We start from the raw sequence: 54,613 nt of genomic DNA, 5'->3' as shown, positions 1-54,613 counted from the left end.
GTTTCTGTCACGCGCTGATCGTCGCGCCGGTCCAGCAGCGGCGACAGTGGGGGGAGGGGGTCCTCCGGAAATGTTCGGCCGCCGTACATCTGCCGTTCACCTGCCGGTGCCGGATGGCCTGGAACGGGGTCGCCATCAGGCGGCTGTACCGGTACAAAGGGGGGATGACGTACACCCCGCGCGAAGCGGTCGAGCGGACCGGGTTCAGCCTCGACACGCTGCGGTACTACGAGCGCATCGGCCTGCTCGACAGCGTCGACCGCAACGCCGGCGGCCAGCGCGTCTTCACCGACGACGACCTGAACTGGCTGGGGATACTGCGCTGCCTGCGCGACACCGGCATGCCGATCGCCCGGATGCTGCGCTACGCCGAGCTGGCCCGGGGCGGCGACGACACGTTCGCCGAGCGCGCCGAGCTGCTGGAGGAGCACGACCGCGACATCGAGGCGAAGATCGCCGCGTTGCGGGACGAACAGGGACGAATCCGGGAAAAGATTCAGTGGTACCGCACCGAGCTGACCGCCGCCGCGGTGAACATAACGTCCAGGTGAACAAGAGCCATCACCGACGAGTGCCGGGAGGGATCTTCACACCGCGGCGGGCGTCGATGTGGGATCGGCGTAATTCAGGAAGAGAAGTCGGCGTGACACGTGTGTAACTGACCGTTTGTACGTTCGTCGCGTGATGCAGACCCGCACGGTCTGTTCCTACTGCGGGGTCGGCTGCGGCATGGTCCTCGACGTGGCGACGGACCCCGATGGCCGCCGCCGCGTGCTCAAGGTGCTCGGCGACAAGGAGCACCCCGCCAACGCCGGGCGGCTCTGCACCAAGGGGGCCACGAGCGCCGAGATGCTCGCCGGGCCCGGGCGGCTGGAGCGCGCGCAGCTGCGGCGGGGCCGTGACGAGCCGCGGGCCGCGGCGAAGCTGGACGAGGCGGTCGCGTACACGGCGGCGCGGCTGCGGGCGATCATCGACGAGCACGGGCCGGACGCGGTCGCGTTCTACGTGTCGGGGCAGATGACGCTCGAGGCGCAGTACCTGGCGAACAAGCTCGCCAAGGGTTTCGTGCGCACGAACCAGATCGAGTCCAACTCGCGGCTGTGCATGGCCAGTGCGGGCAGCGGGTACAAGCTGTCCCTCGGCGCCGACGGGCCGCCGGGCTCCTACGACGACTTCGACCGCGCGGACCTGTTCTTCGTGATCGGCTCCAACATGGCCGACTGCCATCCGATCCTGTACCTGCGCATGCTGGACCGCATCAAGGCCGGCGCGAAGCTCATCGTGGCCGACCCGCGACGCACCGCGACCGCCGAGAAGGCCGACATCTTCCTGCCGGTGCGGCCCGGCACCGACCTGGCGCTGCTCAACGGGCTGCTGCACCTGCTCGTGGCCGGCGGCCACGTGGACGAGGCGTTCATCGCCGAGCACACCGAGGGCTGGGAGGCGATGCCGGCGTTCCTGGCCGACTACCCGCCGGAGCGGGTCGCGGAGATCACGGGCGTGCCGGAGGCCGACCTCAGGCGGGCCGCGGACGCCATCGCGGCCGCCGGGGAGTGGATGAGCTGCTGGACGATGGGGCTCAACCAGAGTACGCACGGCACCTGGAACACGAACGCGCTGGTGAACCTGCACCTGGCCACGGGCGCGATCTGCCGGCCGGGCAGCGGGCCGTTCTCGCTGACCGGGCAGCCCAACGCGATGGGCGGCCGGGAAATGGGGTACATGGGGCCGGGCCTGCCGGGGCAGCGCTCGGTGCTGGTGGAGGCCGACCGGGTGTTCGTGGAGCGGGCGTGGGGGCTGCCCGGGGGCACGCTGCGCACCGACGTCGGCCGGGGAACGGTCGAGCTGTTCGAGCGCATGGCGGCCGGCGAGGTGAAGGCGTGCTGGATCATCTGCACCAACCCCGTCGCGTCGGTCGGCAACCGCAAGACGGTGGTGGCCGGGCTGGAGCGGGCCGAGCTGGTGATCACCCAGGACGCCTACGCGGAGACGGAGACCAACGCCTTCGCCGATGTCGTGCTGCCGGCCGCGATGTGGTCGGAGATCGACGGCGTGATGATCAATTCGGAGCGGAACCTGACGCTGGTCGGGGCGGTCGCCGACGCGCCCGGGGAGGCGCTGGCGGACTGGGAGCTGATCGCGCGGGTCGCGGTGGCGATGGGCTACGGCGACGCGTTCCGCTACGAGTCGGCGGAGGAGGTGTTCGCCGAGATCCGCGGCTTCTACAACCCGCAGACGGGCTATGACCTGCGCGGGGTGGACTACCCGCGGCTGCGGCAGGGGCCGGTGCAGTGGCCCGCCGCGCCGGGGTCGAAGAGCCGCAATCCCATCCGGTACCGCAACGAAGGCGCCGGGCCGCGCCTGACGTTCGCGACGGCGAGCGGCCGGGCGGTGTTCTTCCCGCGTCCGCATCTGGACCCGGCGGAGCTGCCCGACGACGACTTCCCGTTCCTGCTCAACACCGGCCGGGTGCAGCACCAGTGGCACACGCTGACCAAGACCGGCAAGGTGGCGAAGCTCAACAAGCTCAACCCGGGCCCGTTCGTGGAGCTGCACCCGGCGGATGCGCAGCGGCTCGGGGTCGTCGACGGCGACTCGGTGGAGGTGGCGTCGCGGCGGGGCCGGGCGGTGCTGCCGGCGACGGTCACCGACCGGGTGCGGCCGGGGAACTGTTTCGCGCCGTTCCACTGGGGCGATCTGTTCGGCGCCGATGTCGCGGTGAACGCGGTCACGTCGGACGCGGTGGACCCGATCTCGTTCCAGCCGGAGCTGAAGGTCTGCGCGGTGAGCCTGACCCGGGTCGCGGCCGGGTCGGCGGTGGACGCCCTGGACTCCGGGCCGCCGCCGTTCACGGAGGTCGAGCGGATGTACCTCGGGGGCTTCCTGCGGGCCCTGGAGCACAACCCGCCGGCGCCGGGGTTCGTGCCGCGGCTGCCGGCGGGGGCGCCGTTCGACGCGGGCCGGGGCGCGTGGGTGGACGGGTACCTGGCCGGCTCCTATCACCGGCCGGGGGCGCCGGCGGCGGCCGAGAGCACGGCGCGGACGATCGAGATCCTGTGGGCGTCGCAGACCGGCAACGCGGAGGAGTTCGCCGCGCACGTCGAGCGGCGGCTGGCCGACGAGGGCTGGCGGGCGAACCTGCGCGGGATGACGGCGGCGGCCGGGGACCTGCTCGGCGGGCGCAACGACCTGCTGGTCATCACCAGCACGTTCGGCGACGGTGACGCGCCGGACAACGGGGCGGCGTTCTGGGACTCGCTGCAGGGCGACGCGCCGCGGCTGGATGGGCGGCGGTACGCGGTGCTGGCCTTCGGTGACTCGAGCTACGCGGACTTCTGCGGGCACGGCCGGCGCCTCGACGCGCGGCTGACGGAGCTGGGGGCGCAGTCGCTGACGGCGCGGGTCGACTGCGAGCCGGACTTCGAGACGGCGGCGCACGGCTGGCTCGATGCGGTACTGCAGGCGTTGCGCAGTCCCGCGACGGCGGCGGCGCCGCGCAAGGCGGGCCGCGGGGACGTGGTGGCGGCGACGCTGCGCGGCAACCGGCTGCTGAGCCGGCCCGGGTCGGCGAAGGAGGTGCGGGAGTTCGTCTTCGACGTGGACGCCGACTTCGGGTACGCGGCCGGGGATGCGCTCGGGGTGTGGCCGGTCAACTGCGCCGACCTGGTCGAGGAGTGGCTGGCGGTGACCGGGCTGGACCCGGTGTCCATCGTGGACGTCGGCGGGGAGGTCGAGCTGCGGGGGGCGCTGCTGCACCGGCTCGACATCACGCGGATCACCCCGGACCTGATGCGTTTCGTCGCCGACCGGGGCCCCGACAGTCCACTGCGGACGCTGCTGCGCCCGGACAACCAGGGGGAGCTGGCGAAGTACACCTGGGGGCGGCAGGCCGTCGATGTCGTCGCCGAGCACGCGGTCAAGGCGGACGCGGACGAGTGGGTGGGGGTGCTGAAGCGGTTGCAGCCGCGGCAGTACTCGATCTCGTCGTCGCCGTTGCTGTCGCCGACCCGGGTGGCGACCACGGTGTCGGTGGTGCGCTTCGACAACGGGGCCGGGCGGGTGCGCAAGGGGGTCTGTTCGACGTATCTGGCCGATGCCGGCCCGGACGCGCCGGTGCGCGTGTTCCTGCAGCGCTCTGCGCACTTCCGGCCGCCGGCCGACGACGCCGTGCCGATGATCATGGTGGGGCCGGGGACGGGGGTGGCGCCGTTCGTGGCGTTCCTGCAGGAGCGGCAGGCCCGCGGGGCGCGCGGGGCGAACTGGCTGTTCTTCGGCGAGCAGCGGCGGGCGACGGACTACTACTACGCCGAGGACCTGGAGCGGCTGCGGGACGGCGGGGTGCTGACCCGGCTGGATGTGGCGTTCTCGCGGGACCAGCGGGCGAAGGTGTACGTGCAGGACCGGATGCGTGAGCACGGGGCGCACCTGTGGTCGTGGCTGCGCGACGGGGCGCACTTCTACGTGTGCGGCGACGCGACCCGGATGGCGAAGGACGTGGACGCGACCCTGCGCGAGATCGTGGCGGCGCACGGCGGGATGGACGAGGGCGCGGCGGCGGCCTACGTGAAGCAGTTGGCGGCGGAGAAACGGTACGTGCGCGACGTGTACTGAATGGCACTACTGTGGGCCGATGAGCGTGCGGTGGCTCGTCGTGGACTACGGCACCGCCGCCACGGTGGCGCTGGTGTGCGGCGCCGACGGGGTGGTGGCGCCGGTGCGGGTCGACGGCCGCGAGGAGCTGCCGTCGGCGGTGCTGGTCAACGCGGCCGGCTACGTCACCGGTGCCGACGCGGTGCGGCGGGCCCGGATCGACTCCGACTGGTTCCGGCCCGCGCCGAAGCTCGAGCTGGGCCGCAGCCCGACCGCGGTCAGCGACGCCGCGCAGACGCTGCGCCGCATCGCCGGGGACGCGCGCCCGGAGCGGGTCGTGCTCACGGTGCCGGCGAGCTGGCCCGAGTCGCGGCGGCAGGCGCTCGCCGACGCGGCCGTCGCCGCCGGGCTGCCGTCGCCGTCTCTGGTGGCCCGGCCGGTCGCCGCGGCCGCGTACTGCACGCTGCTGCCCGGGCGGGAGGTGCCCGACGGCGGGGCGGTGCTGGTGTACCACCTCGGCGCCGGTGGTTTCGAGGCCGCGGTCGTGGTGCGGGCCGGGGATGCGTTCGAGGTGGTGGCGGCGGACACGAACCCGACCGGCGGGCTGGTGCTCGACCGGCTCGCCGCCGACCGGTTCCGGGAGGCGCTCGGCGAGCCGGCGCACGACCGGCGGGGCTGGATGTTGTTGCTGGACAACGCCCGCGAGGCCCGGGAGGCGCTGTCGCGGCAGGAGACCCTGGAGCCGCTGAACGCCGGCGCCGGGCTGCTGACCCGCGGCGAGCTCGAGGCGGCGCTGCGCCCGGCCCTGGCCGCGACGGTCGTGACGGCGCGTTCGGCGCTGGCCGCGGCCGGGCTCGGCGACGGCGTGCCGTGGCTGCTGACCGGGCGGGCGGCGGCGACGCCGCTGGTGGCCCGGCTGATCGGCGGGGAGCCGCTGGTGTTGCGCCACCCGCGGTTCGCGGTCACGGCCGGGGCGCTGCTGCTGGCCGGCGGCGAGCCCGCGGGCCTGGCCGAGCTGACGCTGGACGAGCAGCGCACGTACGCCGTCGGCGGCGGGCACGTCACGACGACCTGGCGCGCGACGGCGTCGACGATCGAGGAGCTGCGGCGGCGGTACCGGCTGAGCCTCCCCGACCACGCCGAGCACCCGGGCGACCGGTGGTCCCGCCGGCGCGACGAGCGCGGGCTGCGCCACTTCCACGACGTCACGCTGTTCCCGGCCGCGGAGCCGGGGGCCGCGGGCCTCGGCCCGGCCTGGCGCATCCCCGACCACCTGCCGACCGTGGTGCGCGAGGACACCGCCGTGTTACCCGGGCCCAATTGACTGGACAACCGGCGCCGCGGTCCGAAATGGTCGAGGCCATGCGACAGGACGAGATCTGGGACGACGACACCGCCGAGCGCTACGACACGCCGGGGGAGGGCATGTTCGCCGCGGCGGTCGTCGACCCGGCGGTGGCCCGGCTCGCGTCCCTCGCCGCCGGCGGCGCGGCCCTGGAGTTCGCGATCGGCACCGGGCGCATCGCGGTGCCGCTGCACGCCGCGGGGGTGCCGGTGACGGGGATCGAGCTGTCGGGGCCGATGCTGGCGCGGCTGCGGTCCAAGGCCGGGGAGTCCGAGATCCCGGTCGTGGTCGGCGACATGGCGCACGCGACCGCGCCGGGCGAGTACAACCTCGTCTATCTGGTTTTCAACACCATCTCGAACCTGCTGACCCAGCCGGAGCAGGTCGCGTGCTTCCGCAACGCGGCCCGCCACCTCGTGCCGGGCGGGCGGTTCGTCGTCGAGCTGGAGGTGCCGGACCTGCGCCGGCTGCCGCCCGGGCAGACCGCGGTCGTGTTCGGCTCGGAGCCGGGCTACCTGGGCCTGGACACGTTCGACGTGCTCAACCAGCGGATCGTGTCGCACCACTTCACGTTCGACTTCGACGGCACCCGGCACGCCCGGCTGGGGCGCAGCCCGCACCGGTACATCTGGCCGTCCGAGCTCGACCTGATGGGGCAGCTGGCCGGGTTCACCCTCGAGTCGCGCGACGCCGACTGGTCCGGGGCCGAGTTCACCGGCGAGTCGCGCTCGCACGTGTCGGTGTACCGGCTGGCGTCGTCGTGACCGTAAGTTTCAGCCGCCGCCGCACGTAAGCGGTGGTCCGTGACGGTCCGTGATTGACGGCGATCGTTTTCGGCGCTCACGATGCGGGCATGGGCCTCAGATCTTCCAGGACGAGAACAGCGATCGGCGGTGCGGCGGCCCTGGCCGCGGTCGCGGCCGGTGCGCTGATCGCCGTCGCGTTCAGCGCCGGCAGCGCATCCGCCGGGACCGGCACCGGTTACCTGCACACCAGCGGCAACAAGATCGTCGACTCGACCGGCGCGACGGTCCGGCTCACCGGTATCAACTGGTTCGGCATGGAGACCGACAACCACACCTTCCACGGGCTGTGGGCGGGCAAGCCGGCGAGCTGGACCCAGCAGCTGGACCACATGGCCCAGCTCGGGTTCAACACCATCCGGGTGCCGTACACCGGCGACTCCCTGCGCGCCGGCGCGACGGCCACGAGCATCAACACCGATACCAACCCGGACCTCATCGGGCTGTCCCCGCTGCAGATCCTGGACAAGGTCGTCAACTACGCCGGCGGCAAGGGGATGCGCATCATCCTCGACCGGCACCGGCCGACGGCCGCCGGCCAGACCGCCCTGTGGTACACCGCCGCCGCCTCCGAGGCCAGTGAGATCGCCGACTGGCAGTCGCTGGCGTCGCGGTACGCGAACAACCCGACGGTCATCGGCGCGGACCTGTTCAACGAGCCGCACGCCGACGGCACCGAGCCCAACGGCACCGGCTCCTGCTGGGGCTGCGGCGACACCACGAAGGACTGGCGCCTGGCCGCCGAGCGCATCGGCAACGCGGTCCTGCAGACGAACCCCAACTGGCTGATCTTCGTCGAGGGCGTCAGCTGCGACGGCAACGGCGGGTCGCCGAACGTGTACGACAACGTCCCGGACGACCCGATGGCGTGCGACTGGTGGGGCGGCAACCTGTCCAAAGCGGGCACGTACCCGGTCCGGCTCAATGTGGCCAACCGCCTGGTGTACTCGGCGCACGACTACGGCATCTCGGTGTACGACCGGCAGCCGTGGTTCAAGGACTCGAACTTCCCGAACAACCTGCCCGACGTGTGGGACCACTTCTGGGGCTACCTGTACAAGCAGAACATCGCCCCGGTGCTGGTCGGCGAGTTCGGCAGCACCCTGCAGAACCCGCTGGACACGCAGTGGCTGACGAAGCTGATGGCCTACATGGGCAGCGGCACCAACGGCATGTCGTTCACGTACTGGTCGTGGAACCCGGACTCGGGCGACACCGGCGGCATCGTCGGCGACGACTGGATCACCGTGAACCAGACGAAGATGAACATCGTCGGCCCGTACCTGAACCCGCCCGCGGGCGGCGGCGGACCGACCGGCGGCCCGACCTCACGGCCGCCGTCCTCGCAGCCCCCGTCCTCCCGCCCGCCGTCGTCCCCGCCGGCGTCGTCGTCACCGCCACCGGCCAACGGCGCCTGCTCCGCCACGTACGAGGTCACCAGCCAGTGGCCGGGCTCGCCGGGCGGCTTCCAGGTCGCGGTGACGGTGAAGGCCGGCACGTCGGCCATCTCCAAGTGGACGGTCAAGTGGACGTACGCCAACGGCCAGGCCATCACCCAGCTGTGGAACGGCACCCTGACGACGTCGGGCTCCGCGGTGACAGTGACGAACATGGCGTACAACGGCACGATCCCCGCGAACGGCACCACGTCCTTCGGCTTCACGGGCACGTGGACCGGCACGAACGCCACGCCGACGGTGTCCTGCACCGCCTGAGGTGAGCTCCGGGCCGCGGCCCGGCACAACCCCGGCCCGGCCGACCAGCGACAGTCGGCCGGGCCGGGCCTTCGGGTGCCCATGGCTATGCTGACTCGATGATCAACAAGGTGGAGCTCGTCATCTTCGACTGCGACGGCGTGCTCGTCGACAGTGAACGTATTGCGGTGCGGGTCAACGTGGCCATCCTGGCGCGGCTCGGCTGGCCGCTGACCGCGGACGAGGTCATCGAGCGGTTCATCGGGCGCTCCCACGCGGCGATCGCCGAGAGCATCGGGGCACAGCTCGGCCCCGCCGCGGCCGCGGCCTGGACGGAGCGGTTCGAGGCCGAGCACCGGCTGGCCGTCGACGCCGGGCTGACCGCGGTCGACGGGGTCGTCGAGGCGCTGGACCGCATCACCACGCCGACGTGCGTGGCCTCCAGCGGCACGCACGAGAAGCTGCGGCACACCCTGGGCCACACCGGGCTGTACGAGCGCTTCGCCGGGCGGATCTTCAGCGCCACCGAGGTGGCCCGGGGCAAGCCGGCGCCCGACCTGTTCCTGCACGCCGCGAACAGCCTGGGTGTACCACCGGCGGCGTGCGTGGTCGTCGAGGACAGCCGGTACGGCGCCCAGGCGGCCCGGGCCGCGGGCATGCCCTGCCTGGCCTACGCGGGCGGTCTCACCGCCGCGGACCGCCTGGCGGGTCCGGGCACGATCGTCTTCCACGACATGCGTGAGCTCCCGGCGTTGCTGGAGCGCGCCGGCGCCGCCGAGCCGGCCGTGCCGTAAAGGCGGGCGGCTCGTATGGTTCCGGGACGTCTCCTTCGAGGCCGGCTACGGCGAGGTCTTCGGCTTCCTCGGGCCCGACGGCGTCGGCAAGACCACGACGGTGCGCACCCTCGGCACCCTCATCGCCCGACCTCGGGCTCGGCCACGATCGCCGGGGTGCCGCTGACCCCGGAGAACGGCGTGGAGATCCGCCGGTGGATCTCGGTCATGCCCGAGTCCTTGGGGCTGTACCTGCGGCTGAGCGTGGCCGAGACTCGGCACCAAGGCCTGAGGCGCAGCGTCGGCCGGCCGGCAACGGCCGCTAGGCTGCGGCGGTGATCGTCGACGCCGCGCAGTGGTTCAGCCTCGATACCGACGCTGCCGCCTCGGTGGCGCGGTCGATCGCCGAGCGGTCCGGGTCCGAGCTGACCGAGGTCCGGCCGTATGAGTACGCCGGGCGGCGCGGGCCCGTCGCGCTGTTCGCGGTGGGCGACGAGCAGTTCGCGTTCGTGCCCGGCGGCGCGGTGACGGTCGGGTTCGACAGCGGCGGGTTCGAGCCGACGCCGGAGCAGGAGGCGAGCTTCGCGGACACCGCGGAGGAGTACGGCATCGAGGGCGACATCCGGCAGTTCACCGGCTCGGTCACCTCACCCGCGCGGACCGTCGTGGTGCCACCGCTGCTCGTGGCCGTGGAGGCGGTCGAGGCGGGCCTTGTGGCCGTGCCGCCCGACCATCCCGAGGTGGTGCGGCGCGTCGAGAAGACCCGGAGCCTCCCCGGCCCGGGGCTGCCGTCCACGCCGCGGCAGATCGAGTGGTCGGGCGCCGCCCGGGCGATCCTCCGGCCGGACTGGACGGTCGAGGCCGCCTGGCTGCTCGGCGAGCCACAGCCCGATCTCTTCGCTCTTCGCTTTTCGGCTGGCATCCGTAGGAGCGTCCGACTGCCATGCACGCCGGCGCGTCCGACCGTCCGGTTGAAACTGTCGGTCAAGCCTTTGTGGCACCGTCCGCGAGGGCGTCACACAATTCCGGCGCACCCTCCCGGACGGGATCCCCGCCGGTCGCGGCAACGCCCCGCAGCGCCGCCTCGACCCGGCGGTTGCTGGTCATGGTGGCGGTGACGGCGGTCATGGCCAGGAGGAGGCCGGCGGCGGTGTAGAGCGGGGTGCGGATGTCGTAGGTGGTGGCCAGCCAGCCGCCGAGGAAGGCGCCGATGGGGGCGGCGCACATGGCGAGCATGCGGGAGGTGGCGGCGACCCGGCCCATCAGTTGGGCCGGGACGATCGCCTGCCGGAGGGAGGGCGCGAGGACCATGGTGGCACCCATCCCGGCTCCGCAGACGGCGAGGGCGAGGCCGGCCACGTACGGGTTGGGGGCGGTGGCGAGGCCCAGGATGGCGAGCCCTTCGACCGTGGCCGTGGCGGTGAGTGCCGCGCCGGTGCCGAGTCGCCGGCCGAGGACGGAGGCGATGCCCGCGCCGAGGAGGCCGCCGGTGGCTTCGGCGGTGAGGAGCAGGCCGAAGCCGAAGGGGCCGGTGCCGAGGCGGTCGTGGGCGAAGAGGGCGAGGACGGTCTCCACGGCGAGGAAGGCGATGTTCCCGACCGCTGGGCGCAGTGCGAGTCCGAGCAGCAGCCGGTCCTGGAACACGTAGGAGGCGCCGGCCCGCGCTTGCCGCAGGAGCGACTCGCGGGCCTGCGGTACGGGGTGGGGTGCGGCGGGCAGTGTCCGTACGAGTAGTGCGGAGAGCGCGAACGACACCGCGTCGGCGAGGAGTGGGACCGTCCGGCCGAGGGTGAGCAGGGCGCTGCCTGCGGGTGGGCCGGCGAAGCCGGATGCGGCGGTCTGGGTGCCGCGGAGGCGGGCGTTGGCGCGTTCCAGGCGCGCGGGGTCGCGGCCGAGCAGGTCGGGCAGGTAGGCGGTGGCGGCGGTGTCGAAGAAGAGCCCGCCGAGGGCGAGGAGGAACGCGAGGGCGGCGAGCAGTGGGATGCTCAGCATGTCGAGTGCGGCCGCGGCGGCCGGTATCGCGAGCAGCACCGCCCGGGCTGTGTCGGCGACCCACATCGTGCGGCGGCGGTCCCAGCGGTCGACCAGTGCGCCGCCGAGGACCCCGAACAGCAGCCAGGGCAGCGTCCCGGCGGCCGTGACGACGGCCAGCGCCATCGGGTTCCGGGTCAAGGTCAATGCCAGCAGCGGCAGCGCGGCATGCGTCACCCCGTCGCCGAGCGAGGACACCGTCTGCGCGGTCCACAGCCGCCCGAACCCGGGCGGCAGCTTCCGGAGGTCGGAGGTCATTCGGCGTCCCCTTCGGCCTGCTCGCGCGATGCCGGGTGGAACAGGGCGAAGACGAGTGACGCGTCCGGCAGCGACGGATCGGACAGCGCGCGGTACTCGTCCGCCAACGCCTGCAGCCGCGACCCCAGCTCCGCGAACTGTTCGTCGGTGAGCCGCAGATGCGCCAGCTGTACGTGCCGCTCGCCGTCTGCCGGCGCGGCCTCCAGGTCCGCCACCGCGTGCCGCATCAACACATCCGGCTGCCCCGCCCCCGGATCCGGTAGCTCGATCGTCCGTGCGGCCATCGCGTAGTACCGCTCGATGACCCCCCGCACCTTCCGCGTCCGCACCACCTTCACCAGGCCGGCCCGTTCGAGCAGCCGCACGTGGTAGCTGGAGCTCCCCTTCGCCAGACCCACCCGTTCGGCGATCTGCGTGATCGTTGCCGGCTCGAACCGCAGCGCGGCGATGATCCGGTGACGCGTGAGGTTGGAAACGGCGCGTAGCTGCTCTTCGGTGGTGACGTGGAACGTCTCGGGGAGATCGTCGTCGGGCATGGGACAATGGTCAACGATTCTTGACCATTGGTCAAGAGGGGTCCGGTACGGCCGCCGACCGAAGACCGGGGGCCGAGGGTCAGGCGATGGTGCGCAGGAAGTCGTCGACGGCCCGCGTCGCCTCGGCCGTGCCCTCGGCGGTGATGCTGAGCAGGCCCGTGCCGTGCAGGCTGCCCGGGACCAGGGCGAGCTTGCGGCGCTCGCCCGGCGTTGCGTCGTACATGGCCTGAGCCGCCGTCGCGAACGCGCTGTCGCCCGTGGCCGCCACGTACAGGACCGGGGCGGTCAGCTTCGGTACCGCCGCCAGCGCGCTCTCGCCCGCGTAGTCGCCCGGGCCCGACAGGCTGATCACGGCGGCCGGCGGCGGGTCGAGGCGGGCCGCGGCGATCAGGGTCGCCGTCGCGCCGCGGGAGGCGCCGGCCAGGACCACGCGGCCGCTGCCGGCGGTGCGCGCGAAGGCCACGGCGGCGGTCACGTCGTCGGAGCCATGGCCGGTGTCGGCGCGGGGCGAGCGGCCCTCGCCGTTGAAGTCGAAGGCGAGCACGCGGTACCCGGCCGCCGCCTTGCCCTTCGCCCACGCCAGCCAGGAGCAGCCGGTGGCGCTGGCCTGCGGGGCGAGCACGAGCGTGACGTCGCCGGCGCCGAGCAGGTACCCGGCCAGGAGCGTGCCGTGGCCGCCGGGGAAGGCCACCTGTTTGTCGTCGAGCGCGGGGTCGCCGCACAGGCCGGGGGTCGGGGCCGGCGAACGCAGGGTCGGCGCGGCGGAGGCGGGCGGTCCGGCGGGCGCGGGCGCGGGGGCGGCGCAGGCGGCGAGGAGCAGCACGCCGCCCAGTAAGGTCACGAGTCGCATACCGTGTAGGACCGCTGAGAAGGCGCCGCGGTTTCGCCTAGAGCCTGACCGTCTCCGGTTCGCCGGCGCCGGCGGCGGAGCGGTACCACGCCTCGACCGTCGCGACCGCCTGCCGGCCCTCCTGCGGGGTCGCCGTCGGGTCGCCGCGCAGGATGGCCTCGTACTGGCGGCGGAAGGAGGCGGTGTACTCCGCGTCGCCGTCGACGTCCAGCACCCGGCGGGCGCCGACGCTCACGCCGCCGGGGTCGATGGTCAGGGTGCCGCGCTCGCAGACGATCGTGGTCTCGTGGAAGAACGCGGGCGAGTCCACGAGCGTGAGGTGGGCCCGGCGGCCGTTGTCGAGGTACACGGTGGCGGCCGCGCTCGTCTCGACCGTCCAGCCGGACGGGGTCGCGACCGTCCCGGCGACCGCGCGCGGCCGGCCGCCGAGCAGCCAGCTCGCCCGGTCGATGCTGTGCACGCCGACGAGCATCGCGATCCCGCCGCCGGCCCGGGAGGGGTCCGCGAACCAGGCCGGGCGGTCGGCGCGGGCGTAGTCGGTGGAGCGGCGTTCGAGGTACAACAGCGGCATCCCGAGTTTGCCGAGCTCCTCGCGGGCGGCCCGCACCTGCGCGAAGAACCGCCCCTGCTGCCCGACCCGCAGGCGCTCCCCGGCCGCCGCGATCATGCGGTCGCACGCCGCGGCCGTGACCGCCATCGGCTTCTCGACCAGCACCTGCCGCCCGGCCGCGGCCGCGCGGACCGTCAGCGCCTCGTGGTCGGCGTGCGGTACCGCCAGCACGACCAGATCCGCGGCGGCGAGCACGTCGTCGAACGCGGTCACGGCGCGGGCCGCGTACCGCCCGGCGAGCCGCGCGGCCCGGTCCGGGTCCCGGTCGGCCACGACGGTGAGCGTGAGCCCGTCCACCCGGGCCGCGGCCGCCGCATGGCGCCACGCGACCTCGCCCGCCCCGACGATTCCCAGCCTCATGATCGAACTGTATCGGCAAGAGTTCGACGGGAGCCGGTCCTGGGTGGGCCGCCTGTGCAACGCGATCGCGGATCTCATCGCCAAGCGCCGGAAAAAGGGCACAATGCCGGGATGAGCCAGCGGATCGCGATGGCGGCCCCGGCCGCCGGGGGACAGGTCGCCTATGCGGTGACCGGGTCCGGGCCGCCGCTGGTGTACGTCTCCGGCTGGCTCGGCCACCTGGAGCGCGGCTGGGCGCTCCCCGCCGAGCGGGCCTTCTACGAGGCGCTCGCCGACGGCCGGAAGCTCATCCGGTACGACAAGCCCGGCACCGGGCTCTCCCCGGCGCGGGAGGGCGCCGGCGAGTACACCCTGGAGGACGAGCTCGACGCCCTCCGCGCGGTCGTCGCCGCCGCCGGGGTCGAGCGGTTCGACCTGATGGGCATCTCGCTCGGCGCGCCCGTCGCGGCCGCCTGGGCCGCGCTGGAGCCCGGCTCGGTGCGGCGGCTCGTGTTGTACGGCGGGTGGGCCCGCGGCGCCGACATCGCCTCGCCCGAGATCCGGGGGCACGTGCTCGGCCTGGTCCGCCAGCACTGGGGGCTCGGCTCCGACCTGCTCACCGACGTCTTCGCGCCCGACGCCGACGCGGTGACCCGGGCCGCGTTCGCCCGCTACCAGCGCGAGGCCGCCGACGCCGACACGGCGCACGCGATGCTCGGGCTCGCGTACCGCATCGACGTTCTGGATCTTCTCCCGCGCATCGGCGCGCCGACGCTCGTCGTGCACCGGCTCCGGGACCGGGCCGCGCCCGTCGAGCAGGGGCGGCGGCTCGCCGGCGGTATCGCGCACGCGCGGTTCGAGGCGGTCGCGGGGCGCTCGCACCTGCCGTACATCGGCGACACCCGGCCGGTGACCAGCCTGATCCGCCAGTTCCTGGGGCTGCCGGGGCGGCACCGGGGCGCCGGGCCGACGCTTACCGCGCGGCAGCGGGAGGTGGCCGCGCTCATCGCCGCGGGGTCCACGAACCGGGAGATCGGCGAGCGCCTCGGCATCACCGAACGCTCGGCCGAGGCCCACGTCGAGCGGATCCGGGCGCGGATGGGCTTCCGGTCGCGGGCGCAGATCGCCGCCTGGTGGGCCGCGAACTGAGGTATTTCCCCGCCTGTTCCGGGCGGGCGGCCCGGGCACGATCGGGGCATGCGCCTCGTCATCGCCGGATACGCCGTCATCGCGTACGCCGGCTTCCTGCTCAGCTCCGCCTGGGCGGTCGTGTTCCTCGCGGGCGGCATGGACGGGCCCGCCACCCGACCGGCCGGGGCCGCCCTCGCGATCGACGGGGCGCTGCTGCTCGCGTTCGCCGTCCAGCACACGGTCATGGCCCGCGCCTGGTTCAAGCGGCTGATCCCGGCGCCGGTCGAGCGCAGCACGTACGTCCTGGCCGCCGGGTTGATGCTGTTCGCGGTGTTCGGCTGGTGGCAGCCGGCGCCCGCGACGATCTGGCGGGTGGGCGGCCCGTGGTCGGCCGCGATCTGGGTCCTGTTCGCAGCGGCCTGGATACTCGTCGTCTGGGCCACGTTCGCGGTCGACCACGCCGACTTCCTGGGCTTGAAGCAGGCTTATGTGTACCTTCGCCGGCGCGCCTACCGCGAGCCGCCGTTCACGGGCAGCGGCCTGTACGCGCTGGTCCGCCACCCGATGATGCTGGGCCTGGTCATCACGTTCTGGGCCACGCCGCACATGAGCGCCGGGCACCTCGTCTTCGCCGTCGCCTCCAGCGGGTACATCGCGGTCGGCATCCGCTTCGAGGAGCGGGACCTGCGCGCCCGGTACGGCCGCGACTACGAGGCCTACGCGCGCGGCGGTGCGACCATCGGTCCATGACGATCCGCCGGATGGATGCGCTGCCGTTCTTCGTGATGGGCGGCGTCCTGCTGGTCTTTCCCCTCGCCGTCGCCGCCAACCGGCCGGCGCCGTGGCTGCCCGTCGGCCTGCTCGGCTGCGCGGCGGCCCTGGTGGTCGTGTTCGCCTACCTCGACGGGCCGGCGGTGACCTTCACCGTCGACCCGGCGCGGGTGGTGGTGGGCAACACGTTCGTGCGGTACGAGGTGCCGCGGTCCCGGATCACCGGGTTCGCCACCGTCGAGTACCTGTCGCTGAGGATGGTCCTCGACGACGGCCGGAAGATCAGCGTGCGCGTCTGGGAGCCGGCGATGCTGTCCGTCAGCTCGATCCGGCCGGGTACCGCGGACGCGCGGATGCGCCCGGTCGTCGAGCTGGTCGAGCGCACCCCGGCCGGGCCCGGCCCCGGCGGGCCGGTCCTCCGCCGGCCGCGGGTCGGCAACATCCTGCTCGCGGCGGTGCCGGTCGTCGCGGCGCTCAGCCTGCTCGCCGCGGCCCGCGGTTAGCCGGCCGCGCCGCCGGGCGGCCGTACGCCACCGAATTGCCGGCGTCGACGTGCCGGCAATCGACCCATTCGTCGCCTGGCACTGGTTGTCGATGCCGGGATGGTTCGTGCGGATGGCGGCGACGGGCCGCTTCAGGACTAGGCCGGGGCGCCGATCCGGTGTGCCGCGGGTCGCCGGTCGGCCGATTGCCGGGCCGAAACCGATCGACAAGATTGATGCACAGCAACATTTGAGTGCTCGATCTGATTGGACGCGGCGTTGACTGACGACAATGTGGTCCTGCGGGTGAAGTTCGCCGGTCTCAGCGTGGCGGAGGCGAATCAGGCGGCCCTTGAGCTGCAGGAACTGATCGACGGGGAGGCGGGCGACGCCGTCACGACGAACATGGAGCGGGAACGCACCGATACCCAGGACTTCGGCACCACGCTGGTGCTGCTGCTCGGCACGCCGGCGGCGGCGATGGCGATGCGGGCCGTCCACACGTACATCGCGAAGCGCGGCAACCGGGTCGTCATCGAGACGACGGAGGGCCGTGTCGTCGCGACCGGCGACGCGGCCGCGAACATCGACGTCGCCGGGACGGTGGCGGCGATGCGCACGCAGCGCAATGAGTGACCGGCATTTCCTCGTGCTGGTGCTGGGTGCGAGCCGCTTTCCGCTCCTGCGGGGCAAGGACAACATCGCGTTCCACAACTCGGCCCAGGCGCTGAAACAGTTCCTCGCGGGCCGGACGGACGGCCCCGGAACCTATGAGGTCGCGGACTTCTTCGATGCGGAAGATTCCCCGCCCGATCTCGTCGTGCGTATCCACGAGCGCTTGAGGTCCGCCGAAGACGCGACCGACCTCATCATCTACTACGTCGGCCACGGCGCGTTCCTGAGCAGCCGCGAGTACTTCTTCGCGCTGCGCAGCACCCGCACCCAGTTCGAGGACGTCACCGGACTGCGGGCGAGCTCGCTGGCCGGTGTCGTGCGCAAGACGTTCCGCGGTTCGGCCGTCTTCGTGATGCTGGACTGCTGCTTCGCCGGTGAGGCGGTACGCGAGTTCCAGTCGGCGGACGGCCTTACGCCGCTCGTGAGCCGGGCCTTCAATCACCGTGACACGGCCCTGCTGGTGGCGGCGTCGAAGGACGATGCCGCCAAGGCTCCGGTCGGGCAGCCGTTCACCATGTTCTGCGAAGGGCTCATGTCCGTGCTGCTCGACGGCATCGACGGCGCCGACCGGTATCTGTCTCTCGAGGAGGTCGGGGAGCGGCTCAGCGAGGTGTTGCAGGACCGATATCCGAGCGACGACGTGGTGCTGCCCGAGGTGCACTCGCCTCGGCAGCGCGGCATGAACGTCGCGAAGATCCCGCTGTTCCCGAACGCCGCATTCCAGCGCCCCAGCTCGGCCGTGCCGGCTCAGCGTCAGCCGGATCCGGTGGGTCCAGCGCCCGCACCGATGGCGGCCGCACCGGCGGAGGCTCCTGTGGCCGCGGCCGCATCGGCCGCGGCCGCATCGGCCGCAGCCGCGCGGGCGACGCCGCCGGCCGTTGTGCCCGCTCCGATCGTGCCCGCTCCGGCTCCGGCGGCGCACGCTCCCGTCGAGTCCGCTCCCGTCGCGCCTGTGTCCGTCGCGCCTGTGCCGGTCGTGCCGGTGCCGGTTGCGCCTGAGCCGGTTGCGCCTGAGCCGGTTGCGCCGCCGCCGACGACGGTTCCGGCGGTCACGCCCGTGAGCGTGGAGCCTCCAGCCCCGAGCCGGCAAGCGGCTCCGGTCGCACCGAGCTCGCTGAGCGCTGCCGTTCGCCGCGCGCTGACCAAGGCTCCGGGCGACGCGGCGGTAGCGACGATCGTCCGCCTGATCGAGGATGCCGAGCGCCTGCACTGGGTGCACAGCGGACGGCTGCAGCGGCCGTCGGACTGGCAGGACCGGATCGACGTCTGGCGCCGCGAGGTCGCGGCGACCCGGCGAGAGCCGATCGTCCTCATCCAGATCGGGCCGGTGAGCGAGACCGAGCTGGTCGCCGCGGTATCGGAGCTTTCCGGCCGGCTACGCGCCCGCACCGGCGCCGAGATCCCCTTCGACAACAACGATCCGTGGCGGGAGGAGCCGGAAGGTGCGCTATGAGCGAGTCGCGACACGGCAGACGCCCGCGCTGATCATCTACCTGCTCGACATGAGCGCGTCGATGAACGAACCGATCGGTGACGGCCGAGGCCGCCGGATCGACCTGGTCAACGTCACCTTGATCAAGGTCATCCGGGAAATGGCTCGCCGCGCCATCAAGGGTTCGACACCGGCGGCGCGGTACCGGGTAGCCGCCTTCGCCTACAACGACACCGTCCGCGACGTGTACGGCGGCATCCGCCCGATCACCGACCTGGTCCAGCTCGGTGTCCCGGCGATGACCCCGTCCGGGCCGACCGAGACGGCGGCCGCGTTCCTTCAGGCGGAGCAGCTGCTCATCAGGGAGCGGGGGAATCTGCGCGACTGCCCGGCGCCCCTGATCTGCCACCTGACCGACGGCTCGTACACCGGTGACTCACCGGTCCCGGTCGTCCAGCGGATCCAGCAGATGACCTTTCCGGACGGCCCGGTCCTGGTCGAGAACATCTTCTTCAACGACTCGGCTCTGCGGGTCAAGGTCGATGACCCCTTCCGGTGGCGCGGGGTCGCGACCCCCGACGACGTCCGAGGCAGCGTGGCCGGGCTGCTGTTCGACCTGTCGTCCGTGATTCCCGACTCCTACCTGAAGCTCTTCGTCGATCGTGGCTATTCGATCCGCCCAGGCTCCAGAATGATGTTTTCGGGGGAGACACCCGAGATGCTCGAGGCGGCGTTCACCATGTCGGGCATGACGCCGATCGCCTAGGGACAGGGACCAAGCCATGGGAAACGAACCGGAAGCCCGGTCCGGCGCGTCGGGTTCGCCCTCGGCGAGGTCGGGGGATCTGGGCGAGGCCGGGGCGGAGGAGGTGCGCCGGCTCAGAGTCGATGCGCGGCAGCGGCATCCCGTCGCGCGGTGGCAGGCCGGCCCGGCCACCGTCCGATGCCTGCTGGACCGGTCGCTGGACAGCGCGGGCCGCGACGAGCCATCCCAGGACTATCTCGCGATGGCGTACAGCAGCCACCGGTTGTGCTTCGCCGTGACCGACGGCGTCAGCTCGTCGTTCCTCGGCGAACTGGCCGCCCGGACGCTCGCCGAGGGCCTCACCGGCTGGCTGTGCGATCATCCGCCGGTCCGGTCCGAGGAACGGTTCGCCGCGGACGTGCAGGCCTGCCTCGAGCGGCTCGCGACGGAGTCGGCCGAATCCATTGCCCGGCATCCCATCCCGCTGAGTGCGTCCGGCTTCGTCCGGGAACTGCTGGAGCAGCGGCGGGAGTACGGCAGCGAGGCGATGGTTGCCTGCGGCCTCATCGACTTCGACGGCGAGGCCCCGGCCGTGGCGCTGGCCTGGCTCGGCGACGTCCGCCTCGTGGTCATCGGCACCGACGGCACCCGGCACGAACGGTCCGGCCGGACGGCCGATCGGTGGTCGACCCGGCTCGGTCCGCGCGGCACTGTCGCCACCTGGTACAGCCCACTCGAGGGCGTCGCCCGGGTCGTTGCCAGCTCCGACGGCGTCGTCGCCCGCGACCTGGAGGCCGTGCTCGTCCTCGGCGACGCCCGGCTCGACGACATGCTCGCCGTATCGGCCCTGCGCCCCGAGGGCGACGACATGTCGTTCGTCGACATCGAGATCGCGGCCGGGGCGATGCCGCCGCTGTCGGCCGTGGGCCCGGTCCCGGCGCCACCCGAGCACACGGACGACCGGCCGGGACAGCAGGAACCCGGACCGCAGACGGCCGTTGCCCCGGAATCCGGTGGACGGCAACCCGGAGATCCGCGGTCCCGGCCTGTCGACGGCCCGCTGCGGCCGCCGTCGGAGATCCCCCCGCCGCACGTGTCGTGGACAAGCCTGACCCGCGGGGCCTACCGCCTGACCTGGGACCGTGTGCCGGACGCGGACGCCTACACGGTGGAGTTGTCGCCCACCCGGTCATTCGAGATTCCGGTCGCGTACCAGTTGCACACCACCACGTTCCGGCCACCGCCGTTCGATGGCCCGGTCTGGGTGCGGGTGCGTTCGCACGCCGCGGAGGGCGCCGGGCCGTGGACGCCGCCGATCGAGCTGTCCCCGACGGCGGCGCACCGGACCGCGCCGGAGCCCGGCCCCTATCCGTCGCGTCCCGAGCGGGCCGGCCCGGACCTGCGGGTGCAGCAGCGGGGCACGCACGTCCAGTTCCTGTGGCAGGCGCCGGGGCCGTGCACGCTGCGTCTCGTTTCGCGGAACCTGAGGAGGGACGTACGGGTGGACGGCGGCCGATTCGAGACCGTCCTGCCGCATGGGCAGTTCTTCGCCCGGATCGGGTTCCGCACCGCCGACGGTGCCGTCCGGTGGGGCGGCGTCATCGACTTCGTGGTTCCGGCGTGAGGACCCCGGCAGGAGGGAGAGGCGTGTGACCTCGTATCGGCCGTTCGTGGGCGACGACTGGGTCGGCCGGGACATCACGATCGACGCGGTGCGCTACACCTTCGCGGCCGAGACCTCGTTCGTGGCCAGCGACATGATGGCGTACCAGCGCGAAGGCAAGAAGGCCAAGGTCTACAAGCTCACGGCGGTCGACGGCACGGCCTCGGCGCTCAAGGTCTTCCACCGGCAGTACTCCGTCGTCGACCACGTCGCCTCGGCCCTCCAGCTGCGCAACTTCGTCCATCTGCCGGGCATGCGGGTCTGCGACCGCCACGTGATCAGTGACCGGGAGGCGGCGGCGATCGGCGAACCCGCGCTCAGCTGGTCGGTCCTGATGCCGTGGATCGACGGGCAGCCCTGGGCGGACTACATCGAGCATGAGGTCCTGTCGCGGGCGACCTCGATTGCGCTGGCCCAGGAGACGTCGCGGCTGCTGGCCGGTCTGGAGTCGAAGCGACTGGCGCATACCGACATCTCGAGCACCAACATCATGTTCAGGCCGACCGCGGGCGGGTTCGACATCCAGCTCATCGACGTCGAGGACATGTACAACGAGCTGCTCAAGCGGCCGGAGTACCCGACCGACGGGTCGCCCGGCTACGCGCACCCCGCGAACCGCAACAAGGGTTGCTGGAACGCCGCCGGCGACCGCTTCGCCGGCGCGATGCTGCTGGCCGAGCTGCTGACACTGCATGACTCGAAGATCCGTTCCGTCGTCAGCGACGCCAGCCTGTTCTCGAACCAGGAGCTCTGCGGCGACAACGCCAAGAGTCGCATCGTGTACCAGGCGCTGCGGACCCACTCGGAGCGCATCGCCCGGCTTTTCGACCGGGCGTGGCGCTCGCAGGGGCTTACGGACTGTCCGCTCCTGTCCGAGTGGGCGACGGCCCTGGACGCCATCGGGCCGGTCGAGACGCCGTCAGCGCCGGTGCCGTCGGAGCCGCCGCGAGTTGTTCCGCCGCCCCGAGTCGTTGCGCCGGCACCGCCCGCCCCGCCGCGGCGAGTCGTTCCGCCGCCACAAGTCGTCGCGCCGGCGCCCGCCGTCGCGCCGACGCCCGCCGTCACGCCGCAGGTGCCGCGCGTGGCCCCGCCGGTCGTGGCCGCCCCTCCGGATCGGGTCGCTCCGCCGCCGACGCCGAGGGCCGACGTGCCGCTGAAGTTCGACCTGCCGCTCGCCGGTCAGCCCGTGGCCGAGGTCCCCCACTACGACGACATCATCCTGGTGCCGATCACCGACCTCATCGACGGTGACGACGCCCCGTAGGCCGTCGCCAGCGCCGGGGCGGGTTCGGAGCGGCACGCTGTGCGGTCAAAGGCACAGGTGATAGGTTCCTGGCGACGGTCATGAGTGTCAGCGTTCAGCCCCGGCTTGCTGGCCGGCAACCCTCCGTTCGCGGGCGGGGTGCCCCGGGTGAGGACCGGGCTCGGCGCATCCCGTGCCGGGCAAGCCGCGACGGTCCGAGGGGTGTCCGACCGATGATTCCTGTCCAGTTCCGGTCCGCCGACGTGCGCGATGCCGGCCGCGTCGCCGAGCTGCACGCCGACAGCTGGCGCCGGCACTACCGCGGCGCCTACTCCGACGCGTTCCTCGACGGTGACGTGGTCGCCGACCGGCGGACCGTGTGGTCGGCGAGGCTCGCCGCGCCCGCCGGGACCGCGACGGTGCTCGCCGAGCGCGACGGGCGGCTCGTCGGCTTCGTGCACGTTGTGCTCGGCGACCATCCGCGGTGGGGCAGCCTCGTGGACAACCTGCACGTCGCGCACGACGCCCGCCGCGGCGGGATCGGCTCGCAGCTGCTGGCCCGCGGCGCCCGGGCGGTCAAGAGCGGCGGCGTGTACCTGTGGGTGCTGCGGCAGAACACCGCGGCCCGGGCGTTCTACTCCGCGTGCGGGGCGCGCTGCGTCGAGGAGGCGCCGGTGTCCGCGCCCGGCGGCGACCCGGCCCGGCTCAACGGCAACCCGGTGAAGCTGCGCCTGGCCTGGCCCGACGCGTCGGCGCTGCTGGACCCGGTCACCGGGCCCGGTCGCCGCCGGATCGTCGAGCGGACGCCCGATGAGCCAGTGGTGCCCGAACGGGCCGGCGACCCGGAACCGGGCCGGCGTCAGCGTGGCCATGCCCCGGAAGCTACGCCGACGTGTTGATGAGGTCGGCCAGGGTGACCGCGTCGAGGTAGTCCAGCCGCACGCGGTTCGCGCGGTCCCACAGGTGGTGCAGGCGCTCGATCGCGCGGTCCGGCGGCAGGTCGTGGCCCGCCGGGGGGTCCTGGCCCGGGCCGTCCAGCCGGCGGACGATCTCGCCCAGGGTCAGGGTCGCGGCCGGGTGCGCCAGCGCGTAGCCGCCGCCCGTGCCGCGCTGGACCTGCACCAGGTCCGCGCGGCGCAGGTCGGCCAGCAGGTCGTAGAGGTAGCCGGGCGGGATGTCCTGGGCGTCGGCGACGTCCTGGGCCTTCACCGTCTGCGGGGCGGCGCCGGCCAGGGCGACCAGGGCCCGGATCGAGTACTCGATGCGTTTGGGCAGCATGCGAACGGACGACGTCACACGGCGGCCAAGGTCCGGGCCTCGGCGGATGGGCTGAAGTACACGGTGTCGCCGGGCTTGACGTCGATCGCCTTCGCCCCGGCGCGGGTCAGCTGGGCCCACACGTCGCGGTCGCCGGCCCGGGCCTCGATGCGGACCTCGAAGCCGAGCGAGACCACGCGGGTGACGGTGGCCGCGGTACCGCCGGGTTCGCGGGACAGCGCCACGTCGTGCGGGCGGACCAGCTTGCCGTCGAGGTGCGTGACGGGGCCGAGGAAGCTCATCACGAACGGGTTGGCCGGGTTCTCGTAGATCTCGCCCGGGGTGCCGACCTGCTGCACGACGCCGTCGGCGAGGACGACGATCGAGTCGGACACGTCCATCGCCTCCTCCTGGTCGTGGGTGACGAAGACGGTGGTGACGTGGACCTCGTCGTGCAGGCGGCGCAGCCACGTGCGCAGCTCCTTGCGGACCTGGGCGTCGAGGGCGCCGAACGGCTCGTCGAGCAGCAGCACCTCCGGCTCGGGCGCGAGGGCGCGGGCGAGGGCCATGCGCTGGCGCTGGCCGCCGGAGAGCTGGGCCGGGTAGCGGTCGGCGAACTGGTCGAGGTGGACGAGCTCTAGCAGCTCCATGACGCGCTTGCGGATGTCGGCCTTCGGGCGGCGGCGGACCTCGAGGCCAAAGGCGACGTTGCGGTACACCGTCATGTGCTTGAACGCGGCATAGTGCTGGAACACGAAGCCGACGTTGCGCCGCTGCGGGGTCAGGCCGGTCGCGTCGACCTCGTTGATGAGCACCGAGCCCGTGTCGGGGCGCTCCAGGCCGGCGATGACGCGCAGCAGGGTCGACTTGCCGCCGCCGCTCGGGCCGAGCAGCGCGGTCAGGGAGCCGGAGGCGATGTCGACGGAGATGTCGCGCAGGACCGGGGTCTTGCCGAACGACTTGTTCACGTCGCGGACTTCGATGGCCATCAGGCGTTCTCTTTCGGCCGCAGGAGCTTGGTGATGAGCAGGATCGCGATGGCGATGATGGCCAGGGCGGTCGCGGTGGTGAACGCCGCGGTCTGGTCGTAGTTCTGGTACCGCTCCTCGACGAACAGCGTCGCGGTCTGCGTCTGCCCGACGAGCCGGCCGGAGACGACGGCGACCGCGCCGTACTCGCCCAGGGCCCGGGCCAGGCAGAGCACGATGCCGTAGCCGAGCGCGCCGCGGATGCCCGGCACCGTGATGCGCAGGAACGTCTGCCAGCGCGACGCGCCGAGGGTGTGCGCCGCCTGCTCCTGCTCGTCGCCCATCTCCTCCAGCACGGGCACGATCGCGCGCACGACGAGGGGCAGGGAGACGAAGACGGTCGCGAGGACCATGCCGGGCAGCGAGAAGATGATCTGCAGGCCGTTGCGCTCCAGCCAGCCGCCGGCCGGGGCGAACTTGCCGTACACCAGGATCAGCGCGAGGCCGACGACCACGGGCGAGACGGCCAGGGGCAGGTCGATGAGCGCGCTCAGCAGCCGCTTGCCGGGGAACCGGTGCCGCACGAGCAGCAGCGCGGCGACGATGCCGAACAGCGTGTTGGCCAGCACGGACCAGATCGCCACCGACAGCGTGACGGCGAAGGCGTGGGTCGCGTTCTCCGACGTCAGCGTGTCGATTACGGGCCGCAGGCCGTGCTCGAAGGTGCGCCAGATGACCAGCCCGACCGGCAGCACCAGCAGGAAGAGCAGGTACACCAGGGCGAGGATGCGCAACGGGTACTTAGCCACGGCGGGCACTCCAGCGCTGGAAGAGGTCGAGGCCGATCAGCACCACGAACGCGACCACGAGCAGCACGGTCGAGATCGCGGCCGCGGAGGTGGTGTCGTCGCTCTCGATGCGGCCGAAGATGTTCACCGCCGACACCTGGGTCTCGAACGGGATGCTGCCGGTGAGCAGGTTCGTCGAGCCGTACTCGGCGATGGCCCGGGTGAAGGCCAGGCCCGCGCCCGAGATCATGGCGGGGGCGAGGTTGGGCAGGATGATCCGGCGGAACGTGGTGGCGGGGGAGGCCCCCAGCGAGTACGCCGCCTGTTCCATGTCCCGGTCGAGCTCGCGCAGCACGGGCTGCACGGTGCGCACCACGAACGGCAGCGTCACGAACAGCAGGGCCACCCCGACGCTGAGCCTGGTGTAGGCGAGGTTGATGTGCAGCGGGCTGTTGGTGCCGTACAGCGCCAGCAGGACCAGGCCCGCGACGATGGTCGGCAGCGCGAAGGGCAGGTCGATGAGTGTGTCGACGACGCTCTTGCCCGGGAACTTGTCGCGCTCGAGCACCCAGGCGATGACGGTGCCCATGACGACGTTGATCAGCGCGACGACGAGCGAGGCGCCGACGGTGAGCTCGAGGGCGGCCCACGCGTCCGGGGTGCGCACGGCCCGCCAGAACGTGTCCCAGCCGCCGTCCGTCGAGCGCCACACGACGGCGGCGAGCGGGATGAGCACGATGAGGCTGAGGTACAGCACCGCCGTGCCGAGGCTGAGGGCGGTGCCGACCGGCGGCCGGCGCCGGTGCACACGCGGCCCGGCCGGGCCCGGCGCGGAGCCGGACCCGGTGGGCTTCTGAACGGCCGTGGCGGTCATTACTTGGACGCCGCCGGGCTCGGGGCGGCCGAGGTGGAGATGCCCAGCTTCTGCTCGATGGAGGCCATGACGCTCGTGCCCGGGTCGAACAGCTCCTTGTTCACCTTCGACCAGCCGCCGAGGTCGCCGATGGTGAACAGGCCGGACGGGGTCGGGAACGACGGGCCGCCGGCGTCCTTGACGACCGGGCGGTAGCCGTTCTCGGCGTAGATCTTCTGCGCGGCCGGCGTGTGCAGCCACTCGACGAACGCCTTGGCCTCGGCCGGGTGGGCGCTGTTGGTGGTCGCCGCGATCGGGTTCTCGATCAGGATCGTGTCGTCGGGCACGGTGTAGTCGACGGCCTGGCCGTTCTTCTGGGCGAAGAGGGCCTCGTTCTCGTAGGAGATGAACGCGTCACCCTTGCCGCTGGTGAACGTCTGCAGCGAGGCGCGGCCGCTGTTGTCCTGCACCGGGACGTTCTTGAACAGCGCGTCGAGGTAGGTCGCCCCGGCCGCCGCGTCCTTGCCCTTGCTCGACTTGGCGCCGTAGCCGGCCAGGATGTTCCACTTCGCGCCGCCGGAGGTGAACGGGTTCGGCGTGAGCACCTGCACGCCCGGCTTGGCGATGTCGTCCCACGTCTTGAGGTTCTTCGGGTTGCCCTTGCGGGTGCCGATGACCGCGACCGAGTCGGTGATCATGCCCTTGTACTGGTCGCTGTTCCAGCTCGCGTCGACGAGCTTGGCGGTGACCAGGCGGGTGATGTCCGGCTCCAGCGAGAAGGCGACGATGTCCGCCTTCAGGCCGCTGGCCACCGCCCGGCTCTGGTCGCCGGAGGCGCCGTAGGACTGGGTGAACTTGATGTTCTTCCCCGCGTCGGTCTTCTGGTACGCGGCGATGAGCTGCTCGTACGCGGCCTGCGGGGTGGAGTACGCGACGAGCGCGAGCGTCACGGCGCCCCCGCTGTCGGCGGACGTGGAGTTGTCGGCGGTGCCGGCGCAGGCGCTCAGCGCGGTCCCGGAGAGGAAGAACGCTGTACCGACAGCGAGCACGCGGGTACGCAGCTTCACGGAGCCATCCTCGAAGTCTAAAGTCTAGGTTGCCTACTTAGTGAGTAGGTAATGTAGTAAAGACGGGCGTGGTTCGTCAATCCCAGTCATCAGATGGGATTAGTTCGGACGGTCGGGGAGGACCCGTTCCTCCAGGTCGAGCTCGCGCTCGAGCCGGCGCAGCGCCTCGTCGGAGAGGCCGCCCGCATCCCGGCGGCGCAGGATCTCCTCCCGCTGCGCCTCGATCGCCAGCCGCCGGATGCGCAGGGCGGCCTCGTAGCGCTCGGAGACCGGCAGCTCGTCGGAGTCGGCCTTCTGCAGCACGTCCAGGCGGTGCTCGTACCGCTGCAGCTGCTCCTTGAACTTGCGCCGCAGCGCCTCGATCTCGCGCTGCTCGGCCGGCTCGTCCTCGTCGAGGTCGTCGAGGCGGTCCAGCGCGGCGTGCGCTGCCGCCGCCCGGGCCTCGTTGCGCTCCCGGGCCTCGTCGACCTCGTTCGGCCGCAGCCCGAGCAGCCGCACCAGCGGCGCGAAGGTCAGCCCCTGCCCGACGAGCGTGACGAGTACCACCACGAACGTGCAGAACAGCAGCAGGTCCCGGTCCGGGAAGCCCTCGCCCGCGTCAGTGGTCAGCGGGATCGTGAACACCGCCGCGAGGCTGATCACGCCCCGGGTCCCGGACCAGCTCAGGGCCACGATCTCGCGCCCGGCGAGCCCCTCGTCCTCGCGGCGCAGCAGCAGGTGCGCGGCCTGCGTCAGGATGAGCCACACCGGCCGGAGGAGCAGCGTGCCCACCAGCGACACGGCCAGCGCGATCGCGACGGTGCTGCCGTCGTACTGCTTGAGCCCGTGCAGCACCGCCGGTAGCTGCTGGCCGATCAGGAGGAAGACCAGCCCCTCCAGGAGGAAGTCCACGAGCCGCCAGACCGCGCTGGTCTGCAGCCGGCCCGCGCCGGTGCCCGAGCGCGGCGTGTCGTGCCCGACGATCAGCCCCGCGACCACCACGGCGAGCACCCCCGACACGTGCAGCCGCTCGCCCGCGAGGTACGCGACGAACGGTGTGGCCAGCGACACCGCGTTGGCCAGCAGCGCGTCCTTGGCGATCGGGCGCAGCATCCGCATCGCGAACGCGACAGCGACGCCGACCGCGGTGCCGCCGGCCGCCGCGAGCAGGAACCGCCCGGCGGCGACCGGGAACGAGAAGTGCCCGCCGACGGCCGCGGCCACCGCCACGTTGAGGATGGTGAGCGCGGTCGCGTCGTTGAGCAGCCCCTCGCCCTGGATAATGGTGATCAGCCGCGGCGGCAGCCCGACCTTGCGCCCGACGGCCAGCGCCGCGACCGGGTCCGGCGGGGCGACCGCGGCGCCGACGGCCACCCCGGCGGCGAGGGTGGCCCCGGTGACGAACAGGGCGAACCCGGCCCCGATGAGCAGCGCCGTGGCCAGCACGAGCAGCACCGACAGGCCGATGACGATGCGCAGGTTGGCCCGGATCGCCAGCAGTGACGAGTCCAGCGCCGCCGAGTACAGCAGCGGTGGCAGGATGAACGTCAGCACGATGTGCGGGTCCAGCTCGATGTTCGGGCCGGGCAGCACCGCGTAGAGGATGCCGAGGACCGGCAGGAGGGCGGCGGCCGGCAGCGCGGTCCGCTCGCCGACCCATCGCGCCGCGGCCACGACGGCGAGGGCGCCCAGGGCGAGCAGCAGCAAGGTCTCGGGACTCACCCTGTCGACCTTAGGCCGGGCCCAGGCGCCCCGCGCCCGCTCACGGGTATGCCGGGGCCGACAACCCAGCCCAGGGGCCTTGTACGTGCTACGGTTCAGAGTGTTGCAGTCTTGATTTCCACATACGTTGCCGCGCCCGTGGGTCTCACACCTACGGGCGCAGTTCAGTATTGCCGGGTTCCCGGAGCAAGGTCATCAAAGCGGCGACGCGGGGAGGTCACACAGTGTGGCCTCCGACTGCCTTGCTAAGGAGCAGGACATGACGGTCGGCACCGTGAAGTGGTTCAACTCGGAAAAGGGCTTCGGCTTCATCGCCCCGGATGGTGGCGGCGCGGACGTGTTCGCCCACTACTCCGCGATCTCGACGGGCGGCTTCCGTAGCCTCGAGGAGAACCAGCGGGTGGAGTTCGAGATCACCCAGGGCCAGAAGGGGCCGCAGGCGGCCAACATTCGCGCCATCTGAGCTTCGAAGCAGCGCCCGGCCGGCCGGTGGACCACCGACCGGCCGGGTTTGCATCCATGCGCCCAGCCAGGAGGCCGAACCATGACATCACCGCAGCCGACGCTGCCCGCGGTCCGGCCCGGATCCGGCAGTCAATACGCGCATCTGCTCCGGCTCGTCAAGGCCGCCGGGCTCCTCGAGCGACGGTCCACCTATTACCGGTGGAAGATCGCCGTCACCACCGCACTGTTCCTCGGCGGCTGGGTCGCCTTCGTGCTGATCGGCCGGTCCTGGTGGCAGCTGGCGACGGCCGCCTTCCTGGCGTTCGTCTTCACCCAGCTCGGGTTCCTCGGCCATGACGCCGGGCACCGCCAGATGTTCCGCTCCCACCGGGCCAACTACGTCGTGGGCGTGCTGCACGCCAACCTCGCCATCGGCCTGAGCTACGGCTGGTGGGTCGACAAGCACAACCGGCACCACGCCCACCCCAACGAGGAGGGCAAGGACCCCGACATCGACATCGGGGCCCTGGCGTTCACGGCCGCCCAGGCCAGCGGCCGGGGCCGGATCGCCGCGGCGATCTACCGCCGCCAGGCCTACCTGTTCTTCCCGATGCTGCTGCTCGAGGCGATCAGCCTGCACCTGTCCAGCGTCCGGGCCCTCGCCAAGCGCGCCACCGGCCGCTCCGCGTGGGAGACCGCGCTGTTCGGCGTCCACGTCGTCGGCTACCTCACGACGGTGCTCCTGGTGCTCTCGCCGCTGCAGGCGCTGGTGTTCGTGCTGGCGCATCAGGGGCTGTTCGGGCTGTACCTCGGCTGCTCCTTCGCCCCCAACCACAAGGGCATGGCGATCCTGAACCCGGACGACCGCACCGACTACCTGCGCCGCCAGGTGCTCACCTCGCGCAACGTCCGCGGCCACTGGCTCACCGACTTCATGCTCGGCGGCCTGAACTACCAGATCGAGCACCATCTGTTCCCGAGCATGCCGCGGCCGAACCTGCGCCGGGCCCAGGAAGTGGTCCGGCAGTTCTGCCGCGCCCACGACCTGACCTACTGCCAGACCGGCCTGCTGACGTCCTACGCGCAGGCGCTGCGGCACCTGCACGCGGTCGGGCGCACGCCGCAGGCAGCGGGGGCCTAAATTTCTTCAGAACGGGCGGCCGGGTTCAACCCGGCCGCCTTTTTCGTGGGCTTTTCGGGGGCGGCCGGGGCTGAGCCGGCCGCCTGATCGTTCGGGGTCAGCGGCCGCCGCGGCGGGCGCCCGGCCGGGCCCGGCTGGAGAAGCTGGCCGCGCTGCCGCGGGCCGGCGCGGCCCGCTGGTCGACGCTCGTCCGCTTCTCGCCGCTGGAGCGCGGCTTGTCGGTGCTGGTCCGCTTGTCGGTGCTGGTCCGCTTGTCGGTGTTCGACCGCTTCTCGGCGCCGGCCCGGGTGGGCGCGGACCGCTGCTTGTCGGTGTTGGACCGCTTGGCCGCCGCCTGCCGGCGAGGGCGCTGCTCCGGCTCCGGCTCCGGCAGGGCCGGCTGCGGGACCAGCGTCCGCTCGCCCGGGGCGAGGGTGCGCAGCAGCGCGTCGCCGGGGCGGAGCCGGGTCGTGGTCGCGGTGATGCCGGCCTTGCGGGTCAGCTCCTGGACCTCGGACGCCTGCCCGCCGGTCATGAGGGTGACGACCGTCCCGGCCGCGCCAGCCCGGGCGGTGCGGCCCGAGCGGTGCAGGTACGCCTTGTGCTCCGACGGCGGGTCCGCGTGCACGACCAGGGCGACGTCCTCGACGTCGATGCCCCGGGCGGCGATGTCGGTGGCCACGAGCGTGCCCACCGCCCCGTCCGAGAACGCCCGCAGGTTGCGGGTGCGGGCGGCCTGGGCCAGGTTGCCGTGCAGTTCCACGGCGGACACGCCGGCCGTGACGAGCCGGCGGGTGAGCGCCTTCGCGCCGCGCTTGGTGCGCGTGAACACGACGGTCCGGCCCGGCGCGGCGGTCAGCTCGACCAGGACGGCGAACCGGTCCTCGGCCTGCACGTGCAGCACGTGGTGGGTCATCGCCGCGACCGGGGAGAGCGCCGTGTCGACGCTGTGCACGACCGGGTCGGTGAGGTACCGCCGCACCAGCACGTCGACGCCGGCATCGAGCGTGGCCGAGAACAGCAGGCGCTGGCCGGTGCGCGGGGTCAGGTCGAGCAGCCGCCGTACCGTCGGCAGGAAGCCCAGGTCGGCCATGTGGTCGGCCTCGTCGAGCACCGTGATCTCGATGGCGTCCAGGCGCGCGTGACCGGCGTCGACGTGGTCGGCGAGCCGGCCCGGGCACGCCACGAGCACGTCGACCCCGGCGCGCAGCGCGTTGATCTGGGGACGGGCGGCGACGCCGCCGAAGACGGTCGTCGTGCGCAGCTGCAGCGCCTGGGCCAGCGGCGCCATCACCTCGTGGATCTGGGTGGCCAGCTCGCGGGTCGGCGCCAGGATCAGCGCCCGGGGCCGACCGGCCCGCCGGGGCGTCGGATCGGCGGCCAGGCGCGTGAGGACCGCCAGGACGAAGGCGTAGGTCTTGCCCGAGCCGGTGCGGCCCCGGCCGAGCACGTCCCGCCCGGCGAGCGCGTCGGGGAGCGTGGCGGCCTGGATCGGGAACGGCCGGTCGACGCCGCTCGCGGCCAGCACGCGCGTGAGCGCGGCGGGCACGCCGAGACCGGCGAAGGTGGTGTCTGTGGTGTCTGTGGTGGTGTGGTGCGGGCGGCGTGCCGCCATGGAGGCTCCGAACGTCGAAGGGGGACATCCCAGCCCGGCGCTGACCGTCGCGGCCGCGGCGCGTGGCGGTGGGACATCGAACTCGGCCGCCATTGGGGGGCGGCCGAGATACTAGTCTACCCGAAGATCTACCCGAAGCCAGACGGTAATCAGGGAGTCACGACCTGCCACCGGCTCCCACTTGCCCGCCACGCCCCGGCCAGGATCTCGGCCGACTGCTGGCCCGGGCACTGATGAACCTTCGACCGGCCGGCCCCGCCGCCGACGCGGGCCTCGACCTCCCATGACTCGCCATCGGTGCGGATGTACACGTCCCGACGCCCGCGCAGGCTGTTGTCGCCGTTCCACCAGTGGCGTTCAATTCTCACACCGCGACCGTATAGCACCAGGACCGGGCGAGGAAAGACGGCGTCCGGCCAGCTCGTCCAGCGCCCGGGCCGACGCCGAGCCGGGGTCGGCGGTGATAAAGACGACCTGCTGGTCGTCGTCGGGGACCTCCAGGACGTCGCAGTCCACGCGCAGGGGCCCCAGGCGCGGGTGTGTCAGCGTCTTCGATCGGTGCCCCGCGGCGCGAACCGGGTTGAGTCCCCACACGTGCCGGAACTCCGCGCTGGCCCGCAGCTCGGTCAGGAGCGCGGCGAGGCGCTCGTCGTGCGGGTACCGGTCGGCCGCGGCCCGTAGGCGGGCGACCACGATGTGTCCGAACTCCTCAGTGCCGGGAGTCCGGCCGAGAAAGTGCCGGCGGGCCAGGTTGGGCTCGGTGCCCAGATTCGACAGCAGCGCCTCGGCCAGGGGGTTCCAGGCGACGATGTCGTACGCCGCGGAGGTGACCACCGCCGCCGCGTCCACCCGGTGCAGCAGCCCCGCGACGTGGGGCCGCACGTGCCGGACGGGCCCCGGCGGCGCGATGGGCGCGGCCCCGGCCAGCCGGAACAGGTGCCGCCGCTCGGCCGGGTCCAGGCGCAGCGCGGCGGTGAGCGCATCGAGGATGCGCCGCGACGGCTGGGGCCCGCGGGCCTGCTCGAGGCGGGCGTAGTACTCCACGGACATGCTCGCCAGCCCCGCGACCTCCTCCCGCCGCAGCCCCGGCGTGCGCCGCCGGGCCCCGGCCGGGAGCCCGACGTCGCCGGGTAGCAGCGCCTCGCGCCGGTCGCGCAGGAACCGGCCCAGCTCCGCCCGTGCCATATGGCCGCACCTCCGTCTTGCCAGGCATCGGTTGTGCCTGGAACCACGGCTCGCCGGGCGCCAGGCTGACCTCATGAGCAACTTTTCCACGGCCCTGGTCACCGGCGCCAACAAGGGCATCGGCCGGCACATCGCCCAGCAGCTGGCGGCGGCGGGCCTGCAGGTGTACGTCGGCTCCCGGAACCTCGCCAACGGCTCGGCCGCCGCGGCCGAGATCGGCTCCGGCGCCCGCGCGATCCAGCTCGACGTCACCGACCAGGCGAGCATCGACGCCGCGGCGGCCGCCGTGCCCTCCCTGGACGTCCTCGTGAACAACGCGGGCATCATCGTCGACGGCGCCGCCCCGCCCGACGCCACCCTCGACGCGTTCCGCCGCACCTACGAGACGAACCTGTTCGCGGTCCTCGCGGTCACCAACGCCTTCCTGCCCGCCCTGCGCCACTCGCCGAACCCGCGGATCGTCAACATCTCCAGCGGTACCGGCTCCCTGACGTGGAGCGCCGAGGGCGGCCAGTTCCAGACCGGCGGCAGCGGCGCGGCGTACCGCTCCTCGAAGACGGCCCTCAACGCGCTGACCCTGTTCTACGCCCAGGCCCTGCCCGACTTCCGCGTCAACGCCCTGGCCCCGGGCCTGCGCCGCACGGACCTGAACCCGCGCGCGGCGGCGGCGGACGGCGACCCGGCCGAGGCCGCCGAGGCGGCGGTGCGGCTGGCCCTGCTCCCCGACGACGGCCCGACGGGCCGGTTCCACCACTACGACGGCACCCCGGCGCCCTGGTAGCGACCGCGGCCGTCAGGGGCCGCGACCGGGGTCGTCGGCGACCCATCGCGCTGCCGCGGTCCCGGGCGCACATGACCAAAGACCCGGGCGCCGGCCTCCCCGGACGGGCAGCGTGGAGGCCGGGTGGCGGGAGCAGCCCGGCCGCCGCGTTGCCACGGAAACGGAGTGTCATGGGACTGCAGATCGCATCGGTGCGGGCGGTGGAGATTCTCGACTCACGGTCCCGCCCCACGCTGGCCGTGACCCTGACCACCGCCGACGGGACGGCCGTACGCGCCGGGGTGCCGTCCGGCGCGTCCACCGGCACCCGGGAGGCGGTGGAGCTGCGCGACGGCGACCCCGGCCGCTTCGGCGGCAAGGGGGTGCTCACCGCCGTCGGCCACGTCGACGGGGAGATCCGCCAGGCGCTCGGCGGGCGTACGTTCGCGGACCTGGCCGAGCTGGACGGGGCGCTGATCGAGCTGGACGGCACCGCCACCAAGTCGCGGCTCGGCGCCAACGCGATCGTCGGGGTGTCCATGGCCGCCGCCCGGGCGTTCGCCGCCCCCGCGCGCGGCGAGCGCGTTGCGAAGTACAACCGGCTCATCGAGATCGAATTCGCCACGCCCGGCCTGCCGTACGGATTGGCGGGTTGACCCCGCAGCGGCAGGACGGTGGGCGTGGCCGGTCGGAAGGGAGGACCAGATGTCCACGACACTCAACCGGGCCCTCAGGCGCGCCTGCATGGGCGCCGCGGTCACGGCGTTGACGGCGGCGTCCCTGGTGGCGCCCGGCACGGCCATCGCCGGCTCGACGATCGGCGTCGACCTGGGCACGCACGAGTTCGGCCATCTCACGGCGCCCGGCCCGACGGTGGTTCGGGCGAGCGCGACCCAGGTCGGTTTCCTCACGCCGCCGGACGACTCGGGCGACATCGAAGGCCCCTGGTCGATCCAGATCGACCGGGACGGCACCGTCTGGATGCTCGACGAGGTCAACGACCGGCTCCTCGCCTGGAGCAGCGGGCACCCGGACGTACCCAGCCGCACGGTGCAGCTGGAGGCCGGCGTCCTGGACTTCGCCGTCGCCGGCGACACCGTCTACTACAGCCGCACGCTCGGCGGTCAGAAGCTCTACTCGCGGACGGTGTCCGGAACGGCCAACTGGATGGCCCCGCTGGCGATGAGCGGTCCGCTCCGCCTCGGGCCCGACGGCGTGCTGTACGTGGTCAGCCCGGCGGACGGGACCTGGATGCCGACGACCACCAGCGCCGGCCAGCCGCTGAGCGTCGCCGACCAGCGCCGGCTCACCCGGCCCGACCAGCCCCTGGCGGGCGGCGGCTCGTTGCTCGTGACGTGGCAGGCCCCGCACCGCCTGGACGTCACGCTGCGCAATCCCGCCGGGATTCCGGTCCACTCGTGGCGCATCACGAGCGTCACCGACATGGAGGGCACCGGCATGGTGGCGGCGGTGGTCGCCGGCGACCCGGTCGTCGCCTTGAACGTCGTGCTATGGCCGGCCAGCGAGTCCGATCCGATCAAGGTCGAGACGTTGGTGCTCCGGTTGACCCCGACCGGCAGCGCGGCACCGATCGTGCTCAAGCGGCAGACGTACGGCCAGGTCGTCACCGACCTGCGGGTCGGACCCGATGGCGCGGTGTACCTGATGACGACCGGCATCAGCACCGGCGCGACCGTCGTGCGGTACCCGCTGAGCCCGGGCCGGCCGCCGTCGAGCGGTGCGGGCGCCGGGGGCGCCGGCGGCGGCACCGTGGCCGACCCGACCGCATCGGCCGTGCCGGCCCCGTCGGCCGCGCCGAGCAGCCACGCCCCGCTGATCGCCGGCACCGGATCGGTCGGTCGCTCGGCCGGTTGGCGCTGGATCGCCGGAGGCGGTCTAGTGGCGGTGTTGGTCGCCGCTGCGGCAGTGTTCTTCCGGATGCGCCGGCGGCTGTCTGCGGACGTGCCGGGGGAGACGGCGGCCGGTCCGCTGGAGTGACAACCCGCGCGACAGCCGGGGGCCGTGCGGCCCGACCATGGCGGGGGCCGCACGGCCCCCGGACGCGCTTGCACCGCACCCGGGGTGGACGAACGGGACGAACGGCACGTGGCCTGGGCCGGAGGACTCTGCCGCAGCCGCCGCCGGCGGGACATGGTGATCTCCGAGCCGCCCGTGCGGGTGGCGGGGCGGAGGTGTGTCGTGCTGGTGAGCGACTGGCCGGGCCGGGAGCCGGTGACCGCGCGTCCGCGGGTCCCCGAGCCCGGTTCCGCACTCGGTGACTGCCTGGCCCTCGCGACCGCGGCGCCGTCGCTGCACAACAGCCAGCCGTGGCTCTTCCGTGCGCACCGGGCCGGGATCGACGTGCACGCGGACCCGAAGCGCCGGCTGGCGGTGCTGGACCCGACCGGCCGCGAGATGTGGATCAGCGTGGCCGCCGCGCTGCTGAACCTGCGGGTGGCCGTGGCGTACCGCGGCCGGACGCCCCTGCTGCGGCTGCTGCCCGCACCCTCCGCGGAGTTCCTGGTGGCGCGGGTGTCAGCGGGACCGCGCGGCCCGGTTTCGCCGACGGTGCGGGCGCTGGCGCGGGCGATCCCCCGGCGGCGCAGCAACCGGTGGCCGTTCAGTGACCTGGCCGTGCCGAGCGGCGTGCTGGAGGAACTGGTCGCCGCGGCGGCCGTGGAGGGGGCGATCCTCCGGGTGGCCGGCCCGGGCGCCCGGGTGCGGGTGCTCGGCCTGGCGCAGGAGGCCGAGCAACGGTGGCGCCCCGATTCGGACTACCGCCGGGAGCTGGCGGAGTGGACGCTGGAGACGCCCGATCGCCGGGACGGCGTCCCGGGCCCCGCGATGGGGCCCCGCAGCGCGGACGACGCGCTGCCGATGCGCGATTTCGGGCTGGTCCGTCCGGGCGCGCGGCGCCCGCGGCTCGACTTCGAGGGCCGGCCGACGATCGCCATGGTCTACACCGGCGGCGACACGCCGAGGCATTGGCTGCAGGCCGGGCAGGCGCTCCAGCGCGTCCTGCTGACCGCCACGGCGCGCGGGGTCGCGTCGAACCTGCTCACGCAGCCGCTGGAGATCCCCCAGCTGCGCCGGCGCCTCACCGATCCCGCAACCGGCTGGGTGCCGCAGGCGATCGTGCGGCTCGGCTACACCCGCCGCGTCGGCGCCGCCACCCCGCGGCGCCCGCTCGGCGACGTCCTGGTCACCTGAAACACGGCGAGACTTAGGATCAAGGGTCCTCCCGGACCATGTCGATGGCGCCGACGGGGCACTCCGCGGCGCAGATCCCGCAGCCCTTGCAGTAGTCCAGATCGATCCGGTAGCGGTCCCCGGGCCCGAGCTTGATCACGGCGTTATCCGGGCACATGCCGGCCGCGGCGCCGGCGTCGCGGACGGTCACCGCGTGTCCGAGCCGGGCGGGTGGTAGGCCGCGGTCAGGCCGCAGGGGCCGGTCCCGACGACCAGACCCGGTGACCAGTAGGCGGCGCGGGCTGCGGCGGTTCTGCGGCCGCAGGTAGTCGGTGACCGGCACGCGGTGGCGGATCGTCGTGGTCGCGGTGATCGATCCGTGCTCGCCCTCCCAGACCGGGAACAGGCCGACCCGATGCGCGGGACAAAGGTCTACGGGCGGACCACCGTGCTCGGTTCGCGGCGCCAGGTGTCGAGACCAAGCTCCTCATGAGCCGGCGACGTCATGTGCGTGAAGGGCGACGCTGGATTCGATTTGCCGGCACCGCAGATCACCCGTTCGAGTGGGACATTATCTTGTGCGCGCATTGCCGGTTGCGAAATTATGCAACTGGACAGAACACGGAAAGCCGTCGCGGGAGGTGTTTCGTTGATGTCCCATGTTGTCGGCCGCCTCGAGCTCGGCGACCATGTCTGCTGGCAATTCGACAGCGAAGCGGTGAGACGCGCGGTCGCGGCCGAGCTCGTGCAAATGGGTCTCGGCGCCCGCCGCAAGGTCGTCTGGTGTCCGGCCTCGCCGCAGACGGCGGTTTCCGACCTTCGTCGATGTGGCATCGAGCCCGGACCCGCACTCCGCAGCGGTCAACTGGCAATCACGAAGCCTGCTGACTACTACTTCACCCGCGGTTTCGGAGTGGACGCGACTGTCCAGCAATGGAACAGCGAAAGCGCCCGTGCTTGCGCCGAGGGCTATGCCGGCCTGCAGGCGATCGCCGACATGTCCTGGGCGGTCACGACAGGCATCAGTCTCGATCGGTTGGCCCGGTACGAGGCGGTCGTCAACCGCGTCATCACCGGCGGCTCCGCGATGGCGGTATGCCAGTACGACACTCGCCTGTTCAACCATGAACAACTACGGCCGCTCGCCATGGCGCACCCGGGCACTGTGCGCGCCCGGCCGTCCACCGAACCCGGGCCGTTGCTGCGAATCCGGCGCAACGGCCTGTCGCTGCGCATGACCGGAGAATGCGACCTGTCCAACCGCCTGGCGATCGGTGCCTGCCTCGCCGATCTTCGTGACGACTGCATCGCCGCGGCGCGCCCGATGACAGTGGACGCCACGGCGCTGCAGTTCGCCGACGCATTTACCGCTCGGCTGCTGATCAACGCCGCCGCCGTGGTGCCGGCTGGCTGCACCGTGATCTGCTCGCCCCAGCTCGTGTCGATGTTCGACCTTCTGGGTGGGCCGGCCGAGGTCAACCTCCGTTACCGCGCGGAGGGTTGAGATAGTCGTTTGGTCGGATCACCGGATGATGCCGCACCCGTCCGGGCAAGTTGGCGGATACGTGCCCGAAGTCAACCAACTGCTAATCTTGCCGGGACGGTGGGGCGGAGGTGGATCCAACGATGTCGGTGCCGCTGTATCAGGCGAAGGCGGAGATGTTTCGCACACTCGGCCATCCGGTGCGGATCCGCGTGCTGGAACTGCTGCAGAACGGCCCGCGACCGGTGCGCGACCTCCTCGCCGAGATCGAGATCGAGGCGTCCAACCTGTCGCAGCAGCTGGCGGTCCTCCGGCGCGCCGGGATGGTGACGTCCTACCGGGACGGGTCCCTGGTGATGTACCAGCTGAGCACCCCGCACGTCGCCGACCTCCTCGCCGCCGGACGACGGATCCTCGGCTCCGTGCTCAAGGACCGTGACGGCCTGCTCGTGGAGCTGCGGGCGGGCGCCGAGTAGACGCGGCGATGCCGGACCCGATCGAGCTGGAGCTGCTGCGCAGCGCCGAACCCCTACGACGCGCGCGACAAGGTGCGGCTCAGCCTGGACACGTGGCTCGAGCGGGGCTGGGCCGAGCGTTACACGAGCGAGAGTGGCTCCCCGCGGCCGGTGCCGGTGGACGAGCGGCGGCCCGTGCTTGACCTCGAGACGAACTGGGACCGCCCCGAGCCGGGGGAGACGTCTGTGTGGTTCGCGACCACCGGGTCTTCGCCCGCCGCGGCGCGGAGTCGGTGACCTGGTCCTTGACCGCGGCCCGCGGGCCGGCTGACGGCCCCCCGCACGCCGGCCACTCCCGGAAGTCGCGGTGCTCGGCCCAGATCCAGTGCGCCGCCTGGATGTTCCACTCCGGGTCGAGCGCGACCTGCCGGGTGCCGTCGTACCGGCCGAGCACGTCGTCGGTCAGGTCGAACGCGCCCCAGCCGCGGCTGCCGTCGGACTGCAGGCTGACCCACAAGGCGTCCAGGCGCGAATGACAGCGGGCGACGTACACGGCCTCGTCCCCGACCCCGGCGGAGCGGAACACCTCGCGGATGCGCCGCTCCACCCGGTCGGCGGACCAGGTGCGCATGGAGACGCGGCCGGCGACCAGCGCCCGCTTGGTGGCGTTGTCGACGCGGCCGGTCGCCGGGAGCCCGGCGAGCACCTGGAACGCCGCCACGCGGCGCAGGGTCTCGACGCCGAAGTTGCCGTCGACGGTGAGCGTGGTGCCGCTCTCGGTCAGCAGGGCCTGCACCTGCCGGACGCATTCGCCGTGCTCGCCCGGGCGGATCATCGAAGTGCAGGTCGCGGCGAAGAGGCTCGGCTGGGAGGTGCCGGCCTTCAGCTCGGCGTCGGGTCCGCCGGGCCATCCGACCCCGGTGAGCACGTTCAGCGCGAGGAGGCCGAGCAGGGCGACGATCGCGACGACGGCCAGGTCCGGCCGGTAGCGGCGCCATCGGCGGCGGCGGACGATCGGCGGCGCGGGCTCGGCGGTCGCGCGCTCGGCGGTCACGGCCTCGGCGGTCACGGCCTCGGCAAGAGCGTGCCCGGGCTCGGCAAGAGCGGGCCCGGGCTCGGCAAGAGCGGGCCCGGGCTCGGGGGGTGCCGCCTTCACGGGCTTCGCCGTGCTGGCCAGCACCCACAGGCGGTGTAGCTCCAGCAGCTCGTCGCGGTCGGCGCCGCAGGCCCGCGCCAGCCGGCTCACGGTCTCGAAGTCGGGCGGCACCGCGGCCCCGGAGCAGTACCGGTGCACGCTGGACCGGCTTAGTGCGGCCCGGCCGGCCAGGCCGGTGAAGCTGCGTCCGGCGCGCTCCTTGAGATCCCTCAGTCGTCTGGCTAGTTCACTGACCTCGTCGTCTGTCATCGCGTGTCCCCGTGCGTGAGCCCAGGCGAGCAATGTAGCTGATTCGGTCGATATGCACTGCCCCGTCGCGAACGCGGAACGGCCCCGAACCATCGATGACGGTCCGGGGCCGGGGCCGGGTACTAGTCGCGGATCTTGTTGTACCGCCAGGGCTTGTAGCCGTTCGCCTTCGCGGTGCTGACGTAGAGCTTGAAGTGGTTCATGTCCGAGCTGGGGTTGCCCTCCTCGTAGAGCCAGAACCGGGTGTGCGCGCTGTTGGCCCACTTCTCGAACAGCTGCACGTGGTGGCCGCTGCGCAGCACCATGTCGCCCTTCTTGAGGCTCGACCAGTTGATCCGGTGCGACACCCCGTCCAGGTTCCGCGTGGTGCGGCTGGAGGTCAGCCCCCACGACATCGACACGAAGCCCGAGCAGTCCTGGCGGAACGTCTTGCCGTGGTTGACGTCCCAGGTGTACGAGGTCTGGCTGTACTGCACGTTACGGCTGTACCAGTTCTTGGCCCGTGCGATCACCTTGTCGCGCTTGATCGGCTTGCCGTACATGGACGAGGCGAGCGCGGCCGCCGCGGGAACGTCCTCCACACCCTCGGGGGCCACGTAGTCGGCGGCCGGCTCGGTGCCCTTCTCGGCCCCGCCGACCGGCGGCACCGTGGCGTCGACGTCGGTCGCCGGGTCGAAGACGGTCGGCGGCAGCGCGTCGTCGGCGTCGACGGGCGGCGCCTGCTCGACGATCCGGTCGGTCCCGTCGATCGCGGCCGGGTCCGCCGGGGCCTCACCGGGGCACCAGCCGTCGTCGACGGTGGGGACCTCCTGGACCTCCTTGGCGTGCTCGATGTACATCCAGCCCTGGGTCTGGGTGCCGTCGATGCGCCCCCAGATCCACGTGTTGCCGTAGTCGTTCTCGATCGTGCACCAGGTCCAGATCTTGGTGTTGGCCGCGACCGTCTGGAACACGCCGCACGCGTTGTACGGCGCCTTGTGCAGCGGGGCCGCCTCGCCGAGCACGATGTAGCCGTCGTCGTTGTTCGCCACCGGCTGGCTGCCGCAGCCCGGGTCGGCGTAGGCCGAGCTCTGCAGCGCCAGGCTCGGCACGACGCCGGCGAGCAGCGCGCCCACGGCCAGCGGTACGGCACGGCGCGCCCAGCGCCGCCGGGATACTTCTCGTGTCACCCGTAGTCCCCTCGTGTACTCCGGTGGCCGACGGGATCTCCATCGACCGCGGTGAGTACCGTGGCAGCACCGCCGGTACGGGCACAACGGATCACCCCGAAGTTGGGACGCTGGGACGACACCCCGGCCGTGACCAGCGGCGCAACGGTGTCCCTGGGACGCCGCACGGGACAGTCCCGCCGCCTTCCCGTCAGGCGCCGGCGCCCCCGTCCACCGGCACGATCGCGCCGTTCACCATCGAGGCCCGATCGCTGAGCAGCCACGCGGCCACCTCGGCGACCTCGCGCGGCTCCGCCATCCGGCCGAGCGGGATGCTGGCGTTGATCCGCGCGACGACGCCCGGGGACGCCGCCTCCCACGCGTCGATCATCTCCGTCGCGGTACCGCCGGGGGTTATGCCGTTCACCCGGACCCCGTGCTTGCCCCAGGTCACGGCGGCGGTCTCGGTGATGCTGTTGAGCGCGCGCTTCATCGCCCCGTACGCGGGAAGGTCCGGGTTCGCGCGGCGGCTGCCGATGCTCGAGGTGTTGACGATGGCCCCGCCGGCGCCCCGGCGCATGAGCGCCGCCTCGGCCGTCATCGCGGTCCAGTGGGCCCGGAAGTTCACCGCGAACTGGTGCTCGACGTCCTCGTCGCTCGTCGTGTCGAGCGGGCCGGGCGCCTGGATCGCCGCGCCGTTGTTGAACGCCCCGTCGAGCCGGCCGTGCAGTTCCTCGACGCGGTCGACGGCGGCGCGGATGCTCGCCCGGTCCGCGAGGTCCAGCGGCACGGCATCCGCGACGCCCCCGGCGGCGCGGATCTCGGCGGCGATCTGCTGGAGGGCGTCGGTACCGCGGGCGGCGAGCACGACCGCCGCCCCTTCACGTGCGAAGAGCCGGGCCGCGGCCGCCCCGATGCCGCGGCTGGCGCCGGTGATGAACACGACCTTGCCGGTGAGCAGGCCGATGGGTGCGATGTCGATGTCGTTGCGCATGACGACCATGTCAGCGCGGTTCGCCGGCCGGAGGCAGGTACAGCCGGTACCAGGCTCCACCGCCGCGCGGCGGGCACACTCGAGGTATGGACAAACAGGAGCTGGGCGCGTTTCTCCGGAGCCGGCGCGAGCGGGTCCGCCCGGAGGAGGCCGGCCTCCCGTCGGGCCCGCGGCGCCGGACGCCGGGCCTGCGCCGCGAGGAGGTGGCGGTCCTCGCGCACATCTCCACGGAGTACTACGTGCGGCTCGAGCAGGGCCGGGCCCCGCGCCCGTCGGGCGAGGTGCTCGCCGGGATAGCCGGCGCGCTACGGCTCACGGAGGCCGAGTCGGATCACCTCCACGTCCTCGCCGGTACGGCGCCGAGCCGCACCGGACGCCACCGGCGCGACGTCCGCCCGAGCATCCTGGCGCTGCTGGAACGGCTGCCGCAGACGGCCGCGTTCGTGACGTCGGCCGCCTTCGAGGTGCTGGCCTGGAACGACCTCGCGGCCGCGCTCATGGAGGACTTCGCCGCGCTCGCCCCGCCGGAGCGCAACCTCGCGCGCCGGGCGTTCCTGGGACCGGCGCCCGGCGGGACGCCGCTGTACGGGGTCTCCGACGCCACCCAGTTCCGCGGGCACGTCGTCGCCGAGCTCCGCTCGACCCTCGCCCGGTACCCGTCCGACCCCGCCGTGACCGCCCTCGTCGCCGACCTGCGTGCCGGCAGCCCCGAGTTCGCCCGGCTCTGGGCGCGCCACGACGTGCAGGCCGAGCCGATGCTGCGCAAGACGTTCCGGCACCCGGTCGTGGGGGAGATCACCGTCGACTGCGACGCGCTGACGCTCACGGACCGCGACCAGCACCTGGTGCTCTACAGCGCGCCGCCGGGGTCCCGGGACGCCGAGGCCCTGGCACTGCTGAACGTCCTCGGCGCCGGCGCGGCGGCGGACGAGCCGATCCCTTCGATGCGGCCTTCGGTGGCGGTGTTCGGTGGCGCGCCGCGTCGGGAATCGTCCGTGGTGAGCGGAACGGTCCGCCGCTTTGGAGGTACGACATGACCGTCGGCGGCATCATCTCCGCACTCATTGTGGCCTGATCATCGGCGCGCTCGAGCGCCTGGTCGTGCCCGGCAAGCAGAACATCCCGATCTGGCTGACCATCGTCATCGGTATCGTCGCCGCCCTCATCGGCACCGCGATCGCCCGCGCCGCGGGCTGGGCCGACACGTCGGGCGTGGACTGGCTCGAGATCATCAGGCGGGTTCGCGGCCGAGGAGGAGCCGGCGGCGGTGGTACTCGTGGAGTCCGTCGAGGATCGCGCGGCCGACGCGGAGCATTTCCTGGTCGTCGTTGAGCATGGACAGGCCGCGGAGGATGACGCCGAGGTCGGCCTCGTGGATGAGTTCGGCGAGCTTCCACAGGACGGGGTCGGTCAGCTCGTAGCGGCGCAGGATGGTCTCGAGGCTGCAGTCGCCGTCGTGGTGGCCGAGTTCGGCGCCGCGCATGTCGAAGGCGGTGGCGTCGTCGGGGGTGGTCTGGCCCGGGTCGACGAAGTGGAACTGGGCGTCGGGGTCGATGTGGCGGCGGATGAGCCAGGCGCAGGCGACGCGGTCGACGTGTACGCCGGCGCGGGTGGCCCACCTCATGGCCGGCTCCGGCGGCTTCGGCCGGTCGGCCTGTCGGCTGCCGCCCCCGAACGACCCGGCTTGAGGGGTCCGGCTACCGGCATGACCCGACGGTGTGCTGTGCAAATGTCGGACATTTGTTGTAGCCTCGCCGGGTGCGCGATCTTGTGCGGCAGGCGCCGCTCGTGTTGCAGGTGACCGAGCGGTTCCGTGAGCTCATCCGGCGGGGCGAGTGGGCCGTCGGGGCGAGGATTCCCGGGGAGCACCAGCTCGCCGGGGAGCTCGGGGTCAGCCGCGGGACGGTGCGGGAGGCGCTGCGGGCGCTCAGCACCACCGGGCTGCTCGAGCCGCGCATCGGCGACGGCACCTACGTGCGCGCCACCGACGAGATCACCGGCGTGCTCGTGCGCGACGAGGTCGCGGCCGGGCTGACCGTGGTCCTCGACGCGCGCGCCGGACTCGAGGCGGCCGCGGCCCGGCTCGCCGCCCGGCAAGCCAAGTCCGATGCGGTGGCCGCGGCCCGGCTCGCCGCCCGGCAAGCCAAGTCCGATGCGGTGGCCGCGCTCGAGGACGCCCTCGCGGCCCGGGCGGCGGCGCACGAGGCGCGGGACCGGGCCGGGTACGTCGCCGCCGATGCCGCGTTCCACCGTGGTGTCGTGGTCGCGAGCGGCAATCCGTTGCTGCTGCGGCTCTTCGACGCGGTCGAGGGCGTCATCCATCAGTCCATTGAGGACACCGCGGTCTTTCCCGAGGACCCGGACGTGCGCGACGCCCACGCGGCGATCGTGCGGGCCATCCGAACCGGGGACGCAGAAGGCGCCGTCGCCGCGTCGTACGGGCTGATCGACGGCGTGAAGGAGTACATGTGAGCGTCCTGCGGCTGCGCGAGGTCACGTTCCGGCGCGAGGGCAAGGAGATCCTGCACGGCGTCGGCTTCGACGTGGAAGCCGGCGAGCACTGGGCGATGCTCGGGCCCAACGGCGCCGGCAAGAGCACGGTGCTCGGCTTCTGCGGCGCCGTCACCCACCCGACCACCGGCACCGTCCACGTCCTCGGCCACGAGCTCGGCCGGGTCGAGCTGCAGCGGCTGCGGCGGTCCATCGGGCACGTGAACCCCCGGCACCCGCTGCGCTCGCCGCTCACCGTGGGAGAGGTGGTGCTGACCGGCATTACGGGTACCGTCGAAACGCCCAACCGCTGGGAACCGACCGCGGCCGAACGGGCCCGCGCGCACGACCTGATCGACCTGCTCGGGCTCACTCCGCGCGTCGCGGACCGTTGGCCGACGCTGTCGCAGGGCGAGCGCGGGCGCACGCTGATCGCCCGTGCCCTCGTCTCGGAGCCGCGCCTGCTGCTGCTCGACGAGCCGTCGACCGGGCTCGACGTGGCCGCGCGCGAGCAGCTGCTGGACACGATCGCCCTGCTGCCGCGGACGCACCCCGGGCTGACCTCGGTGCTCGTCACGCACCACCTGGAGGAGCTGCCGGAGACCACGACCCACGCGCTGATCCTGGCCGAGGGCCGGGTGGTCGCCGCGGGCCCCGCGCTGGACGTGCTGACCAGCGCGAACATCACCCGGGCGTTCCGGCACGAGATCGACGTCGAGCACCGCGACGGCCGGTGGAGCGCCCGGACGGCCCGCCGCTACGTGGTCGACGCCCGGTAGATCGCCGCGATCGAGCGGTCGAGCGCGCCGTTGAAGTCGTCGTCGGACTGGTCGCGCCGCAGGCCCTCGGTCAGCGCCCGCGAGAAGCTGGCGATCAGGCCGTGGTTGCGGGCGAGGCGCTCGTCGGCCTCCTCCTGGGAGTACCCGCCGGAGAGGGCGACCACCCGCAGCACCTGCGGATGGCCGATCAGCTCCGCGTAGAAGTCGTCCTCGTCCGGGATGGTCAGCTTGAGCATGACCGGCCGCCGGCCCAGGCGTTCCAGGATGCCCCGGCGCAGCACCTGCTCGGCCGCGGCCTTGTCGGGGCTGTGGATGTCGACCTCGGGCTCGACGATCGGCACGAGGCCGGCGTCGAGGATCCGCTCCGCGTAGCCGAACTGCTGGTCGAGTACGGCGCCGATCGCGGCCGGGGCGGCGCCGGTGATCACCGAGCGCATCTTGGTGCCGAAGACGCCGCGGCCGGCGGCCCGCGCGAGCAGGTCGTCGAGCTTCGTGAACGGCTTCATGAGCCGCACGCCGTCGCGTTCCTCGGCGAGGCCCTCGTCGACCTTGACGAACGGCACGATCTGTTTGTGCTGCCAGAGGTACGCCGGGGTGGCGAGGCCGGCCACGTCGCGGTCCATGGTCTGCTCGAACAGGATCGCGGCGAGGATGCGTTCACCGGTGAACGCGGGCGAGGTGATGATCCGCGACCGGAACTCGTGCATGAGGTCGAACATCTCGGCGTCGGTCGCGTACTGCGACTCCGTCACCCCGTAGTGCTCCAGCGCCTTCGGGGTGCTGCCGCCGCTCTGGTCCAGCGCGGCGACGAACCCGCGGCCCGATGCGATCTTCGCCCGCTGCTGCTCGTCCATTCCCCGATCCTGGCACGGACGCGCCTAGGGCGTCGGGGACTCGGCGGGATACCCGTGCACCGACGCGGCCACGATGGCCACGCCGGTCGGGTCCTCCGCGCCGTAGCGCTGCAGTGCGGCCCGGTCGAGCTGCTCGACCCGGCCGGTGAGGGTCACGAGGTCGGGTACCTCCACCGTCACCGGCGCGTCCGACACGACGAGCTGACCGGCCGGCGGCAGGTCCGCGTCGGCGACCAGGAACGCGTGCGGCCCGAACACGCGGATCACCGCCGCGGTCAGCTCGACCCGGGTGCCCGGGCGCAGCCTCGGCGCGGCCGGCGACGGGGCCGCGCTGGGCACCGGCGGCGGGGCGGCCCGGCTGTTGCACGCACCGGTCAGGGCCAGCGCCACGAGCAGCGGCACCGCTCCCAGCGCATTGACGGTGCCCATTGGGTAATTGTGGCACGGTTTTCAGCGCACGCCGCTGAGCAGCCGGCGCACCAGCGGGGTGAACGCGGCCAGCACGGCCCCGAAGAGCAGGGCGGTGGCGCCGAGGATGCCGAAGTACCACGCCTCGTGCTCGGTGCTGTAGTAGTGCGCGAGGACTCCGGAGGCGGCGGTACCCAGGGCCACGGACAGGAAGAACAGTGCGACCGTCTGGGTGCGGAACGCGGCGGGGGCGACCTTGGTGGCCAGGGAGAGCCCGACGGGGGAGAGCAGCAGCTCGGCGACCGTGAACACCAGGAGGATCCCGGCCAGGGCGAGCAGCGGCGCGCTGTTCGGCCCGCCCCCGGCCAGCGGCAGGAACAGCAGGAACGCCACGCCCATGAGCGCGGTACCCGCGGCGAACTTGACCGGGGTCGACGGCTGGCGGTCGCCGAGCCGGGTCCACAGGGCGGCGAACGCGCCCGACAGCACGATGATGAACACCGGGTTGATCGACTGGACCCAGGACACCGGCATCTCCCAGCCCAGGATGGTGCGGTCGAGACGCTGGTCGGAGTAGATGGTGACGACCGTGAACTGCTGCTGGTACAGCGACCAGAACACGGCGCTGGCCAGGAACATCGGGATGAAGCCCAGCATGCGGCGGCGCTCGATGCCGGTGACGGCCCGGCTGGTGAGGATGACGACGAAGTAGGCCGCGGCCGCGACGGCGCTGAGCGCCACCACGACGGTCGCGAGGCGGTCGGCCGGCAGCAGCCCGAAGGCGACGACGGCGATGATCAGCAGTACCGCCGCCGCGGCCACGGCGGCGACGAGCGGCCGGCGGCGGGCCGGGAGCGGGTTCGGCACCTCGCGGGCCGGGCCGGTCAGGTGGCGGCGGCCGACCGTGTACTGCGCGAGCCCGACCGCCATGCCCGCGGCGGCGAGGCCGAAGCCCCAGTGGAAGCCGGCCTCCTGCTGCAGCAGGCCGGTCAGCAGCGGACCGGCCAGGGCACCCAGGTTGACGCCGAGGTAGAACAGCGAGAACCCGGCGTCGCGGCGCGGGTCGTCCTCGGCGTACAGCGAGCCGACGAGCGAGGTCGCGTTGGCCTTCACGCCGCCGCTGCCCACGGCGATCAGGACCAGGCCGACGGCGACGCCGGCGAGCCCGGGCAGCACGGCGAGGCTGATGTGCCCGGCCATGACGAGCACGGCGCTGGCGAAGAGCACCCGCTCCGGGCCCAGCAACCGGTCGGCCACCCAGCCGCCGAGGATCGTGGACAGGTACACGGCGCCGCCGTACGCGCCGACGATGCTCGTGGCGGTGTCCTGGTCGATGCCGAGCCCGCCGCGCTCGGCCGAGTAGTACAGGTAGATCAGCAGGATTCCCTGCATGCCGTAGAACGAGAACCGTTCCCACAGCTCGACGCCGAACAGGTGCGCGAGCAGCCGCGGCTGCCCGAAGAACGTGCGTCGCCCCGTCATACCCGTCGCCCCTACCCAGGACGGACGGGGCGAATCAAGCACGTGTACGTTTCACCGTCGCTTGGACCCATTGAGCAGCGACAATACTGAAATGTCACGCCTCCGGGTCGCCCGGGTGCGCGCGGTTGCCTAGCGTCCGCGTTCAGGAGAGCGCTCCCGCTCGCTCCACCGATGCAAGGAGGCAACACATGAGCAGAACGCTGCGCGCAGTCGCGGCGGCCGGCTTGTTCGTCGTCGGCGGCCTGGTGGCGGTGATGGGGCCCGCATCGCCGGCCGGTGCCGACACCCAGATCTGTGAGCAGTACGGCTCCACCACCATCGGCGGCAAGTACGTGGTCATGAACAACAACTGGGGCAACAGTGCGACCCAGTGCATCAACGTGACCAGTACCGGCTTCGCGATCTCGCAGATCAACGCGAACAAGCCGACGAACGGGGCGCCGGCCTCGTACCCCGCCATCTACGTCGGCTGCCACTACACGAACTGCTCGCCGGGCACCAACCTGCCGATGCAGATCAGCGCGATCAGCTCGGCGCAGACCAGCATCTCGTACAACTTCATCAACGGCGCGACGTATGACGCCGCGTACGACATCTGGCTCGACCCGACGGCCAAGAAGGACGGCGTCAACGCGACCGAGATCATGATCTGGTTCAACCGGCAGGGCTCGATCCAGCCGGTCGGCAGCCAGGTCGGCTCGGCGAGCGTCGCCGGGCGTTCGTGGACGGTCTGGCAGGGCAACAACGGCGGCAACGACGTGGTCTCGTACGTCGCGCCGTCGGCGATGAGCAGCTGGAACTTCGACGTCAAGGCGTTCATCAACGACGTCATCTCCCGCGGCAAGGCCACCACGGCGTGGTACCTGACCAGCATCCAGGCCGGCTTCGAGCCGTGGATCGGCGGTCAGGGCCTCGCGGTCACCGCGTTCTCCGCCACGATCAACGGCGGCGGCGGCGGTACCACGACGCCTCCTCCCGGCGGTGGGACGGGAGGCTGCACCGCGACCTACCGCACCATCAACAGCTGGTCGGGCGGCTTCCAGGGCGAGGTGACCGTGCGCAACTCCGGCTCGGCCGCGATCTCGGGCTGGAACACCGTCTGGTCCGGCGGCAGCGCCTCGATCAGCTCACTGTGGAACGGCCGGGTCACGTCGACCTCGCCGGTCACCGTGCGCAACGAGACGTACAACGGCTCGCTCGGGGCGGGCGCCTCGACGACCTACGGCTTCACCGCCAGCGGCAGTGGGCCGACGTCGGTGAGCTGCACCACCGCATAACCGCACCCCCGGAAAAAGGTGCCGGCCCCGCTCACGCGTCGGGGCCGGCACCGCCGTTTTCAGCACTGCCGTTCGTCAGCCCAGGGCGGTGCCGACCAGCTGCCCGATGCCGTAGGTGACGGCCATCGCGAGCAGGCCGCCGGCCACCAGCCGGGAGACGGCCCGCCCGACCGCGGCCGAGCCCAGCCGCGCGCTCACCGCGCCGGTCACCGCCAGCGCCAGCACCACGGCCACCACGGTGACCGCGATCCGGCTGCCCGGCGGCGGCAGGACCATCGCCAGCAGCGGGAGCAGCGCCCCGATGGTGAACGAGACCGCCGACGCCCCGGCCGCCTGCCAGGGGTCGGTGAGCGCCTCGGGGTCGATGTGCAGCTCGGCCTCCGCGTGCGCGGCGAACGCGTCCTTCGCGGTCAGCTCCTGCGCCACGAGCCGCGCGGTCGCCTCGGAGAGACCCTTCGCGCGGTACAGCGTGGTCAGCTCCTCGAGCTCCTGCTCGGGAAACTCCTCGAGCTCGCGCCGCTCGTGGGCGAGCAGCGAGCGCTCGGTGTCGCGCTGGGTGCTCACCGAGACGTACTCGCCCAGCGCCATCGACACCGCGCCGGCCACGACCCCGGCCGTCCCGGCCGCGAGGATCGCCATGGTGGACGTGGTCGCGCCGGCCACGCCGACGACGAGCGCCGCGGTGGACACGATGCCGTCGTTGGCACCGAGGACCCCGGCGCGCAGCCAGTTCGCCCGCCCGGAGTGCCCGCCGCCGTGCGGCTCACCGGTGTGCGCGGCCGCCGCGACCGTCCGGTCCAGTGTCTGTTCACTCATCGCCGATCACCCACCCCTTGAGGCGACGGTACGGCCGCAAACCCTTGCTCCGCAACGAAGGCAAGGCTGTGCTTGCCCGCACCACCTACCCCCGCCGGGCCTCGTGCCAGCGGGTCGTCTCGGACTCGTGCGAGCCGCTCGCGGTCGCCGCGCTCACGGCTTCGGCGGCCGTGTCGCCCGCCAGGAGGGTGAGCGGCCAGGCCGGGACGCCGTCCACCCCGTCGTAGGCAAACCAGGTCCACGGCCCGTCGAACCGCCATGCGCGTCCGTCGGCATCGGCTACATCGTCGCCGAGCCTGAGGAATGCGTACGGGCGGAAAACGAGCTCAAGCACGAACGGGATGTCGTCGTCCGGGTCGATGGTCGTGTCGATCGGCATGATCAGCAGCTCCCGAGTCGGCCGGGGCAGCCACCCGGTCTCCTGCGGCGGGTCGTGCTCGTAGATCTCGGCGACGTGGACGACTCGGGGTGGGATGCCGACGCGGCAGCTGTCCCCGGGCGCGATGCGCCGCGCCGGCGGGTCGGTCGCGTACAGCTCATCCGGGTCGTCGCGAGCCAGCGCGACGTCCCCGTTCCACCGGATGCCGTCCGCGTCGGGATCGATCCGCCACCAGGGCCAGCGGACGAATACGTGCGTCCGGTCGACGCCGCTGACGACGGTGGCCGTGAACGGACACGAGATGTGCAGCACGTCACCCACGCGGTAGTCCATGCGCGGCAGGTTAGCGGCTTCCGCCACTGCGGCGACTTCGTGCCCGAGCCGGAGTGGCCGGCCACCGCCGGTTCCGGCCGGCAAGGCGGCTTCGACCGGGGTGTGCTCGCGCTCGTCGACCAGCCCCGGCGGGGTGGTGCTCGTGGACAGGCGGCCGGCAGGGGCGCCGTCCGCGCCGGTCGTCACCCTCCGTAAGTGGCCGCGCCGGTAGGCCGGTCAGTGCGGCGCGGCCACGCCCACGCGCAGGACCAGCTGGGGCTCGCGCGGGGGGTGCAGCAGGCTGCGGATCAGCTTGCGGGCGCCCGGCACCTCGACCACCTCGCTCAGGGGTGAGGCGGCCAGCCCGCAGGCGGTCGCGGTCAGCCAGACCGCGCTCGTCGCCTCGCCCGCTTTGAGCCAGTCGTCCGGGCCGTCGGCGTCAGTGGCGACGACCAGGTACTCGGCGCCGGAGCCGGCGTCGCGCAGCGGGGCGGGGCGGGCGGCGCCGGCCCAGCGCTCGAGCTCGGCGGCGATCTCGGCGTCGTGGGCGCCGAGGGTGTGCGCGCCCTGGGCGGCGTACCGCAGATAGGCGACGTCTTCGCGCGCGAGGACGTACAGGTGGGCGCCTTCGGCCTCGGCGGCGGCGCGCAGGCGGGTCAGGGTGGCGTCCGGTACGCGGGCGCCGGGCGGGAACGGGCGGCGGTCGGTGCGGCGCAAGGGCAGGCAGCGGTACGTCTCCAGGCACTCGCGCCCCGCCGGGCGCTCCTCGCCGAGGCCGATGCGGGCCAGCAGCGTCGGGTGGTCGGCGTCGGGCCGACGCTCGACCACGGGCTCGTAGCCGGCGGCGGCCAGCGCCAGGCGGGCGTGGTGCAGCGCCGCGCCGCAGCTGAGGGTCATCAGCTGGCCGTGCGGGTCGAGGTGCGGCAGCCGGCGGGCGGGGTCGGCGTGCAGCTCGAGCGCGGAGCCGACGGTCTCCCAGCGCCACGGCTTGGTGTTGAGGATCGACGGGGCGAGCCGGGCGTCCCTCGCCGCATCGAGCAGGGCCGTGTGCATCGTTCGCGGCTGCCCGGTCCGGACGGCTCCATGTGCTGGTTCGCGAGAAATCACCCAGGGCGATTTTCGGTTGCCACGGAGCCCGGTGGCCGCAACGGCCCGGGCGCCGGTGGTGAGCGGTGCCGGACGGAGTTTCCGGGCGCATCGGCCGGATGATCGGCCGGGCCGGCCCCGGCCGTGCCGGGTCGTCAGCCGTCGGTGACGATGCCGGCGGCGGGCCGGCGGGGGCTCGAGGGCGGAGCCGATGCCTGCGCCACACCCACGCGCAGGACGAGCTGCGGGTGCGTCGGCGCCGGCAACAGGCTGCGGATCAGTGCGCGGGCGCCGGGTATCTCCACGACGTCGCTCATCGGCGAGGCGGCGAGCCCTTCGGCGGTGGCGGCCAGCCAGGCCGCGCTCGTGGCCTCGCCCGCGGCGAGCCAGTCCAGCGGCTCATCGCCGCCGGTGGCGACGACGAGGTACTCGGCGCCGGCATCGTCGCCCGGGCCGGGCGGCAGGGCCGCCGCATCGCCGAGGCCGAAGTCGCGCAGCGGCACCGGCCGCGCGGTGTCGGGCACCACGGTAGCGGGTGGCACCCCGTCCGGGGCGGCGCCGCGGTGGGTCCACCGGTGCAGCTCCGCGGCCGCCCCGATGTCGTGGGCGCCGATCGTGTGTGCGCCCTGGGCGGCGTAGCGCAGGTACTCGACGTCCGGGGACGGCAGAACGTACAGGTGGGGCGTGCTCGGCCTCGGCGGCGGCCCGCATCCGGGCCAGGGCCGGGGCCGGGACGGGCGCGTCGGCCGCGAACGGGCGCCGGTCGGTGCGGCGCAGTCGCATGGTGCCGTAGGCCGTCAGGATGTCGCCCGTCGCGGGGCGTGCCCGTTCGATGCCGACGCGGGCCAGCAACATCGGCCGCCCGGCGTCGGGGAGCCGGTCGACCCGCGGCCCGTAGCCCGCGGCGTCCAGCGCCACGCGCGCGTGATGCAGCGCGGCGCCGCAGCTGAGAATCATGAGACGCCCGTCCGGGTCGAGATGCGGCAGCTGGCGGGCGGGGTCGGCATGCAGCTCCAGCACGTCGCCGCCGGTCCGCCAACGCCAGGGCTGGGTGTTCAGGATCGACGGGGCGAGCCGTGCGTCCCGGGCCGCCCGGAGCAGGGCCGTGTGCATTGCAATCCTCCTTCGGCGGTCGACGCCGTCATCGCCACCATCGACGGCCGGCTACAAGACGTTCGCGCCGCAGCGGCTGCCCGGTCCGGGCGGTTTGATGTGCCGTCCGGGGTGGAATCACTCCAAAATCAGGCGAGGCGATGAGGCACGAGCGACGACACCTCGGCCGTCGGCGCCTCACAACAGCGATTTGGGAACCTCGAGCGGACGCTCGATCGCGTCCTGCGCCGCGAGCACCGCCATGGCCTCGCGGTAGCCGGCGCGATCGAGCTCGCCGTCGATACGGCGCAGGACGGCGTTGCTTTCCAGGCGGGCCCGCCGCCGTTCTCCGGTGGCCGCCAACCAACGGGCCACCTGCGGGCGGTCCGCCGTCGCGGCGGCCCGGTCGTGGCGGATCGCGGCGACGTGCATGGCGATCAGCGCCGCGTAGATGCCGGCGACGAGCGCGCCGACGATCATCGTGGCCGCCATCCGAACCACCTCCTGGCAATCCTGTGGCGGGCTTCCGCCTCCATAGCCGACGCTATCGGCCGCTGGTCGCGATGGTCAGGGCCGAACGACCTGTCCCGTCAGGAGCGTTGCGAGGTGGACGACGGCCATCGGGCAGGGCGCGTGCTGTACGACGGCCTCGACCGTGCGTCGGGTGGCGTGCGCCGGCTCGGCCCGGGACGTGCGGGCGAAGGGCGCTCGTGGCGGCGAGTCGGCTCTGCCGGCCACGTTCGCGCATCGAACCGCTGCGTTGGAAGGCCGAGGGTCCCGTGAGGACGGGGCTGGAGACTTGGTATCGGCCGGACGTTCGGCCCGACCGCCGCCGTGGCGGGCGGGGGAGCGTTGACCGTAGGCCCGCTCCGAGGAGGTGCCCAATGCGCATCGATGGAACCGTCGTCGTGCCCGTCGACCGTGCGTGTGCTGCCGCCGCCGCGGTCCGGCTCGCCGTTGCCGAGGCGGCCCTGCGGCGTCGGCCGCTGGACCTGCTGGCCGCATACCGCCCCGAGCCCGACGAGGTACGGCGCGCCGCCGGATGCGTGCCGCGCGCAGCGGCGCGGCGGTGGCTGGCGGAGACCGCGGGGGGCGTCCGGAAGTCACATCCGCACGTGACCGTCCGGACGGAGCTGGTCGCCGGGGAGCCGGGCGGCGCGTTGATCGACCGCTCCCACGGCGCGGCGCTGGTCGTCGCCGGGGCCGGTGGAACGGCCGGCATCGGTGAGCGGGTG

Annotated in this window: 55 protein-coding genes, 2 pseudogenes and 1 riboswitch (2 of these 58 only partly in view); of the genes and pseudogenes, 30 read left to right on the top strand and 27 right to left on the bottom strand. The window is 72.9% G+C overall.

Annotated features, from left to right (window positions below):
• A protein-coding gene (locus AB0B76_RS36170) for an inorganic phosphate transporter (protein WP_360384024.1) crosses the window boundary here: on the bottom strand, positions 1-11 show its 5' portion. Its footprint begins 1,201 nt before the window's first position; only the first 11 of its 1,212 coding nucleotides appear in the window; its start codon is at positions 9-11; its stop codon lies off the left edge, out of view.
• Between the two features lie 153 nt (positions 12-164).
• Between AB0B76_RS36170 and AB0B76_RS36165 the strand changes: the two genes are divergently transcribed.
• The 6 genes from AB0B76_RS36165 (at position 165) to AB0B76_RS36140 (ending at position 9,226) form a co-directional block, all read left to right on the top strand.
• Entirely contained in the window at positions 165-551 is a 387-nt protein-coding gene (locus AB0B76_RS36165) for a MerR family transcriptional regulator (protein ID WP_360384021.1), read from the top strand.
• A gap of 133 nt (positions 552-684) precedes the next feature.
• Positions 685-4,611: a bifunctional nitrate reductase/sulfite reductase flavoprotein subunit alpha gene (locus tag AB0B76_RS36160; protein ID WP_360384120.1), complete on the top strand. Its 3,927-nt coding sequence runs from the start codon at positions 685-687 to the stop codon at positions 4,609-4,611.
• A gap of 19 nt (positions 4,612-4,630) precedes the next feature.
• A complete protein-coding gene (locus AB0B76_RS36155; RefSeq protein ID WP_360384018.1) occupies positions 4,631-5,914 on the top strand; it encodes an Hsp70 family protein in 1,284 nt (427 codons plus the stop codon).
• Positions 5,915-5,952: 38 nt separating this feature from the next.
• On the top strand, positions 5,953-6,699 hold the full coding sequence (locus AB0B76_RS36150) for a class I SAM-dependent methyltransferase (RefSeq protein WP_360384016.1): 747 nt from the start codon (positions 5,953-5,955) through the stop codon (positions 6,697-6,699).
• A gap of 89 nt (positions 6,700-6,788) precedes the next feature.
• On the top strand, positions 6,789-8,453 hold the full coding sequence (locus AB0B76_RS36145; RefSeq protein WP_360384013.1) for a cellulase family glycosylhydrolase: 1,665 nt from the start codon (positions 6,789-6,791) through the stop codon (positions 8,451-8,453).
• A 98-nt stretch (positions 8,454-8,551) separates the two neighbouring features.
• Entirely contained in the window at positions 8,552-9,226 is a 675-nt protein-coding gene (locus tag AB0B76_RS36140; protein WP_360384010.1) for an HAD family hydrolase, read from the top strand.
• Positions 9,227-10,189: 963 nt separating this feature from the next.
• On the opposite strand, the gene AB0B76_RS36135 is transcribed toward AB0B76_RS36140, so the two are convergent.
• From AB0B76_RS36135 to AB0B76_RS36120, 4 genes are all read right to left on the bottom strand, one after another.
• Positions 10,190-11,494 (bottom strand): MFS transporter, encoded by a 1,305-nt coding sequence (locus AB0B76_RS36135; protein ID WP_360384007.1) that lies wholly within the window; start codon positions 11,492-11,494, stop codon positions 10,190-10,192.
• Entirely contained in the window at positions 11,491-12,030 is a 540-nt protein-coding gene (locus tag AB0B76_RS36130; RefSeq protein WP_360384005.1) for a helix-turn-helix domain-containing protein, read from the bottom strand. Before AB0B76_RS36130 ends, AB0B76_RS36135 begins: the two co-directional genes overlap by 4 nt.
• A gap of 79 nt (positions 12,031-12,109) precedes the next feature.
• Positions 12,110-12,871, bottom strand: a complete 762-nt coding sequence (locus AB0B76_RS36125) for an alpha/beta hydrolase (protein ID WP_360384002.1) — start codon at positions 12,869-12,871, stop codon at positions 12,110-12,112.
• 46 nt (positions 12,872-12,917) lie between these two features.
• Complete coding sequence (locus AB0B76_RS36120; protein ID WP_360383999.1) at positions 12,918-13,850, bottom strand: Gfo/Idh/MocA family oxidoreductase; 933 nt, start codon at positions 13,848-13,850, stop codon at positions 12,918-12,920.
• Between the two features lie 111 nt (positions 13,851-13,961).
• Here AB0B76_RS36120 and AB0B76_RS36115 point away from each other — a divergent pair, with 111 nt between their 5' ends.
• From AB0B76_RS36115 to AB0B76_RS36075, 9 genes are all read left to right on the top strand, one after another.
• Positions 13,962-14,978 (top strand): alpha/beta fold hydrolase, encoded by a 1,017-nt coding sequence (locus tag AB0B76_RS36115; protein ID WP_360383997.1) that lies wholly within the window; start codon positions 13,962-13,964, stop codon positions 14,976-14,978.
• A 48-nt stretch (positions 14,979-15,026) separates the two neighbouring features.
• Positions 15,027-15,710: an isoprenylcysteine carboxylmethyltransferase family protein gene (locus AB0B76_RS36110; RefSeq protein ID WP_360383994.1), complete on the top strand. Its 684-nt coding sequence runs from the start codon at positions 15,027-15,029 to the stop codon at positions 15,708-15,710.
• Positions 15,707-16,234, top strand: a complete 528-nt coding sequence (locus AB0B76_RS36105) for a hypothetical protein (RefSeq protein WP_360383992.1) — start codon at positions 15,707-15,709, stop codon at positions 16,232-16,234. The genes AB0B76_RS36110 and AB0B76_RS36105 overlap by 4 nt, the downstream gene beginning before the upstream one ends.
• A 246-nt stretch (positions 16,235-16,480) precedes the next feature.
• On the top strand, positions 16,481-16,849 hold the full coding sequence (locus AB0B76_RS36100; protein ID WP_360383989.1) for a hypothetical protein: 369 nt from the start codon (positions 16,481-16,483) through the stop codon (positions 16,847-16,849).
• Entirely contained in the window at positions 16,842-18,341 is a 1,500-nt protein-coding gene (locus AB0B76_RS36095) for a hypothetical protein (protein ID WP_360383986.1), read from the top strand. Before AB0B76_RS36100 ends, AB0B76_RS36095 begins: the two co-directional genes overlap by 8 nt.
• The gene (locus AB0B76_RS36090) at positions 18,331-19,086 is read left to right on the top strand and encodes a vWA domain-containing protein (RefSeq protein ID WP_360383983.1); all 756 of its coding nucleotides are present in this window, start codon (positions 18,331-18,333) and stop codon (positions 19,084-19,086) included. The genes AB0B76_RS36095 and AB0B76_RS36090 overlap by 11 nt, the downstream gene beginning before the upstream one ends.
• A gap of 16 nt (positions 19,087-19,102) precedes the next feature.
• Entirely contained in the window at positions 19,103-20,689 is a 1,587-nt protein-coding gene (locus tag AB0B76_RS36085) for a protein phosphatase 2C domain-containing protein (protein WP_360383980.1), read from the top strand.
• Positions 20,690-20,714: 25 nt separating this feature from the next.
• Positions 20,715-21,992, top strand: coding sequence for a serine/threonine-protein kinase (locus AB0B76_RS36080; RefSeq protein WP_360383978.1), 1,278 nt, complete (start codon positions 20,715-20,717; stop codon positions 21,990-21,992).
• 76 nt (positions 21,993-22,068) lie between these two features.
• Positions 22,069-22,184: riboswitch (SAM riboswitch) on the top strand.
• A gap of 20 nt (positions 22,185-22,204) precedes the next feature.
• The gene (locus AB0B76_RS36075) at positions 22,205-22,870 is read left to right on the top strand and encodes a GNAT family N-acetyltransferase (RefSeq protein WP_360383975.1); all 666 of its coding nucleotides are present in this window, start codon (positions 22,205-22,207) and stop codon (positions 22,868-22,870) included.
• Here AB0B76_RS36075 and AB0B76_RS36070 read toward each other — a convergent pair.
• The 6 genes from AB0B76_RS36070 to AB0B76_RS36045 form a co-directional block, all read right to left on the bottom strand.
• The gene (locus AB0B76_RS36070; RefSeq protein ID WP_360383971.1) at positions 22,854-23,249 is read right to left on the bottom strand and encodes an Rrf2 family transcriptional regulator; all 396 of its coding nucleotides are present in this window, start codon (positions 23,247-23,249) and stop codon (positions 22,854-22,856) included. The genes AB0B76_RS36075 and AB0B76_RS36070 overlap by 17 nt on opposite strands.
• A gap of 14 nt (positions 23,250-23,263) precedes the next feature.
• Entirely contained in the window at positions 23,264-24,217 is a 954-nt protein-coding gene (locus tag AB0B76_RS36065) for a sulfate ABC transporter ATP-binding protein (RefSeq protein WP_360383969.1), read from the bottom strand.
• The gene (locus AB0B76_RS36060) at positions 24,217-25,005 is read right to left on the bottom strand and encodes a sulfate ABC transporter permease subunit (RefSeq protein WP_360383967.1); all 789 of its coding nucleotides are present in this window, start codon (positions 25,003-25,005) and stop codon (positions 24,217-24,219) included. Before AB0B76_RS36060 ends, AB0B76_RS36065 begins: the two co-directional genes overlap by 1 nt.
• Positions 24,998-25,858, bottom strand: coding sequence for a sulfate ABC transporter permease subunit CysT (gene cysT, locus AB0B76_RS36055; RefSeq protein ID WP_360383964.1), 861 nt, complete (start codon positions 25,856-25,858; stop codon positions 24,998-25,000). The genes AB0B76_RS36060 and cysT overlap by 8 nt, the downstream gene beginning before the upstream one ends.
• A complete protein-coding gene (locus AB0B76_RS36050; protein ID WP_360383962.1) occupies positions 25,858-26,904 on the bottom strand; it encodes a sulfate ABC transporter substrate-binding protein in 1,047 nt (348 codons plus the stop codon). Before AB0B76_RS36050 ends, cysT begins: the two co-directional genes overlap by 1 nt.
• Before the next feature lie 99 nt (positions 26,905-27,003).
• Positions 27,004-28,605, bottom strand: a complete 1,602-nt coding sequence (locus AB0B76_RS36045) for a Na+/H+ antiporter (RefSeq protein WP_360383959.1) — start codon at positions 28,603-28,605, stop codon at positions 27,004-27,006.
• A gap of 259 nt (positions 28,606-28,864) precedes the next feature.
• Here AB0B76_RS36045 and AB0B76_RS36040 point away from each other — a divergent pair, with 259 nt between their 5' ends.
• A complete protein-coding gene (locus AB0B76_RS36040) occupies positions 28,865-29,068 on the top strand; it encodes a cold-shock protein (RefSeq protein WP_360383957.1) in 204 nt (67 codons plus the stop codon).
• A gap of 81 nt (positions 29,069-29,149) precedes the next feature.
• Positions 29,150-30,190, top strand: coding sequence for an acyl-CoA desaturase (locus AB0B76_RS36035; RefSeq protein ID WP_360383955.1), 1,041 nt, complete (start codon positions 29,150-29,152; stop codon positions 30,188-30,190).
• A gap of 97 nt (positions 30,191-30,287) precedes the next feature.
• Here the strand turns inward: AB0B76_RS36035 and AB0B76_RS36030 are convergent, their stop codons facing one another.
• The 3 genes from AB0B76_RS36030 to AB0B76_RS36020 all read right to left on the bottom strand — a co-directional run bounded on the left by AB0B76_RS36030 (position 30,288) and on the right by AB0B76_RS36020 (position 32,969).
• The gene (locus AB0B76_RS36030; RefSeq protein WP_360383952.1) at positions 30,288-31,784 is read right to left on the bottom strand and encodes a DEAD/DEAH box helicase; all 1,497 of its coding nucleotides are present in this window, start codon (positions 31,782-31,784) and stop codon (positions 30,288-30,290) included.
• Between the two features lie 149 nt (positions 31,785-31,933).
• Positions 31,934-32,152: a hypothetical protein gene (locus AB0B76_RS36025; RefSeq protein ID WP_360383949.1), complete on the bottom strand. Its 219-nt coding sequence runs from the start codon at positions 32,150-32,152 to the stop codon at positions 31,934-31,936.
• Entirely contained in the window at positions 32,142-32,969 is an 828-nt protein-coding gene (locus tag AB0B76_RS36020; RefSeq protein WP_360383946.1) for a helix-turn-helix transcriptional regulator, read from the bottom strand. The genes AB0B76_RS36025 and AB0B76_RS36020 overlap by 11 nt, the downstream gene beginning before the upstream one ends.
• Before the next feature lie 73 nt (positions 32,970-33,042).
• On the opposite strand from AB0B76_RS36020, the gene AB0B76_RS36015 reads away from it, so the two are divergent.
• From AB0B76_RS36015 to AB0B76_RS36000, 4 genes and pseudogenes are all read left to right on the top strand, one after another.
• Positions 33,043-33,750 carry an SDR family NAD(P)-dependent oxidoreductase gene (locus tag AB0B76_RS36015; protein ID WP_360383944.1) on the top strand — a complete coding sequence of 236 codons (708 nt, stop codon included), beginning with the start codon at positions 33,043-33,045 and terminating at the stop codon, positions 33,748-33,750.
• 170 nt (positions 33,751-33,920) lie between these two features.
• Positions 33,921-34,307 (top strand): annotated as a pseudogene (gene eno, locus AB0B76_RS36010) (phosphopyruvate hydratase); the annotation flags it as partial.
• A 127-nt stretch (positions 34,308-34,434) separates the two neighbouring features.
• Positions 34,435-35,727, top strand: a complete 1,293-nt coding sequence (locus AB0B76_RS36005; RefSeq protein WP_360383941.1) for a hypothetical protein — start codon at positions 34,435-34,437, stop codon at positions 35,725-35,727.
• Between the two features lie 84 nt (positions 35,728-35,811).
• Positions 35,812-36,939 (top strand): nitroreductase family protein, encoded by a 1,128-nt coding sequence (locus AB0B76_RS36000; RefSeq protein WP_360383938.1) that lies wholly within the window; start codon positions 35,812-35,814, stop codon positions 36,937-36,939.
• Positions 36,940-36,958: 19 nt separating this feature from the next.
• Here AB0B76_RS36000 and AB0B76_RS35995 read toward each other — a convergent pair whose 3' ends face one another.
• Complete coding sequence (locus AB0B76_RS35995; protein WP_360383935.1) at positions 36,959-37,261, bottom strand: 4Fe-4S binding protein; 303 nt, start codon at positions 37,259-37,261, stop codon at positions 36,959-36,961.
• 309 nt (positions 37,262-37,570) lie between these two features.
• Here AB0B76_RS35995 and AB0B76_RS35990 point away from each other — a divergent pair, with 309 nt between their 5' ends.
• Both AB0B76_RS35990 and AB0B76_RS35985 read left to right on the top strand, forming a co-directional pair.
• Complete coding sequence (locus tag AB0B76_RS35990) at positions 37,571-38,422, top strand: MEDS domain-containing protein (RefSeq protein ID WP_360383933.1); 852 nt, start codon at positions 37,571-37,573, stop codon at positions 38,420-38,422.
• Between the two features lie 122 nt (positions 38,423-38,544).
• Positions 38,545-38,877, top strand: coding sequence for a metalloregulator ArsR/SmtB family transcription factor (locus AB0B76_RS35985; RefSeq protein WP_360384117.1), 333 nt, complete (start codon positions 38,545-38,547; stop codon positions 38,875-38,877).
• A 79-nt stretch (positions 38,878-38,956) separates the two neighbouring features.
• Here AB0B76_RS35985 and AB0B76_RS35980 read toward each other — a convergent pair whose 3' ends face one another.
• The 3 genes from AB0B76_RS35980 to AB0B76_RS35970 form a co-directional block, all read right to left on the bottom strand.
• On the bottom strand, positions 38,957-40,261 hold the full coding sequence (locus AB0B76_RS35980) for a helix-turn-helix domain-containing protein (RefSeq protein WP_360383931.1): 1,305 nt from the start codon (positions 40,259-40,261) through the stop codon (positions 38,957-38,959).
• 122 nt (positions 40,262-40,383) lie between these two features.
• Entirely contained in the window at positions 40,384-41,430 is a 1,047-nt protein-coding gene (locus AB0B76_RS35975) for a hypothetical protein (RefSeq protein WP_360383928.1), read from the bottom strand.
• Between the two features lie 190 nt (positions 41,431-41,620).
• Positions 41,621-42,403: an SDR family oxidoreductase gene (locus AB0B76_RS35970; RefSeq protein ID WP_360383925.1), complete on the bottom strand. Its 783-nt coding sequence runs from the start codon at positions 42,401-42,403 to the stop codon at positions 41,621-41,623.
• Positions 42,404-42,489: 86 nt separating this feature from the next.
• Here AB0B76_RS35970 and AB0B76_RS35965 point away from each other — a divergent pair, with 86 nt between their 5' ends.
• Both AB0B76_RS35965 and AB0B76_RS35960 read left to right on the top strand, forming a co-directional pair.
• Complete coding sequence (locus AB0B76_RS35965) at positions 42,490-43,440, top strand: helix-turn-helix transcriptional regulator (RefSeq protein WP_360383923.1); 951 nt, start codon at positions 42,490-42,492, stop codon at positions 43,438-43,440.
• Positions 43,437-43,735, top strand: a pseudogene (locus tag AB0B76_RS35960) (GlsB/YeaQ/YmgE family stress response membrane protein). The gene AB0B76_RS35965 and the pseudogene AB0B76_RS35960 overlap by 4 nt, the downstream one beginning before the upstream one ends.
• Here the strand turns inward: AB0B76_RS35960 and AB0B76_RS35955 are convergent.
• Complete coding sequence (locus AB0B76_RS35955; RefSeq protein WP_360383920.1) at positions 43,635-44,027, bottom strand: chromate resistance protein ChrB domain-containing protein; 393 nt, start codon at positions 44,025-44,027, stop codon at positions 43,635-43,637. The pseudogene AB0B76_RS35960 and the gene AB0B76_RS35955 sit on opposite strands and share 101 nt — an antisense overlap.
• Before the next feature lie 134 nt (positions 44,028-44,161).
• Here AB0B76_RS35955 and AB0B76_RS35950 point away from each other — a divergent pair, with 134 nt between their 5' ends.
• Both AB0B76_RS35950 and AB0B76_RS35945 read left to right on the top strand, forming a co-directional pair.
• The gene (locus tag AB0B76_RS35950) at positions 44,162-44,875 is read left to right on the top strand and encodes an FCD domain-containing protein (RefSeq protein WP_360383917.1); all 714 of its coding nucleotides are present in this window, start codon (positions 44,162-44,164) and stop codon (positions 44,873-44,875) included.
• Positions 44,872-45,672: an ATP-binding cassette domain-containing protein gene (locus AB0B76_RS35945; RefSeq protein WP_360383914.1), complete on the top strand. Its 801-nt coding sequence runs from the start codon at positions 44,872-44,874 to the stop codon at positions 45,670-45,672. The genes AB0B76_RS35950 and AB0B76_RS35945 overlap by 4 nt, the downstream gene beginning before the upstream one ends.
• Here the strand turns inward: AB0B76_RS35945 and AB0B76_RS35940 are convergent.
• Genes AB0B76_RS35940 through AB0B76_RS35930 form a run of 3 tightly spaced genes read right to left on the bottom strand, consistent with a single transcriptional unit; the run spans position 45,651 to position 48,416 of the window.
• Positions 45,651-46,526: a fructose bisphosphate aldolase gene (locus tag AB0B76_RS35940; RefSeq protein WP_360383911.1), complete on the bottom strand. Its 876-nt coding sequence runs from the start codon at positions 46,524-46,526 to the stop codon at positions 45,651-45,653. The two genes, AB0B76_RS35945 and AB0B76_RS35940, sit on opposite strands and share 22 nt — an antisense overlap.
• 24 nt (positions 46,527-46,550) lie before the next feature.
• Positions 46,551-46,955, bottom strand: a complete 405-nt coding sequence (locus tag AB0B76_RS35935) for a hypothetical protein (protein WP_360383909.1) — start codon at positions 46,953-46,955, stop codon at positions 46,551-46,553.
• A gap of 21 nt (positions 46,956-46,976) precedes the next feature.
• The gene (locus AB0B76_RS35930) at positions 46,977-48,416 is read right to left on the bottom strand and encodes a peptide MFS transporter (protein WP_360383907.1); all 1,440 of its coding nucleotides are present in this window, start codon (positions 48,414-48,416) and stop codon (positions 46,977-46,979) included.
• Between the two features lie 254 nt (positions 48,417-48,670).
• On the opposite strand from AB0B76_RS35930, the gene AB0B76_RS35925 reads away from it, so the two are divergent.
• Positions 48,671-49,693 (top strand): cellulose binding domain-containing protein, encoded by a 1,023-nt coding sequence (locus tag AB0B76_RS35925; RefSeq protein ID WP_360384114.1) that lies wholly within the window; start codon positions 48,671-48,673, stop codon positions 49,691-49,693.
• 75 nt (positions 49,694-49,768) lie between these two features.
• Here the strand turns inward: AB0B76_RS35925 and AB0B76_RS35920 are convergent, their stop codons facing one another.
• From AB0B76_RS35920 to AB0B76_RS35905, 4 genes are all read right to left on the bottom strand, one after another.
• The gene (locus AB0B76_RS35920) at positions 49,769-50,509 is read right to left on the bottom strand and encodes a VIT family protein (RefSeq protein WP_360383904.1); all 741 of its coding nucleotides are present in this window, start codon (positions 50,507-50,509) and stop codon (positions 49,769-49,771) included.
• 85 nt (positions 50,510-50,594) lie between these two features.
• On the bottom strand, positions 50,595-51,221 hold the full coding sequence (locus tag AB0B76_RS35915; RefSeq protein WP_360383902.1) for a hypothetical protein: 627 nt from the start codon (positions 51,219-51,221) through the stop codon (positions 50,595-50,597).
• 216 nt (positions 51,222-51,437) lie between these two features.
• Positions 51,438-52,253, bottom strand: a complete 816-nt coding sequence (locus AB0B76_RS35910) for a nitroreductase family protein (protein WP_360383899.1) — start codon at positions 52,251-52,253, stop codon at positions 51,438-51,440.
• 188 nt (positions 52,254-52,441) lie between these two features.
• Positions 52,442-52,813 carry a nitroreductase family protein gene (locus tag AB0B76_RS35905; RefSeq protein WP_360383896.1) on the bottom strand — a complete coding sequence of 124 codons (372 nt, stop codon included), beginning with the start codon at positions 52,811-52,813 and terminating at the stop codon, positions 52,442-52,444.
• 157 nt (positions 52,814-52,970) lie between these two features.
• Between AB0B76_RS35905 and AB0B76_RS35900 the strand changes: the two genes are divergently transcribed.
• A complete protein-coding gene (locus AB0B76_RS35900; protein WP_360383893.1) occupies positions 52,971-53,543 on the top strand; it encodes a hypothetical protein in 573 nt (190 codons plus the stop codon).
• A gap of 33 nt (positions 53,544-53,576) precedes the next feature.
• Here AB0B76_RS35900 and AB0B76_RS35895 read toward each other — a convergent pair whose 3' ends face one another.
• Complete coding sequence (locus tag AB0B76_RS35895; RefSeq protein ID WP_360383891.1) at positions 53,577-53,870, bottom strand: hypothetical protein; 294 nt, start codon at positions 53,868-53,870, stop codon at positions 53,577-53,579.
• Positions 53,871-54,262: 392 nt separating this feature from the next.
• Between AB0B76_RS35895 and AB0B76_RS35890 the strand changes: the two genes are divergently transcribed.
• Positions 54,263-54,613: the beginning of a universal stress protein gene (locus AB0B76_RS35890; RefSeq protein WP_360383889.1), read on the top strand. The gene runs 495 nt beyond the window's last position; 351 of the gene's 846 nt are visible here — the first part of the coding sequence; it begins with the start codon at positions 54,263-54,265; its stop codon lies off the right edge, out of view.

Source organism: Dactylosporangium sp. NPDC049140 (assembly GCF_040648435.1).
This window is presented reverse-complemented; position numbering and strand designations above follow the sequence as displayed.

What these genes read in the sequence shown, in the direction of transcription:
- AB0B76_RS35955 (WP_360383920.1), bottom strand. Translation starts at nt 44,027, where the DNA reads ATGAGGTGGGCCACCCGCGCCGGCGTACACGTCGACCGCGTCGCCTGC.
- AB0B76_RS35935 (WP_360383909.1), bottom strand. Translation starts at nt 46,955, where the DNA reads ATGGGCACCGTCAATGCGCTGGGAGCGGTGCCGCTGCTCGTGGCGCTG.
- AB0B76_RS36160 (WP_360384120.1), top strand. Translation starts at nt 685, where the DNA reads ATGCAGACCCGCACGGTCTGTTCCTACTGCGGGGTCGGCTGCGGCATG.
- AB0B76_RS35985 (WP_360384117.1), top strand. Translation starts at nt 38,545, where the DNA reads ATGTCGGTGCCGCTGTATCAGGCGAAGGCGGAGATGTTTCGCACACTC.
- cysT (WP_360383964.1), bottom strand. Translation starts at nt 25,858, where the DNA reads ATGACCGCCACGGCCGTTCAGAAGCCCACCGGGTCCGGCTCCGCGCCG.
- AB0B76_RS35965 (WP_360383923.1), top strand. Translation starts at nt 42,490, where the DNA reads ATGGACAAACAGGAGCTGGGCGCGTTTCTCCGGAGCCGGCGCGAGCGG.
- AB0B76_RS35920 (WP_360383904.1), bottom strand. Translation starts at nt 50,509, where the DNA reads ATGAGTGAACAGACACTGGACCGGACGGTCGCGGCGGCCGCGCACACC.
- AB0B76_RS36155 (WP_360384018.1), top strand. Translation starts at nt 4,631, where the DNA reads ATGAGCGTGCGGTGGCTCGTCGTGGACTACGGCACCGCCGCCACGGTG.
- AB0B76_RS36115 (WP_360383997.1), top strand. Translation starts at nt 13,962, where the DNA reads ATGAGCCAGCGGATCGCGATGGCGGCCCCGGCCGCCGGGGGACAGGTC.
- AB0B76_RS36020 (WP_360383946.1), bottom strand. Translation starts at nt 32,969, where the DNA reads ATGGCACGGGCGGAGCTGGGCCGGTTCCTGCGCGACCGGCGCGAGGCG.
- AB0B76_RS35895 (WP_360383891.1), bottom strand. Translation starts at nt 53,870, where the DNA reads ATGGCGGCCACGATGATCGTCGGCGCGCTCGTCGCCGGCATCTACGCG.
- AB0B76_RS36140 (WP_360384010.1), top strand. Translation starts at nt 8,552, where the DNA reads ATGATCAACAAGGTGGAGCTCGTCATCTTCGACTGCGACGGCGTGCTC.
- AB0B76_RS36105 (WP_360383992.1), top strand. Translation starts at nt 15,707, where the DNA reads ATGACGATCCGCCGGATGGATGCGCTGCCGTTCTTCGTGATGGGCGGC.
- AB0B76_RS36165 (WP_360384021.1), top strand. Translation starts at nt 165, where the DNA reads ATGACGTACACCCCGCGCGAAGCGGTCGAGCGGACCGGGTTCAGCCTC.
- AB0B76_RS36075 (WP_360383975.1), top strand. Translation starts at nt 22,205, where the DNA reads ATGATTCCTGTCCAGTTCCGGTCCGCCGACGTGCGCGATGCCGGCCGC.
- AB0B76_RS35910 (WP_360383899.1), bottom strand. Translation starts at nt 52,253, where the DNA reads ATGCACACGGCCCTGCTCGATGCGGCGAGGGACGCCCGGCTCGCCCCG.
- AB0B76_RS36110 (WP_360383994.1), top strand. Translation starts at nt 15,027, where the DNA reads ATGCGCCTCGTCATCGCCGGATACGCCGTCATCGCGTACGCCGGCTTC.
- AB0B76_RS36145 (WP_360384013.1), top strand. Translation starts at nt 6,789, where the DNA reads ATGGGCCTCAGATCTTCCAGGACGAGAACAGCGATCGGCGGTGCGGCG.
- AB0B76_RS36135 (WP_360384007.1), bottom strand. Translation starts at nt 11,494, where the DNA reads ATGACCTCCGACCTCCGGAAGCTGCCGCCCGGGTTCGGGCGGCTGTGG.
- AB0B76_RS36070 (WP_360383971.1), bottom strand. Translation starts at nt 23,249, where the DNA reads ATGCTGCCCAAACGCATCGAGTACTCGATCCGGGCCCTGGTCGCCCTG.
- AB0B76_RS36150 (WP_360384016.1), top strand. Translation starts at nt 5,953, where the DNA reads ATGCGACAGGACGAGATCTGGGACGACGACACCGCCGAGCGCTACGAC.
- AB0B76_RS36035 (WP_360383955.1), top strand. Translation starts at nt 29,150, where the DNA reads ATGACATCACCGCAGCCGACGCTGCCCGCGGTCCGGCCCGGATCCGGC.
- AB0B76_RS36030 (WP_360383952.1), bottom strand. Translation starts at nt 31,784, where the DNA reads ATGGCGGCACGCCGCCCGCACCACACCACCACAGACACCACAGACACC.
- AB0B76_RS36120 (WP_360383999.1), bottom strand. Translation starts at nt 13,850, where the DNA reads ATGAGGCTGGGAATCGTCGGGGCGGGCGAGGTCGCGTGGCGCCATGCG.
- AB0B76_RS35930 (WP_360383907.1), bottom strand. Translation starts at nt 48,416, where the DNA reads ATGACGGGGCGACGCACGTTCTTCGGGCAGCCGCGGCTGCTCGCGCAC.
- AB0B76_RS36015 (WP_360383944.1), top strand. Translation starts at nt 33,043, where the DNA reads ATGAGCAACTTTTCCACGGCCCTGGTCACCGGCGCCAACAAGGGCATC.
- AB0B76_RS35980 (WP_360383931.1), bottom strand. Translation starts at nt 40,261, where the DNA reads ATGACAGACGACGAGGTCAGTGAACTAGCCAGACGACTGAGGGATCTC.
- AB0B76_RS36065 (WP_360383969.1), bottom strand. Translation starts at nt 24,217, where the DNA reads ATGGCCATCGAAGTCCGCGACGTGAACAAGTCGTTCGGCAAGACCCCG.
- AB0B76_RS36095 (WP_360383986.1), top strand. Translation starts at nt 16,842, where the DNA reads ATGAGTGACCGGCATTTCCTCGTGCTGGTGCTGGGTGCGAGCCGCTTT.
- AB0B76_RS36085 (WP_360383980.1), top strand. Translation starts at nt 19,103, where the DNA reads ATGGGAAACGAACCGGAAGCCCGGTCCGGCGCGTCGGGTTCGCCCTCG.
- AB0B76_RS36005 (WP_360383941.1), top strand. Translation starts at nt 34,435, where the DNA reads ATGTCCACGACACTCAACCGGGCCCTCAGGCGCGCCTGCATGGGCGCC.
- AB0B76_RS36040 (WP_360383957.1), top strand. Translation starts at nt 28,865, where the DNA reads ATGACGGTCGGCACCGTGAAGTGGTTCAACTCGGAAAAGGGCTTCGGC.
- AB0B76_RS35970 (WP_360383925.1), bottom strand. Translation starts at nt 42,403, where the DNA reads ATGCGCAACGACATCGACATCGCACCCATCGGCCTGCTCACCGGCAAG.
- AB0B76_RS35990 (WP_360383933.1), top strand. Translation starts at nt 37,571, where the DNA reads ATGTCCCATGTTGTCGGCCGCCTCGAGCTCGGCGACCATGTCTGCTGG.
- AB0B76_RS35940 (WP_360383911.1), bottom strand. Translation starts at nt 46,526, where the DNA reads ATGGACGAGCAGCAGCGGGCGAAGATCGCATCGGGCCGCGGGTTCGTC.
- AB0B76_RS36130 (WP_360384005.1), bottom strand. Translation starts at nt 12,030, where the DNA reads ATGCCCGACGACGATCTCCCCGAGACGTTCCACGTCACCACCGAAGAG.
- AB0B76_RS35925 (WP_360384114.1), top strand. Translation starts at nt 48,671, where the DNA reads ATGGGGCCCGCATCGCCGGCCGGTGCCGACACCCAGATCTGTGAGCAG.
- AB0B76_RS35915 (WP_360383902.1), bottom strand. Translation starts at nt 51,221, where the DNA reads ATGGACTACCGCGTGGGTGACGTGCTGCACATCTCGTGTCCGTTCACG.